Raw genomic sequence first — 55,894 nt, 5'->3', positions numbered from 1 at the left:
CCGGCGGCATCGTGCGGCGGTGGGCGCTTGCGAAGTACCAGCCTTCCACCCCCTTGTGTCCGGGCGTAGTGCCTCCGTGTTCTCGCCGCGACGTTCACCGCCGTGTCGATCACTTCGACGAGCAGCGTTGACCACTCCGAGCCGGCCACACCGGACGTCGCGACGCTCACCGGGCCATTCGCCGGTCGGACCCTCGAGTGGGAGAGCCACCCTTGGAACGATGTCGGCCCACCGCTCGAAGGCGCAGACCCCTCCAATGGGAAGTGCGACGTGCACCTCAGGCGACGACTCAGCGGAGCGCGCTTCACCGATAGCGCACATCCCGTCGCCGGGCATCCGCCCGAGCGACAGGGTGCGCGCTCGTGGCGCTCCGGCGCGTGCTCTCACCAACCGAGGAGCGCGAGGACGCCGGTGGCAGCCAGTGCGACTGCACCCGTCCACAGGACGATGGCGATGGCCTGCCAGAGGATGACCCACTGTTTCGGGACACCCGAGGCGACGAAGAACGCGGCGGTCAGCATGGTCGGGAGCGCGAGCGGCGCGAGGATGCTCGCCCCGGGGACGCCGAACCGGACCATCCATCGACCCAGGCGCGCACGGCCCTTCTCCCGCCTGGTCGGTCTCGCGTTCGGACCGCGCACATTGTCATCGGTCGCGGGCTGCTCCAGCGAGCGGATCGACGCGGTACCGGATGCAGCACTTCGAGACACCGTTCCGGCACTGGCCCCGTGAAGGGGCGCGACGGCGGCGAGACCATCGACCTGCGTCGCTCCACGCGTCGCTGCACGCCGGGCAAGACCACGCTCACGGATACGGGACCCGAGGAACACCACGCCGACCACGCCGAGGATGTTGCCCGCTGCTCCCGCGATCGCAGCGACAACGGGGTTGATGCCGGCGATGATCCCCAGAGCCGCGGCCCCCTCGCCCTCGATGTAGGGGATCGCTGCGGCGACCGCAACGATCAGCGGCTGGAGGATATCGGGCACCTGCTCGATGAAGATTTGCAGCCCCTCGTACGGATTGTTCATGTCGGTTCTCACTTCGCGGTCTCGATGCGGTCTGATCGATCGACCAGCCACGTGAGCAGTCAAGACCGTGTGCTCACCACATGGTCAAGCGCTGCTGTGCTTTCCCCGGGCTGGGGGGAACGCTCTTGACTCTGTTCCGAGGACAGGGTCTTGAATGGTCTCGATCGCTGCGCCTGGACCGTCCGGAGGCAGCCCACGATTGGAGCCCGGCATGGCCTGGAGCACACGTGAGATCGCGGAGCTCGCCGGAACGACGGTGAACACGATCCGCCACTACCACCGATCCGGCCTGCTCGAGCCGCCCGAACGCCTGTCCAACGGCTACAAGCAGTACGGGGCACGGCACATCGTCCGGCTCCTGCAGATCCTCAGGCTCCGCGACCTTGGCGTACCGCTCGGGCAGATCGAGTCGGTGGGTCCCGGTGGGGAGACGCCGGGGGCGGCCCTGCGGGCGATCGATGCCGACCTGGCCGTGAGCATCGAACGGTTGCAGCGTGCACGTGCCGAGATCAAGGCGATCCTGGCCGGGACGACAGCGACCGACGTGCCGGCCGGCTTCGAGAATCTCGCCGGGCGATTGTCGACTCCGGACCGTGCCCTCATGCTCGTGTACGCCCAGCTCTACGACGAATCCGCCATGGCAGATCTGAAGACAATGGTGGAGTCAGAGACCGATGACGGGAGCGCGGAGTTCGAAGCGTTGTCGGCCCAGGCCGGCGACGCACAGCGACAGCGACTCGCCGAGACGCTCGCCCCGCAGCTCGCCCAGCACCTCACCGACTATCCGTGGCTGACCGACCAGAAAGGGCGAATGTCGAAAGGGCCGGCGATCACCCAGGAGGTGTTTCGCGCGACCGTCGTGGAGCTCTACAACGAGGCTCAACTGGATGTCCTCGGCCGTGCCAGCGTCATCGTGACCGAGCAACTCGGCGCACGATCCGACTCGACACCTGACACCGACGCAACAACAGATCAGCATGAGTGACGACCTCGAATCGCGCACCACCGACGGGGCCACGGCGCGAACGGCCGACGGGCCACTGCTCGTCGAGGACGTGCTCCTGCTGCTCTTCCAACCCGATTCAGGAACGATCGCCGGCGAGAACATCCTCTTCTACGTCCTGGGTGGAGCGGTCCTCGGCGACCTCGCGCTCACCGGCCGGGTGGAGGTGCACAAACACGGGGCGCTGAGCACGCGCGTGCACGCCGTGGGCGATCCGTCGTCGCCCGACGAAATCCTCGCGCCCGCGCTCTCTCACGTGTCGGAGAAGCCACGGAACCTGCAGACGATCCTCGCCGCCCTCGGCCCGCACCTGCGCGAGCCCGTGCTGGATCGCCTCATCGAGCGCGGCGACGTGAACCGGGAGCGGGGCAAACTGCTCGGCATCTTCCCCACCGCGAGACTCGCCCTCGGGAGTGGACGCCGAGCGGAACTGATGATCAAGGTGCGTGTCGCGCTCATCGACGGTGAGAAGCCCGAGCCGCGGATCGCCGCGAGCATCGCGCTCCTCTCGGCCAGTGGCACACTTCCCCAGTTCCACCGCGAGATTCCATGGAGCGGCGATGTCTCCAACCGCGGCCATGAACTCGAGCGCGGCGACTGGGGCGCCGCTGCGGCCTCTGACGCGGTGACCCGCACCATGGCCGCCGTCATCGCGAACTCGGTCATCGCCGCGACAATCCTCCCCCGGACGTAGCACCGCGCGGCCACAGGCGGATCATCACGCGACACGGCGTTGCCCTGATTCAGGGCGTACGACCAACGTTCATGCCGCCCACCAGTGACCAGAACACAAATCCTCATCCACGCCCGAAAGCCGCTCTCTCACCGTGCACGCCCCAGTGCCACCACTCGCCCACGAAAGGTCCTCGGATGGGCGACGCCGGCGACCGTGTTCACCTCGAAAATGTCATGCTGAAACCAGTCCGGTGTTGCGACGAGCTGTTGAATCCGCCTGCCGCCACGGGGTCAGTTTTCACGTGCCGTCGACAACCACTCCCTTACCGGGACGTCTGAGCGATTTCGGGGCTGAGTCCGGTGGTGTGGCGGTGGTGGGTCTCGGCGCGTTGTCCGAGGTAGGTGCCGGTGATGATCAGCACCGCGCCCGCAGCTGCCACGAGGGTCAGTGTCTCATTGCCGAGGCTGATACCGATGGCCACCGCCCAGATCGGCTCGGTGCCCATCAGCAGGCTGACCCGCGACGCCGAGGTCTGGCGGATCGCCCAGGTCTGGACCACGAAGGCGAACACGCTGCAGCCCAGCCCCAGGTAGAGCACCGCCGCCCACTGGGCGGACGTGAAGGCCTGTACAGCACCCACCACCCCGGAGGGGTCGGCGGCGGTGAACACCACCGCGCACACCACCGCCTGGATCAAGGTGAGGTTCACCGAGCTGAACCCGCTCCCCCGGGTGAGTCCGGCCAGTGCGGTCACGTGGATCGAGCGCACCAGTGCTGCACCCAGCACCAGCCCATCTCCTGTTCTCGGGGCGTGCAGTCCGTCCCCGGACACCAGCAGGCACACCCCGACCACTGCCACCGCCCCGGCCACGAACACCGCCCGCGGCACCGGCACCCGCGCAGCGGCTGCTTCCATCACGGGGGTGAACACCACGGTGAGACTGATGATCAGCCCCGCATTGGTCGCACTGGTGCCGGCGATCCCGTAGGTCTCCAGCACCAGCACCCCAGCCTGGGTGGCTCCCAGCACGATCCCCGTGGTCACCTCCCGACGGGACGGGACGCACCGGAGCAGCATCCACCACCACGCCCCCAGAGCGATCGCGGTGATGATGAACCGCAGGGAAAGGATCGTGGGGACGCTCACGACCCCGGTCAGGGTCTTGGCCGCGAGATAGCTGCTGCCCCACACCACCGCCACCAGCAGCAGCAACAGGTCGACCCGGCGAGAAGCAACAAAGGATGTCAGCACCCGTCCACCCTCACCGCCCGCCACCGTGAAGACCAGAGACGGGTTACTGCACTGAGGGTTTAGGGTTTGCTTATGGATTTGCACCAGCTGCGTCTGCTGCGCGAGCTCGGGGACCGCGGCAGCGTGGCCGCCGTCGCCCGGGCGTTCTACGTCACCCCCTCGGCGGTGTCCCAGCAGCTGGCCGCCTTGCAACGCACCACCCCCGTACCCCTGACCCGTAAGCAGGGCCGGACCCTGGTGCTCACCGGGGCCGGCCAGGCCTTGGCACAGGCCGCGGTGGGAGTCGCCACCGCGATGGCAGCCGCCGAGCACGCCGTGACCCAGTACGTGGAGGACCCCGCGGCCCCGGTCAGCGTGGCCGCCTTCCACAGCGCCGGACTGGCCTACTTCCCCGCACTGCTCCAGGCCTCCGCCGACGAGGAGGCACCCGTGGTGAGCTGCCACGACCGCGACGTCGCACAGGAGGACTTCCCGGCACTGACCGCCGACTTCGACCTGGTCATCGCCCACCGCCTGGAACACACCCGCCATTGGCCCGAGACGGTGCAGGTCATCCCACTGGTTCGCGAACCACTGGACGTCGCCGTGGCCGCCCACCACCGACTGGCCCACCAGACCCGCGTCAACCCGGCGGACCTGGTGGGTGAGCACTGGATCTCGGTGCACGAGGGGTTCCCCCTGGACCAGGCCCTGCACCTGCTGGGCGCGGCCACCGCACAACCGGTGGACGTCACCCACCGGATCAACGAGTTCTTCGTGACCTCCGCCGTCGTAGCCACCGGCCACGCCATCGCCCTCATGCCCCGCTACACCACAGCCGCCCCCGCCGACGCCCACATCGTGCTCAAACCCCTGACAGGCCTTTCTCTCACCCGCAACATCGACGTACTAGCTCGCCCCGAAGCACTGCACCGCACCGCAACACGCACCGTGCTCACCGCTCTCCAGGACATCGCCGGATCCCCAGCGGACAGGACACCGCCCCAGACGGCCACCGAGCAATGACGGAACCCCTACTGCAGCACCCGGTGCGTGACATCGTTTCTCTGCCGTCGTCCGCGTCGGGTCGGCGCGGCAAGAACGTGCGTCGCCCCGATGCGGCCGGGGCGCGAAGCCAGATCTGACTCCAGGGACAGTGGTGACGCAGCCCTGGGCGGTGGGTATAGTGAGGAAGGCGAGGGGCAGTAGCCCTGAGAAGTAAGCCAGGCAGTCATCCGGACGGTTCGACGAGCCTGGCTCGCGCATTTAAAAGACGCATCAGGTCAACATGCAAACCTCAGAGACCAGCGGGCCCGCCATTCCGACCCATGGTCCACGCTTTTGGTAGCACCAGGCCACCGCATCGGAGACCCACAGCAACGGCTCCTCGTGCGCCTTCGGGAAGGCATAGCGGGGACGGTGCTCGTAGCCGGCGAACGTCCGCGCCAGGACCCTCTTGTCATTGTCGAACGAGGAATCGTCCTTCTCCAGGTAGAGGTGCTCGACCTGACAGACCGCGACGTCCTCCGCCAAGGCGGTCAGGCACAGCGGCCGGGCCTCCTTGTCCTTGAGCCCCTTGGCCACATACACGGACACCGCGACGTTGAGACGGGCGAAGTCCTTGAGCAGCTTCTTGCGCCGGTCGTCCCTCTCGTCAGTGAAGTGGATCCGCTTCTGCTTCGGCAACAACAGCGCCCGCACAGCTTTGCGGGTGGCATTCACATCTCCGGCGGCCACCACGCTGGCGGCGACGTAGTACCCGCCGACCTTGGACTCGTCGACGAACACATGCGAGTGAGGGGCGTACTCGGGCACCGAGAAAGACTATCGGTGCCCGAGTCACGGAACTTCCACCGCGACATCGCGCTGGAAGAGATCCATCGGTCGGACGGGAGATCCAACAGATGTGACAACTCCCGTGGCCTGTTGGCCGCTATCCGGCCATATGTCAAACAGAGAACTCCTAGCGGCCTCCTCCAAGGTCAACAGCCGTCCATTCCCCGACGACCGTCCACGACTGAGAAGTGCCCCATGTTGGGACGCCGCTCATACGTCAGCCGTGACCGGGTGGCCGATGCCTGGACCATGTGTCGAGCCTGGCGTGTTCGACGTCCCCTGCGGCTGGAGGCGGTATCCGGAAGTGTCGGTGAATCCATTGCAGGCGCGGCCGCGCTGATGCCGGATCCGGAACTCGCTCTTGGAGTACCGGAACTCGTCTAGGTAATGTGGTGTCCTTTCCGATGAGGTGCACTGGATGGGGTGGCGCCGGAAGGGGAGAACATGGCGCGGACCCAGTCCGGTGCATCCCTTCTCTCCCGTGCGGTGCGCCTCGTGGAGGCGTTCCGTCAGGGCGAGGAGTGGCTGACTGTCACCGAGTTGGCCCGGCGCACCGGCCTGCACCTGGCCACGGCCTCCCGGCTCGTGGCCGAGCTGACCGGGCACGGCTGGCTGGAGCGGGACGAGGCCCGCCGCGTCCGGCTGGGCGTGCGGCTGTGGGAGGTCGCGGCCCGGGCCTCGTCCGCCCTGTCATTGCGGGAGGCGGCGATGCCGGTGCTCGAGGACCTGCACGCCCAGGTCCGGCAGCACGCCCAGATCGGCGTCCTGGACGGCACCGAGGTGCTGTTCCTGGAACGGCTCAGCGCCCCGGACGCGGTGGTGAACTTCACCCGCATTGCCGGGCGGCTGTCCCTGCACGCCTCCTCGTCCGGGCTCGTGCTCCTGGCGCACGGCGACGCCGCGTTCCAGGAGGAGGTGCTCGCCGGTCCCCACGAGGCGTTCACGGACTCGACGCCCACGGACCCGGAGCAGCTGCGGCGGATCCTGGCCCGGATCCGCCGCGACGGCTCCGCGTACTGCCCGGGATACCTGCACCCCGACGCCACCGGAATCGCGGCACCGGTCCTCCGGCGCGGGACGGTGGTGGCGACGCTGTCCGTCGTCGTGCCCAACGTCCCGCAGTCCCGCCAGTGGGAGCCGCTGCTGCGGATCGCCGCCGCCACCGTGACCCGCCGGCTCGACGGAACGGGCTGATCCCTCTCGACCAATGAGAGTGCTGTGGTGTGTGACCCAGGGCACACCAAGACTTGAGGACATCCGCACCGAGGAGGTCCGATGTCCACCGCACTCCCGATCCCCGTGGCCCCTTCCGCCGACCGCGGCCGCACCGGCCTGGTCGTGCTCGCCAAGGAGGCCGTCTCCGAGGACACCGTCGCGCTGACGCTCGCCGCCCCCGACGGTACCCGGTTGCCCGACTGGAGCCCCGGCGCCCACCTCGACCTGCACCTGGGAGAGGGCCGGATCCGGCAGTACTCCCTGTGCGGCGATCGCTGGGACCCCACGACCTACCGGGTCGGGGTGAAGCTCGACCCCGCCGGACGCGGCGGCTCCCGGTACGTCCACGAGCAGCTGCAAGTGGGCGACGTGGTGCCCTTCGGCGGCCCGCGCAACACCTTCCGGATGCACCCGGCGGCTTCCTATCTATTCCTGGGCGCCGGCATCGGGATCACGCCGCTGCTGCCCATGATCGACCAGGCGGTGCGCCTGGGCGTGCCCTGGCGCTGTGTGGCCTTCGGCCGGACCCGGGCGTCCATGCCGTTCCTCGAGGAGCTGCTGTCCCACGGGAAGAACGTCGAGTTCCACGAGACGTCCGCCGTGGGGCACGGGGACCTGCGGGAGACCATCGGTGCGCTCGACGGCACCGCCGGGGTGTACGCCTGCGGGCCGGAGCGCTTCCTGGCCCCGCTCCTCGAGCTGGAGCCCGAGCTGGTCCTGCCCGCCGGCGGGCTGCGCGTGGAGCACTTCACGGCGGACGCGGGCGCCGCGCTGGCCGACGGCACCCCGTTCGAGCTCGAGCTCGCCCGCAGCGGCAGGGTGCTCGAGGTAGCCCCGGACCGGACGATCCTCGATGCCCTGCGCGCCGACGGCCACGGCGTGCTGGCCTCGTGCGAACAGGGCCTGTGCGGGACGTGCGAGACCGACGTCCTCGCCGGCACGCCCGACCACCGGGACTCCGTCCTGGCCCCGCACGAGCGGGCGGCCGGGGACTGCCTCATGGTCTGCGTCTCCCGCTCCCGCACACCTCACCTGACCATCGACCTGTGACCGCCCGAGCAGAGAGCGACGCGCCCATGACCGTCCCCGCCTCCACCGTCCCCGTCCTGAGCGAGGACCCGTTCGGCGACGACGTCCTCACCGACCCGTTGCCCTTCCACGCGGCGCTGCGCGAGGCCGGGCCGGTCGTGCGCCTCGCGGCCTACGGGATCTGGGCGATGGGCCGCTACGCCGAGGTCCACACGTCCCTGACCGACTGGCAGGGCTTCCAGTCCGCCGCCGGGGTGGGGCTGTCCGACTTCAAGCGCGAGAAGCCCTGGCGTCCGCCGAGCTTGCTCCTGGAGGCCGACCCGCCCCAGCACGACGCCCCGCGCCACGTCCTGGCGAACGTGCTCAGCCCTCGGGCGCTGAAGAAATTGCGGCCCGCCTGGGCGGCGGACGCCGAGGAGCTCGTGGCCGAGGTCCTGGCCGGTCCCAGCGAGTTCGACGCCGTCGCCGGTCTTGCCGAGGCCTTTCCCCTGCGCGTGTTCCCCGACGCCGTCGGGCTGTCGCAGGGCGGCCGGGAGCACCTCCTGCCCTACGGCGACCACGTCTTCAACGCGTTCGGCCCGGTCAACCACCTGGTCGAGAAGGGGCAGCCCCGCGTCGCGGAGCTCGGGGCCTGGGTCGCGTCCCGGTGCACCCGTGACGTGCTCGCCCCGGAGGGGTTCGGCGCCGACATCTGGGCCGCCGCCGACCGCGGCGAGATCACCCCCCAGCAGGCGCCGCTCATCGTCCGCTCCCTGCTCACCGCAGGCGTCGACACCACGGTGCACGCCCTCTCGGCGATCCTGCACTCGTTCGCCGCCCACCCCAACGAGTGGACCCGCCTCCGGGCGGACCCGTCGCTGGTCCGCACCGCCTTCGACGAGGCCATCCGTCTCGAGTCCCCCGTCCAGACGTTCTTCCGGACGACGACGCAGGACCTCCGGGTGGCCGGTGCCGACATCCCCGAGGGGGAGAAGGTGCTGCTGTTTCTGGGCGCGGCGAACCGGGACCCACGGCGGTGGGAGGACCCGGACGACTTCGACCTCTCCCGCGACCCGTCCGGGCACGTCGGCTTCGGCATGGGCATCCACCAGTGCGTGGGCCAGCACGTGGCCCGCCTCGAGGCCGAGGCGCTGCTGCTGGCGATGATCCCGCGCATCCGGCGGATCGAGCTCACCGGGCCGCCTCAGCGCCACCTCAACAACACCCTGCGCGCCTGGGGCTCCCTGCCCGTGCGCGTCGAGCTCGAGCGCTGAACAGCACCCCCGATCCGTCCCATCACCGACGAAAGGCCCGTCATGTCCCGCATCGGAACCCGCCCCGGAACCGTCCTCGTCCCCCTGTTCGCCGCCCTGACCCTGGGCCTCACCGCGTGCGGAGAGGGAACGGGCGCATCCGCCGAGGAGGAGGGGTTCACCGCCGTCCGCATCGGGTACTTCCCGCTGGTCCACACCGCCACGGCGGTGCACGCAGAGCAGGCGGGTCTCTTCGAGGCCGAGGACCTCGACCCCGAGCTGGTGCCGACCTCTGGGGGCGCGGCGGCCATCCCCGCCCTGGTCTCCGGGGACTTCGACATCACCTACACCAACTACACCTCCGCGCTCCTGGCCGCCGAGAAGGGCCTGCCCCTCCAGCTGGTGGCCGGCAACGACGTCGGCGCCACGGACCACGGCGTGTTCGTCGCCGCCGACTCCGAGCTGCGCGCACCCGCCGACCTCGCCGGGAAGACCGTGGCCGTGAACAACCTGCAGAACATCGGCACCGTGGCCTTCTACGAGCACCTCGGGGCGGCCGGGCTCGACCCCCGGGACGTCGACCTGGTGGAGATGCCATACCCGGACATGAGCGCCGCCCTGGAGCGCGGGGAGGTGGACGCCGTCTGGCAGGTCGAACCGTTCCAGGCGATGGCCGAGCAGGCCGGGCACCGCAAGATCTTCGACCTCTTCTCCGGGCCGGTGGAGGAGATGCCGGTCGCCGGCTGGGTCACCACGCAGGAGTTCGCCGAGCAGAACCCGGAGACGGTGGCCGCCTTCGCTCGCGCCATCACCGCCTCGGGGGAAGAGCTGCAGGACGACCAGGAGCAGCTGGTGGAGCTGGTGCCCACCTACACCCAGGTGAGCGCCGAGCTCGCCCAGGACGTGGAGATGCCGGTGTTCCAGGGCGGACTGGATCTCGAGAAGCTGCAGCGCACCGCGGACCTGATGCAGCAGCACGGCATCACCGGCGACCGGCTCGACGTCGCGGACCTCGTCGCGGAACCGGTGCGCTGACCACCTCCGAGTGCGTCCACAAGACATAGTCCGTCCTAGGCACCGCTCCCGTCACTCACACGTCCACATCCTCCGATAGGACGAAGGAACAGCCCGCGCTCCGCCACTTGTATCCGCCCCGGCACGGTACGAGTTCGGACGGGACCCTTTGCTGCAACGCTGGGTTCGTAGATGGTGGCCGGTCGCCGGACCATATGTGAAGCTGCGGAGCCCAACCGCTCTGGTATCCGTGTCCACGGGCCGACCAACGACTGCACGGCCACACCTTGGACATGGGCTGGGTCTATCCCTTGTGTAAACCAGATCAGACGTCACCTGATCAGGCATCGGGCCCGCGCCTCTTACACCGTTGTTGCCGACGGTGCGACTGAGAACTCTCATCAGCCCGTGCTGGCCAGAACCGAAGGCACGCAGTCGGGGATCTCTGCTGCACGACCGGGGTGTGGAACGGGCAGATGCTCGTTCCACACCCCGGCGCTGTGCTTGTTCTGGTTACCTCGTGGGTTACCGTCCGAGTGCTCCGGCAGCTTCCTTGCCGGAGGTCAGGCTTCCTGTCGTGAGCTCCTGGAAAGTTCGGGTGACCCAGTCCGTGATGAATGCGCTGACGTGGGGGAAGTGGTCCAGGCCGATGTGCTCGGCCCCGCCCTCGTCCCGCGTGAAGATCCGCAGCTCCCGCTTGGGGCTGTTGACGGCCTGGTCGTAGGAGCGGTGGGCGTACTCGAGCGGGATCTGGCGGTCGTTCTCCCCGTGGGCGATCAGGAACGGCACCGTGATTTTCTCCACGACTCCGTCGAGGTGGACGTCGTCGGCGAAGTCGATGAAGGTGTCCAGGTCCTCGTGACCCCACACCCACAGAACGTGCTCCCAGTAGTGCGGGACGGGACGTTCGCCCTCCCGCTCCAGGCGGCGTCGCTGCACGGCGCCCCAGTTGTGATTGGCGCCCCAGGCCACGACCAGGGCCAGGCGCTTCTCGAAGGCGGCCGCGCGGGGGGCGTAGTAGCCGCCCAGGGACCAGCCGACCAGCCCGATTCGGGTCGGGTCGACGTCGTCGCGGGTCTCGAGGTAGTCCACGCAGGCGGTGGCCCACTCCTCGGAGTCGATCTGGGAGGTGAGCCCCTGCAGGCGCAGGGCCTCTCCGGTGCCGGGGGTGTCGACCATCAGCGTGGAGATCCCGCGGGCTGCCATCTCGGCCGGGAAGGGGGAGACGTACATGTGCTCCTTGGTGGAGTCCAGGCCGTTGAACATGATCATCACCGGGACGGGGCCGTCAGCAGTGGCCGGGGCCTGGGTGTAGTAGGCCGGCAGGGTGGTGTCGCGGAAGGGCACGGCCACCCGGGTGGTGGCCGGGTCGGCCAGCCGGAAGGCGTGCTCCATCAGCTCGAGGCACCGACGGTAGGTGTCCCGGCGCACCGGTGAACTGGCGGGCTGCATCCGTTCGGCGGTGATGAGGTAGTTGGCGGCCCTCGCGTAGGTCTGCCCGGCCGTGCGGGTGCGGCCGGCGGCCTCCATCTCTTGAGCCTGGGCCACGAGCTGGTCGACCAGACCTGTCCACACGGCCAGGAAGTCCTCGGTGCCGGCGTCCTCGCCGCGGGTGGCGGCCTCGCGCAGCGGACGGCAGGCGCGGTCGATCTCGTCGATGAGGCCACCGCTGTTGAGCGCGCCGGTCACGGCGAAGCTCCAGACGTAGTTGCCGGGGAAGTACTCGAACATGGCAGATCCTTTCGGGGAAACAGTTGGTCCAGGGAGACTCAGCCGGGCAGGACGGCCGACCATCCGCCGTCGACCATGAGGTTGGCGCCGGTGACGTAGGAGGCTTCGTCGGAGGCCAGGAAGACCGCGCACCCGGCGACCTCCTCCGGCGTCCCGATCCGGCCGAGCGGGACGTGCTCGGCGATGGTGCGCATTGGGTGGTCGTCGGCCAGCAGATCGGCTTCGGTGGCCGGGGTGCGGATCATGCCGGGGCTGAGGCAGTTGACCCGGATCCCCGCCGGCGCACCCTCAGCGGCCAGTTGTCGGGTCATGGCTACGACCGAACCCTTGGTCGCGGTGTGGGCGAGCCGGCCGTTGGTCGTCGATCCGCTCACACCGGCGGTGGAGCCGACCAGCACGACCGCGGACCGGCCGGCGGCGGCCAGCAGGGGCCAGACGGCGCGCACCGGCAGGAACACGACGTCGACCTCATGCCGGAAGTTCCATCGCCAGTCGGCGTAGGAGATCTGCTCCAGGGGCGCGAAGCGGGTGGCGGCAGCGTTGGCGTAGAGAACGTCCACACGCCCGTGGGCCGTGCCGATCTCCAGCGCCCACGCGGCCACGGCAGCCTCGTCGGCGAGGTCCACCCGGCGGGCGTCCTCGGCCGCGCCACCTAGGGCCCGGACGGTGGCGACGGTCGCCGCCGCCCCGTCCAGGTCGAGGTCACAGCCGACGACCGTGGCCCCTTCCCGGGCGAAGGCCAGGGCCGCGGCACGGCCCTGGCCGGAGGCGATGCCGGTGATCACGACGACCTTGCCGTCCAGTCGCCCGGCAGCCGCAGCGCCTGTTGCCGGCGTACCCACTGAGGACCCAGCCACCGGTGCGGTGGCCGGGATCCCGGTGGGCGGGTGGAGGTGCCGCCCGATGCCGTCGGTCACCGCTCAGCCACGGCCCTGGGTCGCGTAGGGGTTGAGGAGTTCGGCCTTCATCTCCTCGGAGGCGCCTTCCTCGGTGGCGGTGAACCCCTCGGCGTGCGGGAAGGACTCGGTCATCGAGTGCGGCATGGCCCCGTTGCGGTAGAAGTTGTTCGAGCCCTGCGAGGGCTTCCAGGTGTTCGGGACCCAATCGGGCACGTAGTTGCGGTAGCCCCCGGAGTTCAGCTCCACCCGCAGGTCGGAGGGCTCGCGGAAGTACAGGAAGTTCTGCTCGCCGATTCCGTGGATCGAGGGCCCGTACTCCATCGGGGTGCCGTGCTCCATCAGCACGTCGGCGGTGCGCAGCAGATCCTCGTGGGTGTCGACCCAGAACGCGATGTGGTTGACCCGTCCGGCGCGGGCGGAGGTGTCCAGCACCACGCCGAGGTCGTGGGACTTCTCGTTGGTGGTCAACACCGAGAACACCGTGATCGGAGCCTCGTCGAGGTCGGTGAAGGCCATGGTGCGGAAGCCCAGGGTCTCGGAGTACCAGGCCGCGAAGCCGCGCACGTCCGAGGTCGCGACCGTGACATGGTCCAAGAAGCGCGGGGCTGCGGAGTGGAGGCTGCGCTTCTCCGGGCGGTCAGGGTAGATGGAGGCGAACTCGGGCTCGGCCTGGTACTTGTCGACGTTCCAGACCAGGCGCATCGGGTGCCCATAGGGTCCGGTGAACTCGTAGGCCCGGCCGTAGCCGTACCCGCCCTCGGACCACTGACCGGCCACGCCGGAGGCCTCCACCCGAGCGGCGGCCGCATCGAGGGCCTCCGAGGAGGTGGTGCGCCAGGCCATCCGGCTCAGGGTCGGCTCCGCGCCGGGGACCACGACGAGGCTGTAGGTGTCGTAGTCGCCCCAGCAGCGCAGATACACCCGCCCCTCGGCGCGGTGGACTTCGCGCATGCCGAACTTGCCCACGTAGAAGGCCGCGGAGGCTTCGACGTCAGGGCTGGTGATCTCCAGGTGGCTCAGGTGAGCCAGCAGCTTCTCCACGACGGGGAACCTTTCGTTTGAAGGATGGGGACCGAACGTGATCCTGACCACCATCGTGGAACCGGCTGCCCTCACCGGGAAGCGGGACTTCCGCATACGAGCTATCGGCGCGACAAATGTCCTGACGGCGTTGTCGGCCCAGGCTCCACACCGGAATCCGTCCCGTCGATATCTGCCATTCGTGCCACGCGGAGTCCACGTGCCGGCAGCAGTGCACGATGGGACCAACACCCCCGGCGGACGAGGAACGCGCATGGACAGATCGACGCCCGCTGACAGCAGGAGCGCCCCAGGCCTCGACCTGACCGGCAGAGTGGTCGTGGTGACCGGCGCCGACAGCGGCCAGGGGCTCGCAGCGGCCCGGATGCTGGCGACAGCCGGCGCACAGGTGCTGGCTGCAGATCTGGCACCCGAGCCGTCCGAGGGACTGCGAGCAGTGATCGATACCCACGATCGCACCGTCGCCTACCTGCGACTGGACGTCACCGCGCCCGAGGACTGGGCCGAGGTGGCACGGTTCGCGCAACGGGAGTTCGGGCGGATCGACGGCCTGGTGAACAACGCCGGCATCACCCGCAGGCCCCGGCTGCTCGAGGCCACCCCGGAGGACTTCGCCGCGGTGTCCGACGTCAACGTTGCCGGACCCCTGCTGGGCATCCAGGCCTGCGTACCGCTGATGGGGCCGGGCGCCTCGGTCGTCAATGTCGGCTCGGTGGCGGCGATGACCGGGCACTACCCGGTGGCCTACACCGCCAGCAAGTGGGCGTTGCGCGGGCTCTCCGCCGCCGCGGCCACGGAGCTGGGATCCCGCGGGATCCGGGTCAACACGGTCCATCCCGGGTTCATCGAGACCCCCATGACCGCCGGGGCGCATCCGGCGTTCCGGCCGGCCACGGTGGCCGAGACCCCGCTGGGGCGCACCGGGACCCCGGAGGAGGTGGCCGTCGTGGTGGCCTTCCTGCTCAGTCCGCTGGCCTCCTTCGTCACCGGGGCGGAGATCCCGGTCGACGGCGGCCAGAGCTGCCACGGCGGGGCCAAGTCGATCTCCGACGCACTGCGCTGAGCCGGAGCCCCGCACCGGACGCGCAGCTCAGGAGGCCGTCACGGGCACGGGGTGGGCGGTGTACGCTCCCGGCTCCAGTTCCTGGGCGGCCCGGCGCACCAGCGACCGCAGCCACATGTTCGCCGGGTCCGAAGTCTGCAAGGGGTGCCAGTACATGGCCTCGACCAGCGGGACCTCCAGCTCCCCGTCGAACTCCACCACGGCGATGCGCTGGGACCGGGCGGCGCGGGCCGCGAGCATGCGCGGCACCAGGGCCACCAGGTCGGTGCCCTCGACCACGATGGGCAGTGCCTGCAGACCGGCTACCCGGGCCACGATGACCGGGGAGGCTCCCATCTGTTGGAAGAACTGCATCGGCGGTGTGACGATGCTGCCACCGAACTCGCCGACGGCCTGCGGGGCGGTGGCGATGTCGTGCACCGTCAGGACCTCCCGATCGAGCAGCGGGTGCTCGGCGTCCATCACCAGGACGAACTCGTCGCGGAACAGCTGCCGGGAGCTGCCGGCCAGGTCGAAGCCCATGGGGCCCACCAGCAGGTCGATGTTGCTGAAGGACTCCAGCCCCGGCTTGATCCTGGCGCGGGAGGTGGGCACGAAATCCACGGCGATCCGCGGCGCCTCCTCGGCGATCAGCGCCCGCAGGTGCCGGATCAGGACCCCGGTGACGTAGTCGGAGGCGGCGAGCACGAACGTGCGGTCGCTGAGGGCCGGGTCGAACTCCGAGCGCAGCTGCAAGGCGTCCTGGACGTCGGCCAGCGCCTGGTCGACCCGGGGGGCCAGGGCCTGGGCGAACGGCGTGAGCTCGTAGCCGCGCCCGGCCCGGACCAGCAGCTCGTCGTTGAAGTGGCGGCGCAACCGGGACAGCGCGGCACTCATCGCCGGCTGACTCAGGTGCATCCGCTCGGCGGCCCGGGAGACGTTGCGCAGCTCCAACAGCGCCTGCAGCGACGGGAGCAGATTGAGGTCGACGTCCTTCATGCCCCGATCATGCCCTGCCCAGCGGGCTTCACCGGCCCACCACAGCCGCGCCCGGGGGCGCACCGGCGCGGGACCGGCCACGGCGCCGGGCGCGGACCGCGGGGACGCCCTCGCGGCGGCGGTCCCCGATCATGTTCTCGATCTCTCCGATCCCTTCGACCACCAGGCGCACCCGGTCCCCGGTCCGCAGCGGCGGCGGGGTCAGCTCGCCGTTGCGGCCCCACAGCTCGGCGAGGCAGCCCCGGCCGGACGTCCCGGAGCCCAGCACGTCCCCGGGCTGCACGAGGGAGTCCTGGGAGGCGTAGGCCACCAGCTCCGCGAAGGGCCACCCCATGTTCGCCAGGGAATCCGTGCCCAGCGGCTCGTCGTTGACGTACGCGGTCATCGCCAGGTCCAGGAACCCCTCGGCGTCGTGGCGGTGCTCGAGCTCGTCGGCGGTCACGATCCACGGGCCCAGGGTGGACGCGAAGTCCTTACCCTTGCACGGGCCCAGCCGCACTTTCATCTCCCGGGCCTGGACGTCGCGGGCCGACCAGTCGTTGAGGACCGTGTACCCGAAAATCATCGGGTGCGCCTCCTCCGGCGCCAGGTTCGTGCCGGCGATCCCGTCGACGGACCCGAGCACCGCGGCGACCTCGGTCTCCAGGTCCATGCGGTGGCACCCGGACGGCACCGGGATCGTCTCTCCGGTGGCCCGGACGGTGTGCGGATTGGTGAAGTAGAAGGTGGGCGCCTCGTACCACTCGTCGACGACGCCCCCGACACCGTCGATGCTGGCCGTGACCCCTTCGACGTGCTCCTCGAAGGTGACGAAGTCACGCACCGTCCTCGGGGTCAGCGGGGCCAGCAGCCGCACCTCGCCCACCCGGGGGCCGTCCCCGGGTGCGGCGGCGATCGTGCGGGCGGCCAGGTCCAAGGTCGCTTCCAGCCCTGCGTCGAACAGGTCCTGAGGCGTGCTGTGCTCGGGCAGGGCCAGGCACCGGCCCTCGTGCACGAAGCCGGTGCAGACGGTTCCGGCGTGGGCCCAGCGGGCGATCTTCACCATGGTGGAGTCCTTCCAGTGGTGCGGGATGATGCTGTGATGCTCTGCGAGGCGCGCAGCACCTACACCGGCACCTTGACCGTGTTGGCGACCAGGTGCATGAGCCCGGGGACATCCCCGTCGCGCTTGCCGTCGAGCATCCACTGGCCGAGCTGGACCGAGGCCTCGACCACGGTGCGGGCCCGGGGGAGGCGGCGCTCCCGGTAGCGGGTCAGCACGGTGTCGTCGAAGGTCTCGGCGCGGACGATCTCGTCGGCCAGCACGGCGGCGTCCTCCACGGCCAGGGCCGCGCCCTGGGCGATCGTGGGCGGGCAGCTGTGGGCGGCGTCACCGAGCAGCACCACCCGTCCGCGGTGCCAGGGCCCCTCGACCAGGTGGGTGGTGAAGTGCGTGTAGTTGACGTTGGCGCTCTCGTCGAGGCTCTGCCGGATCTGCCGCCACGGCCCGCCGTAGCCCTCGGCCAGCTCGCCCATGACCGCTGGGCCGTCGGCGCCGTGGCGCTCCTGGGCGTCCTCCACGAGATAGGCGTACATGGTGTCGGGCCCGGTGGGGCAGTACCCGGCGATGTAGGCCCGTCCGCCGTAGTACAGGTCGGTGCGGGTGACCTCGGCCGGGCGCGGCACGAAGGCCCGCCAGATGCCCATGCCGGTGCGGCGGGGCCGCTCCTCGATGCCGATCGCGGTCCGCACCGCCGAGTTCAGACCGTCAGCGCCCACCAGCAGGTCGTAGGTCAGGTCTTCGCCGGCGGCGGTGGTCACGACCACGGCGTCCTCGGTCTGCTCGAGGCCACTGACGGTGGTCCCGTAGCGGATGAGCCCGCCGACTTCCTCGGCGCGTCCCCGTACGACCGCGGCCAGCTCGGCGCGCGGCATCCCGAGGGTCGCGGGCAGGTCCTCCCCGCCCACGCGCACGTCGTCGAGCACGGCGATCACCGTGGCGTCGGGGTCCGGGGCGCGCAGCCCCAGGGTGTTGAAGGGGTAGCCCTTCTCCTGCAGCTGCGGCCAGATCCCGAGCCCGCGCAGCACGCGCAGGGCGTTGCCCTGCAGGGTGATCCCGGAGCCGAGCGTGGAGGGCCCCTCGGCCTTCTCGAGGATCTCGACGTCGAGGCCGGCGTCGGCGAGCAGGGCGGCGAGGGTCAGTCCTCCGATCCCGGAGCCGACGATGCCGACCTTCTGGACTGCGGACATGGTGGTGGTCCTTCCTGGCGGGGCGGCGGCCGTCGTCGGCCACCGCGCGGTGGGTCGTCCGGGGTGCTACTTCAGGGCCATGGGATTGAGCGGGGAGCCGACGGCGCCGGTGATCGGCAGCGGCGGCGCGGAGAGCAGCACGTCGTACTGCCCGTCGGCCGCGCAGTGGGCGGCGAGCTCGTCGAGGTTCCACATCTCCCCGATGAACAGGCCCATGTGGGGAATCACGATCTGGTGCAGCGGCTGGAACGCGTCGTCGAACTCGTTGGGCCGCACCTCGAAGCCCCACGTGTCGGTGGCCACCGCCGCCACCTCGCGCTCGTGCAGCCAGGGCGCGGCGGTGAAGGACAGGCCCGGGGACGGGCCCCCGGCGTAGGAGCCCCAGCCGTCGCGGCGCGTGCGGGCGTACTGGCCGGTGCGGATCAGCAGGATGTCACCGCGCCCGACCGCCGACGAGGCCCCCTGGGCCTCGATCGTGGCCTCCAAATGCTCAGGCGTGATCGCGAAGCCGTCGGGCAGCTCCGGGTGCTCCAACCCGAGCTCCTCCACCAGTGCCCGGCCCACGTCGAGCAGCACCCCGCGGCCGGCCAGGTGCGCGGCCGCGGTCTGGATCCCGGTGACCTGGTCCCCGTCGGAGGTCACCACGGCCCCGGCGCGCCGGCCGTTCCAGGCGCGGCCGCGGTCGAAGATGTGCCCCAGCCCGTCCCACTGCGTGGAGCACTGCAGGGGCATCGCGATCACGTCGTCGGCCCCGCCGAAACCGTGCGGGAACCCCTGGTCCCCGAACTCGGCCTCCAGACCCGTGTCCGTCATGGTGTGCACCGGGTTGGTGCGGCGCCGCCACCCGTTCTGCGGGCCGTTGGTGTCGAAGGCCTGGGCCAGGGAAAAGGCCCGGCCCCTGCGCACCAGCCCGGCCGCCTCGACGCGCTTGGCGTCGTCGACGAAGTTGAGGGTGCCCAGGACGTCGTCCTCGCCCCACCGCCCCCAGTTGCTGCACCGGGCGGCCATGGCCTCGATGCTGCCCATCGCATCGCTGCGGTCCACGTGGTCTCCTCGCTCGTCCGTCGGTGCGGGTCCGCTGCTCGGTGGGTCGTCCGACGACGAGCCACCGCGCGGCGTGCCCTGTGATGCTCATCACCCACTCTGCCCGGGATGGGCGGGGAGCAGAAGTCACGCGTCCGGATGCCACCTATCTGCCGCATGGATAGTGGCCCGCGGCGAGCGGGGGTGGCGCCCGCCCGTGTCCGTTCGGGCGACTCCGACCGTCCGGACCGCTCCGACGAGGCGACATTTGCCGGAGGCATACCTGGTATCCGAACGACGTGCTTCCCCGCGCCGGTGTCCACCGTGACAGTGAGGTGCATCACCTTCCGCCGCAGCGGAAGACCCGCAGATCTCACAAGGGGAAGTTCCATGGACAGCGTCTCGATCGAACCCACGGCGCCGCCGGCGCCGGACACCGCGCAGCGGGCGGGCCGCCTGCCGGTGGTGCTGCTGCTGGCCGGCAGCTGCATGCCGGTGCTCGGCGCCGTGCTGCTGGCGCCCGTCCTGCCCTCGATGAGCCAGGCCTTCGCCGGCACGCCGGGCGTGGAGATCCTGGTTCCGGTGGTCCTCACGGTGCCCGCACTGATGATCGCCCTGTTCGCCCCGATCGCCGGGGCCGTGGCCGACCGGGTGGGCCGCAAGACGCTGCTGCTGATCGCGATGGTGCTGTACTCCGTCTTCGGCACCATGCCGCTGTGGCTGGACTCACTGACGGGGATCGTGGCCTCGCGGGTCGGGGTAGGCATCGCCGAGGCGGCGATCATGACCGTGTGCACCACGCTGATCACCGATTACTACTCCGGCAAGCAGCGCGACAAGTACCTGGGCATGCAGGTGCTCGTGGCCTCCCTGGCCGCGACCGCGTTCTTCGCCCTCGGTGGCGCCCTGGGGGCCCAGGGCTGGCGGGTGCCGTTCTGGCTCTACCTCTCCGCGGCCCTGATCGCGATCCCCATGGCCTTCGTGCTCTGGGAGCCCACCAAGGACACCCGCACGGCGGAGCGGACCCCCGTGCCCTGGCGGCAGGTGGCCGTGCCCTCGCTGGTCACGCTCTTCGGCGGCATCGTCTTCTACGCCCTGATCGTGCAGTTGCCCTACGTCTTGACCGACCTCGGCGTCACGGACGTGGCCGTCATCGGCGCCGGCGCGGCCATCGCATCCCTGGCCACGGCCGCCGGCGCGTTCAGCTTCCGGTTCGTCTCCGGGGCCGGTCCGGCCCGGCTGCTGCCGGTGGCGTTCGGACTGGCCGCGGTCGGCCTGGTCGTGCTCTGGTTCGCGTCCTCGGTGCCCGTCGCCCTGGCCGGCGCGGTCATCACCAGCGCCGGCACCGGTCTGCTCCTGCCCACACTGCTGACCTGGGCGGTGTCGGGGCTGCGGATCGAGCAGCGCGGGCGCGGCACCGGGATCTGGACCGGCTCGCTCTACATCGGCCAGTTCGTCTCCCCGATCGCCCTGGGCATCGCGGCGGCCGCCCTCGGCGGACTGCCGGTGGCGCTGGGCGTGCTCGGGATTCTGGCCGCGGTGGCCGCCGTGGCCGCCGCCGTGACACGGCCCCAGCGGCGGGCGCCAACGGCGTAAGGGACCATCTCGAGAATCGTCAGTTCGCCCCCCCGACGGCAACGATGCTGTCGGCGAGAAACGGAGAAGAAGCATGTGTGATGTGGTGGGCAAGGCGCTGAACCAGGTGCCGGCAGCCTCGAGACGGCGCTTCCTGCAGGGACTCAGCGCAGCAACGGTGACGGGAGGCTTGGCGGTGGCCGGGTCCTCCGCGTCGATGGCCTCCGCTCCTGCGATCAACAGCAGGGCCAACGGCACAGGCAAGGGCTACCGCACCAACCTGGTGCTGCTGGGTACCGCGGGCGGGCCGACGGTACTCTCCGACAAGCGGTATGGGATCTCCACGGCAGTGACCTATCAGAACAAGGTCTACATCGTGGACCTGGGCCACGGATCGCACATGCGCCTGCTGTCGGCTGGCTTCGGCAGCGACGCGTTCGGTGGAACCTCCATGGCGAAAATCCGCGGGATCTTCTTCACCCACATGCACAGCGACCATGTCGTGGAGTGGCCGGCCGTCTACGCTACCGCATCCATGAACACCGTAGGCCGGACCATCCCGGAGCCGATCCAGGTCTTCGGTCCTGGTGACCGCGGGTCCCTGCCGCGGGTGTTCCCGCCGAACCGCCCCGCCCCGCCGGTCTACAACCCCGGCGACCCCACCCCGGGGATCGCCGGAATGACCGGGTATCTGCGCCAGGCCTTCGCCGCGGACTTCAACGACCGCGCCCGCGATAGCAACTTTGCCAGCCCCGACACGACCTTCGGCGTCCACGACATCGATATCTCCCCCTACTGGGCGCCGGATCCCGATGGGGTCCCGCCACGGTTGGCCGCTCCGATCCACGTCTGGCAGGACGGGGACGTGACGATCACCGCCACCCTGGTCGACCACCGTCCTACCGCCCCGGCCTTCGGCTTCCGCTTCGACACCCCCGACGGGTCGGTGGTGGTCTCCGGGGACACGGGAGTCAGTCAGAACCTCATCGACCTGGCGCGGGACTGCGACTACCTGGTCCACGAGGTCATCGATCCGCAGTTCGCCGAGGACCTGGCCGCGATCCTGCCCCCGCAGATCGCCCCGGCGGTGAAAGAGCACCTGCTGGTCTCACACACCACCATCGAGCAGGTCGGCCGGGACGTGGCCGAAGTCGCCGGGGCGAAGAACCTCGTGCTCTCCCACATGGTGCCGACCGAGAACCCGATGAGTCGGTGGCGCGAAGCCCAGAAGGGTTACAGCGGCAAGTTGATCGTCGGTGAGGACCTCATGCAGCTCGGCGTGGGCGCCAAGCATGAGTAGTCTCATGATTTTGAGACCAGGTCCTATGTAGTCGGCACGGGCAGCTCGCGAATGCGGCGATAGAGGGTGGCCCTCGACATCCCGAGGTCGCGGGCCACCTGGGTGGCGGGCTCTCCACCGTCGATGAGTCGCAGCGCGTTGCGGATCTGAGAGTCGGTGAAGGTCTGGCGCCGCCCGCCGAGGTCCTTGCCGGCGGCCATTCGCTCGGCCACCGAGTCGGTGATCCGCTCCCGCTTGATCTCCAGCTCCATCTGGGAAAGTGCGGCCATCACAGTGAAGACCATCGAGCCCATCGGGGTCGCGGTGTCCACGCCCCCCCACCGAGGTTCAGAATCCGCAACCCGGCACCCCTCCCCCGTAGCGCCTCGGCGAAAGCCAGCATGTTCTGCGTGAAGCGACCCAGCCGGTCCAGCGTAGTGATGACCAACGCATCGCCCTCCTCGAGCGCGGCCGCCGCCTTGTCGAACTGCGGACGAAAGCCATGTGCTCCAGACACTCCATGGTCCACGTAGAGGTCATCGCGCCGCACGCCGGCATTCAAGAGGTCGGACACTTGACGGTCTGTGTCTTGCTGCCGCGTCGACACTCGCGCATAGCTCTGCATTCCCATGCCCATCTCATCTGTCTCGCAACTCACGTTGAGTATCCGATTCTAGGAATACGAATAAAGCACAAGGAGGCGAGACGCCCAGATCCGCGGAAACATGCGGGTGCAAATTCTTCGGACGAGACGTCTCGCATCCCATCGGATACCAGACGCCACTTCATCCGGGACCTTTTGCGGACCAGGCACCGGCATCGCTCCGCCGAGCAGTTGTCCTTACTGGCACCTTCCTCGACAGGAACGTCCAGAGAGCCCCTCGGATGCCTACCGCTCGGGCGCGGGCGCCGCGGCTCGTGGTCGAATGGTCGGGAGGCCCCGGCCGGGGCCGTGGAGCCATCCTCATCCCACGGAGTCACGATGACCACTGCACCCTCGGATCACGCCACTGACGTCCTCGTGATCGGCGGCGGCAATGCCGGGATCTCCCTGGCCGCACGACTGCGCCGCAAGGGCATCACGGACATCGTGATCGTGGAGCCGAAGTCCACGCACCACTACCGGCCGATGCTCTCCTACGTGGGCGCCGGGCTGAAGACCGTGCGGCAGATGTCCCGGGCCCAGCACCGCGTGATGCCCCGCGGCGTGCGATGGATCCAGGACCGTGTCCAGGCACTGGATCCGGCGGCACGGACGGCCACGCTGTCCTCCGGCGAGCACATCGGCTACCGGGACGTCGTGATCTGCGCGGGCTCCACCCCGGACTGGGACCGTGTCCCCGGCAGTGCCGAGGCGATGGCCGGCCCGCACGCCTCGACCAACTACACCGTGGAGCTGGCCCCCAAGACCTGGGAGCTGATCCGCGGGATGCGCCGCGGCCGGGCGCTGTTCACCATCCCGGACGGCCCGGCGCCCACTCCGCAGATCGGGCAGAAGATCCTCTACCTGGCCTGCGACTACTGGCAGCGTCAGGGTGTCCTGCAGGACATCGAGGTGACCCTGCTGACGCCCACCGCCACCGTGTTCGGCCAGCCGGACGTGGACCGGGTGCTGCAGCCCTGGGTCCAGCGCTACGGCATCACGGTCCTGACGAGCGCCCACGTGCAGTCGATCGACGCCGGCTCCCGCCGGCTGCGGGCCACGGTGGACGGGGCGCCCCGGGACCTGTCCTACGACCTGCTGCACCACTGCCCCGTCCACCGGGCCCCGGCCTGGATCGCCGACGCGGGACTGGGCGCCGCGCCGGGCCCGGGCACCGCTTGGGACGGCTACGCGGACGTGGATGCGCAGACCCTGCGCCACCGCCGTGTGCCCACCGTGTGGGCCTGCGGGGACGCGGCCGCACTGGAGACCACCTCGTCCGGCGGGGCACTGCGCCGCCAGACGAAGATCCTCGCGGAGAACCTCCTGGCCGCCCGTGCCGGCCGGGAGCCCACGGCCTCCTACGACGGGTACACCGTGACCCCTGTGACGGTGCAGCGGGGCCGGGTCGTGCTGGCCGAGTTCGACCGGGACAACGAACTGGCACCCAGCATCCCCGGCGTGCCGCTGCTGGCCCCGAACCGCGTCTCCTGGTTCTTCGACCTCGAAGTTCTCCCCCGGGACTACTGGAACGTGATCCTCCGGGGGTTCTAGCAGACCGTCGCGCCCACCAGGTGGGCAGAGGTGGCGGAGGCGCGGACGTCGCTGGTGGTGGAGTGCCGGTTCACGTGTCGCTGCCCGGCACGGGTGAGGATCTGCCGGGCGGTGAGCTCGCGGTGGAGGACCGCGAGGTCACCGGTGCGCCGGTCCAGGCAGTGGCGCGCCGGAAGGCGGCTCATCCGCGTCGAGCACGCTTGATCTATACCCCCAAGGGGTATATACACGGAGGTGCGGGAGAGACCTCCCGCCGCTGCCCCCGCACCTCCTCCGAAGGAGTCCCCATGACCTCCCTGACCCGACGACCGCTGCCGATGGCCTCCACCGGCTGCGCCTGCTGCGCTCCCGCCACCCCGGACGCGACGCCCGGCTCCGGGTCCCCGGCACCGGCGGCCCCTGCCCCGTCGAGGACCTACCGGGTCGACGGCATGACCTGCGGCCACTGCGCCGGCCGCGTCACCGATGCGATCACCGCCCTGGAGGGAGTGACCGACGTGCACGTGGAACTCGTTCCCGGCGGCACGTCCGCTGTCGTCGTGTCCGGGTCCGCCGCGCCGCAGGCCGTGCAGGCCGCCGTCGAGCAGGCCGGGTACACCACCGCCCAGACCCGCTGACCGGTCGCCCGGAGGGGGCACCGGCCGGAACCGACCGAACGACCACTGCTGCGGGACCGACCCCGCGGCAGGAAGGACAGACACCACGATGGAGCACGACACCCGGCAGCACGGCCGAGACCAGCAGAGCGACGACCAGCACAGCGGAGACCGGCACAGCGGCGACCAGCAGGGCGCCCAGAAGCTCTCGCTCACCGGATCCGTCGCCCTGGGGACGGGGGTGATGATCGGGGCGGGCATCTTCGCCCTCGTGGGCCAGGTCGCCGAGCTTGCCGGCGGCTGGGTGCCCTGGGCGTTCCTCGCCGGAGCCGTGGTCGTGGCCTTCAGCTCCTACTCCTACATCCGCTACTCCGCGACCAACCCGACCTCGGGCGGCATCGCGATGCTGCTGAAGGCGGCCTACGGCCCCGGAGTGGTCGCCGGCTCCTTCTCGCTGTTCATGTACGTGTCCATGATCCTGGCCGAGAGCCTGCTGGGCCGGACCTTCGGCACCTACGTGCTGCGCCCCTTCGGGATGCAGGACTCCGCGGTGTGGGTGCCGGTGCTGGCGGTGGCGGCGATCGTCGCCGCGGCCCTGGTGAATCTCGTGGGCAACCGGTGGGTGGAGCGCTCCGCGACCGTCACCGCGGCGATCAAGATCGGCGGGATCGGCGCGCTGGCGATCGCCGGCATCCTCGCCGCGGGCGCCTCCTCCCTGGGCGGGCTGTTCACCGCCGCGGAGCGGACGGCACCGGAATCGGGATGGGCCGGCTTCCTGGCCGGGGTCGCCCTGTGCATCCTGGCCTACAAGGGCTTCACCACCATCACCAACCAGGGCGCGGACCTGCGCGACCCCGAGCGCAACATCGGCCGGTCCATCATGATCGCCATCGGCCTGTGCACGGTGCTCTACCTGCTCATCGCGGTGGCCGTCACCGGCAGCCTCACCGTCCCGGAGATCGTGCAGGCGCGGGACTACGCCCTCGCGGAGGCCGCCGAACCGCTGTTCGGGGCCTGGGGCGTGCGGCTGACCGTGCTCGTCGCCGTGGTCGCCACCCTCTCCGGGCTGGTCGCCAGCCTCTTCGCCGTGTCCAAGCTCTACGACATGCTCCGCGACATGGGACAGGTCCCGGGGCTGCCCGGCCGGCAGGAGCACCAGTCGCTGTACATCACCGCGAGCCTGGCCATCGTCATGGCCGCGTTCTTCGACCTCTCGCAGATCGCCTCCCTCGGCGCGATCCTCTACCTCACCATGGACATCGCCATCCACTACGGCATCATCCGGCACCTCCGGGAGGACGTCGGGGCCAGGACCTGGATCCCGTGGGTCGCGATCGCCCTCGACGTCGCCGTCCTCGTGCCCTTCGTGCTGCTGAAGGCCCAGTCGGACCCGTTCACCCTGGGGGTCACCGCCGTGGTGGCCCTGGTCATCGTCGCGACCCAGTGGTTCGCGGCGCGCCGCCGATCGGATCAGGACGCGCAGTCGGAGGCGCCGGCCCACCACTCCGGGACGTGAGTCCAGCGCCGGGGCGTGCACCCGGCGCCCCGGCGAGCGCGGCGGGACTCCGGGGACCCGGGAGTCCCGCTCCCCGCACGGTGCCGCCCCGGGCCGGACCGGCTCGGAGCTAGCTCAGCAGGGGACCCTCGAGGGCCGCCCACAGGACACCGGCCAGGACCCCCAGTGCCAGGCTCAGGGCCGCGGCGGCTCCGGCCGTGGCCGCCGGCCAGGCGGCGGCCCCGCCGGGGCGGCGGAACTCCGGGGAGTCCGCGGCCGGGCGGGCGAAGACCGGGGCGACCCAGCGCAGGTAGTAGAAGAGGCTGAGCAGGCTGTTGAGCACCACCACCAGGGCCAGCCAGCCGTGCCCGCCGTCCCAGGCGGCGGTGGCGGTGGCGAGCTTGCCGACGAACACGGCCAGCGGCGGGGTGCCCACCAGCCCCAGGAGCGCCACGAGCAGGGCCAGGGCCAGTCCGGGGCGGGCCCGGGCGAGGCCGCGGTAGGCGGTCAGCTCCCGGTGCTCGGGCAGCGCCGCGGTGACGGCGAAGGCGGCGACGTTGGTGACGGCGTAGGCGGCGAGGTAGAACAGCAGCGAGGGCAGCGCCAGGTCGCTGCGCCCGGCGGCCGCCACGGGCACGAGCAGGAACCCGACCTGGCTGACCGTCGACCAGCCCAGCAGCCGTCGGGGGTCGGACTGCCAGTAGGCCGCGAGGTTGCCCAGGACCATGGATGCCGTGGCGAGCACCGCCGCGACCAGCAGCCAGGAGCCGTCCCCCGAGGACACCGTGTCCACGAGCCGGTACACGGCCACCAGCGCCCCCGCCTTGGGCACGGTGGTGAGGAACGTGGCGGCAGTGGCTCCCGAGCCCTGGGCGGCGTCCGGCACCCAGAAGTGGAAGGGCACCCCGCCGGCCTTGAAGAGCAGTCCGGCGAGCACGCCCAGCACCCCCGTCCCCACGGCACCGGCCGGAGCGGTGGGCAGCACGTCCCGGAGCAGGGCGTAGTCCGTGCCTCCGGCCAGGGCGTACAGCACGGTGACGCCCAGCATGAGCAGGATTCCCGACAGCGCCCCCATCAGGTAGGTCTTCATCGCCGCCTCGGCCCCGGAGCGGCCGCCGGTCAGCCCGATGATCCCGTACAGGGGGATGCTGGCCAGCAGGAACCCCGCCGTCAGCACGAGCAGGTCGGTGGACCCGGCCAGCACCATCACCCCGGTGGTGGCGAAGAGCAGCAGCGCGTACGTGTCCGACTCCCGCGGCGAGCCGGCGATCTCCCCCGCGGCGACCCCCAGGACCAGCAGCGTGGTCAGGGCGGCGATCACCCGGGCGGCACCGGTGGCGGTGTCCACGGCGAAGGTCCCGGAGAACGCGCTCTGCGCGGGTCCGGCCATGGCGACGACGGCTGCGCCCGCCGCTCCCAGCAGGACCAGGGCGGCGACGACGCGGGCGACCCACTGCCGGTCGCGCGGCAGGAACGACCCGCCCAGCAGCACCACGAGGCCGCCGGCGAAGACGAGGGCCTCCGGCAGCAGGAGCTCGGGGCGCATCTGCATCCCGGCCTCCACCGGCTACCTCCCCACCAGGCCGACGAGGGCCGCCGAGGCCGGCTCGACCACCTCGAGCAGGACCCGGGGCAGCACGCCGATGAGCAGGGACAGGCCCAGCAGCGGGCCCACGGACCACAGCTCCCGCGCCTGCAGGTCCGCGAAACCCGGGCTGCGCCCGGCCGGGGGGCCGGTGAAGACCCGCTGCAGGGCCCGGAGGAACAGGGCGGCGGTGACCAGGATGCCGAGCAGGGCGACCGCGGTCACCGGGGCGACCGCCACGCTGCCGGCGAAGATCTGGAACTCGGCGATGAACCCGGAGAACCCGGGCAGGCCCAGGGAGGCGAAGGCGCCGACCGCGAACAGCGCCGCGTAGCGCGGGGCGGGGGCGGCCAGGCCGCCGTAGGAGCCCATGTCGTAGGTGCCGGCCCGGTCCTGCATCGCTCCGGCGAGCAGGAACAGCGCGGCGGTGATCAGCCCGTGGCTGACCATCTGCACGACCGCACCGGTGACCGCCACGGATCGGGCCTGGGCGGCGTCGTCGACGACGAGCCCGACCGCGCCCAGGGCCAGGACGACGTAGCCCATGTGGTTGACGGAGGTGTAGGCGATCATCCGCTTGAGGTCCGTCTGGGCCAGGGCCACGAGCGCCCCGTGCAGCACCGAGACGATCCCGACCACCACGATCACCCAGGCCCAGGCCCGCCACGCCTCGGGGAGCATGGGCATGGCGATGCGCACGAACCCGTAGGTGCCCATCTTCAGCAGCACGCCCGCCAGCACGGCCGAGCCGACGGCCGGGGCGTCCGTGTGGGCCGGGGGGAGCCACGTGTGGAAGGGGACGGTGGGGGTCTTCACGGCCAGCCCCACCAGGATCGCCGCGAGCACGAGCCCCCCGGTGAGGCCGTCCCCCTGCAGCGGGGCCGTGGCGACGAGCTCGGGGATGTCGAAGGTGTGCGGTGCGGCGGCCACGTAGAGCCCGATGAAGCCCAGCAGCAGCGCGAGGGAGCCCAGGAACGTGTAGAGGAAGAACTTCAGCGCCGACCGGGCTGCGCTGCCGTGGCCCCACCCGGCGATCACGAAGTACATGCCCACGATGGACAGGTCGAAGAACACGAAGAACAGGATGAGGTCGGCCGCCACGAACACCCCGAGGCTCACGCCCTGCAGGAACAGGAACAGCGCGGCCTGCACGCGGGGCCGGTCCGTGTCCCGCAGCGCGTGGACGGCGCACGCCAGGAAAACGACGACCGTCATGGCCAGCAGCGGCAGGGAGAGCCCGTCCACGCCCACGTGGTAGCTGCTGCTGACGCCGGGGATCCAGGGCACCTGCTCCTCGAACGCGAGCCCGTTAGGGCCGGGGTCCTCGTACCGGGCCCACAGCACCGCGACGAGCACCAGTTCCACGACGCTCACCGCGACCCACGCCCAGCGCGCGGCCGCGGGTCCGATCGCGGGCACCAGGGCCAGGACGGCGGCGACCACCAGGGGCAGGAAGACGATCAGGCTCAGCATGCTCATCCCGTTCCGGCGTAGACGGACCAGGCCACGACGCCGGCGGCGAGCACCGCGACGGCCTGGAGGAAGTAGTGGTGGACGGCCCCGGTCTGCGGGGCCCGGGCCAGCTGCCCGAGCCGGCGGACCCGGCCGGCGAGGCCCTCGACGGCGCCGTCCACGACCGCGTCGTCGAGCCGGGCCGCACCCCGGCCGGCCGCGTCGGCGGCGTCCGCGGTGGCGTCGACCCCGGCATCGAGGACCCGGTCGTCGGCGCGGGCCGCGGCCCGCGCCAGCAGTGGGACGGCGCCCGCCGCGGCGGTCACCGCACGGTCCAGGACGCGGTCGTCGAACCGGGCCAGGGCGTGCGCCAGGCCCAGTGCGGGGCGGACGACGACGGCGTGGGCGGCGGCCTCCAGCCCCAGCCACCCGGCGGCCCATCCCGGCTCGGGGGCGGGCAGGCGCAGCATCAGCAGCAGGACGGCCAGGGCGAGCGCGGCCGAGACGAGCAGCTCAACGGGCGAGACCTCGCCGTGCCCGCCCAGGGCCCCGGCGAGGGTCCGGCCGACCGGGGGCAGGGCCAGGACCCCCAGCACGGCCGCGCCGGCGGCGAGCACGACCAGCGGGGCCTGCTCCAGCGCCCCCACCGTCCCGGTGCCGCCCTCCCCGACCGCTGCGCGGACCCCGCGTCGCCAGATCGTCCACAGGACCTTGCCCGCGTAGGCCGCGGACAGTGCCGCCGCCCCGAGCCCGGCGGCGTAGAGCCACGCCGAGGCCTCGAGGGCCCCGGCCAGCACCGCGTCCTTGGTCGCCCACAGGGACAGCGGGGCGACCCCGGCCAGGGACAGCGCCCCCACGGTCGCGGTCACGCCCACGACCCGCCACCGGCGGCCCGATCCGCGCAGCGCGGCGAGCTCCTCGGTGCCCAGCGCCGTCAGCCACGCCCCGGCGGCCAGGAACAGCAACGCCTTGGTCGAGGCGTGCGCCACCAGGTGGGCCGCCCCTCCGCTGACCGCACCGACCCCGGCGGCCAGCACCACGAAGCCCATCTGCGCCACCGTGGACGCGGCCAGCAGCTGCTTGAGCTCCCGCTGGGCCAGGGCCACGATCCCCATCAGCACGGCGGTCAGCACCCCGATCCACGCGGCGGCCGGACCCGCCCACCCCGTGGAGGCGAGCAGCGGTTCCACGCGCAGCAGCAGGTACCCGCCCATGGCCACCATCGCCGCGGAGTGCAGCAGCGCGCTCACCGGGCTGGGGCCCTGCATGGCGCCCGAGAGCCAGAACGAGAACGGCAGCTGCGCCGCCTTGCCCAGTGCCGCGACCAGGATCCCGGCCGCGACGACGTGCCGCCACGGGCCGTCGGCCGCCGGCAGGTCGGCCAGGGCCATCCCCGCCCCGCCGGCCAGGGCCGCGCCGGCGGCGACGTAGAGCCCCAGGTCCGCGGTGCGGGTCGTCACGAACGCGGTGAGCCCGGCCGAGACCCGTGCGGAGTCCCGCCACCGGAACCCGATGAGGGCGTAGGACGTGGCCCCCATGAGCTCCCAGGCGAACAGCAGCGCCGGCAGGCTGGCGGCCGTGGCCGTGGTCAGGGCCGCGGCGGCGAAGACCAGCATCAGGCCGTGGAAGCGGGGCCGTGCCGACCGGATGCTGCCGGCCGCGAAGACCAGCACCAGGAGGGTCACGCCCGCGATCATCGGGAGCACCAGCGCCGCGAGGGCGTCGACCTCCAGGGCGAAGTCGGCGCCGGCCACGAACGGGTGGGCCAGGGCGGGCCGGGCCAGGGCTGCGGCGACGGCGAGCGCGGTCGTGACCCCGGCGGTGAGCACCGCGACCGGGGCCGCGGCCCGCTCCGCCCGGGTGAGGGCGAGCACCGCGCCCACGGTGCCCGGGAGCACGACCACGGCCAGCAGCACGGCCTGGGCCGCGGTCACCGGGAGAGCTCCTCGGCCATGTCGGTCATGTCGGTCTGCCGCCTGCGGTGCAGCAGCGTGGCCACGGCGAAGCCCATGGCCATCTCCACGGTCATGGCCGCCAGCACCACCAGCAGCAGCACCTGCCCGGAGGGGTCCGGGGCGAGGAACCACCAGAAGCCGGCGGCGGCCAGGAGCACCCCGTTGATCATCAGCTCCAGGCCCATCATCACCATCACCACCACCTGCTGGGACAGGGCGCCGTAGAGCCCGACCGCGAACAGCGCGGAGGCCACGACCAGCACCGCGTCCAGGGTCACCGGCCCACACCTCCCGGCTGCGGGTCGTCGGCCGGGCGGCGGCGCAGGTCGTCGCCCAGCCGGTCGTAGCGGGTGCGGTGGGCGGCCAGGACCACCCCGGCCACGATGGTGGCGACCATGACCGGACCGACCACGGCCATGACCAGCATCTTGTCGCCCATGATCTCCAGCCCCAGCGCGTGCGTGACGTCCTCCGGCGGGGCACCGCGCCGCTGCGGCCACGGCACGAGCAGGGCGCCGGCGGCCAGCAGCACGAAGACCCCGGCCGAGGCGCCGATCGCCGTCCTCTTCCCGTGGGTCATGTCCATGGGCATCAGCGCCGGGTTCATGCCCATGAACATCACCATGTAGACCGCCATCACCGCCATCTCCATCACCATCATGAGGATCGTGATGATCCCGAGGTAGCTCTGCCCGAGCAGCAGGATCTGCACCCCCACCGCGATGAACGACAGCGCCAGGGCGTAGGTGGCCCGGGCCATGGAGTCCACCACGAACACGACCACCCCGGCGGCCACGGCCACCACGGCGAGCACCCAGAACACGATTCCGACCAGCACGGCTCAGCCCTTCCAGACGACGACGAGGGACACGACCAGGTCCTGGAGCACCGCCGCCGGGAGCAGGACCGTCCACCCGATCTCCATGAACCGGTCCGGGCGCAGCATCGGGAGCTTCCGGCGCAGCCACACGAGCACGGACAGCACCAGCACCGTCTTGACCAGCACCCACGCCCAGCCGGGCAGCACCGGACCGGCGCCGCCGCCGAGGAACAGCGGCACCGAGAAGGCGGCGCCGGCGGTCAGGAACAGGTAGCGCCCGGCCTGGAGGACGAGACGGTCGACCCCCGAGAGCTCGGCCAGCACCCCGCCGCCGATGTCCGCGGCGAGGGCCGGGGCGAACGGGCCCCACACGGAGAACCCCGTCACGCCGACGAGGAGGACGAGGAACGCCACCGGCATCCACAGCACGAACCACACCCCGTCCTGCGCGGCCGCGACATCACCCACGGCCAGGCTGCCGGCCGCGATCGCCGGGGCCACCAGCGCGAACATCAGCGGCAGCTCGTAGGCCAGTCCGTGCGCCAGGAACCGGTAGCCGCCCACCAGGCCGTGGACGGAGTTCGCACCCCACCCCGCCAGCCAGACGAGCGCCCAGACCAAGACGTCCACGGCGTTGAACCACACGACGCCGACGTCCAGGTCCGCCAGCGTCCACCGGTCCAGCGGGATCACCGCGACCATCAGGAACGCGCCGACCAGCATGCCCGCGCCGCCGACCCGCCACAGCAGCGTGTCCGCGGCCACGGTGGTCCGGCGCCGCTGCCGCAGCAGGCGGGCTGCGCGGGCCGGTGGCGCCGACCAGCCACCGGGCCCGCCCTGCGCCCGGGCCGAGAGCACCGCGTCCAGCGCCACCGCGAACAGGGCCAGGCCGCACAGGATGATCCCCGCCGGCACGGCCCACCCGCCGGGAACGGTCGTCACCACGCTCTCAGACATGCTCCGGCTCCTGGCGGACCGGGAACGGGTCGAGGTCGAGGCTGGCCACGGCCAGCCGCACGGAGGCCAGCTCCAGCCCGGTCACCAGCTGCGGCACCACTGTCCACGGCACTCCCGCCCACGGCACCCCGCGGCCGTCCGCCAGGGCCGGCTCCGCGCCGCCGATCGCCTCCCGGGCCCGCTCCACCAGCGAGAGCAGCCGGTCGTGGGCGTCCCCGCGGCAGTGGGGCGGCAGGCCGTGGCCTTCGAGGTCGGACCGGTCCAACGGCAGGACGCCCCGCAGCGAGGACCGGAGCAGCCAGGACCGCCGGACCGTCCGATCCAGCCGCTCGACGGCGTCCCGGGCGGCGTCCTCGTCACCGCGCAGCAGGGCGTCCCGGGCCCGGCGGGCGCGGGCCGCCGCGTCCTCGGCTCCGGCCAGGGCCAGCAGCGCCTCGGCACGGTCGCACCGCACCGCCGCAGCGAACGCTGGGCCGGGGCGCGGACCGGTCGCTCCGGCGGCGCCGCTCCCGGCGTCGTCCTCGGCGTCGTCCTCGGCGTGGTCGACCTCGGCGTCGACCACGGAGGCTTCGGCGTCGACCACGACATCGCCCTGCAACGAGCAGCGCAGCACGAGACCGGCCGGCCAGAACGGGAGCACCGGGCCGAGCGGGAGGTGGAGGACGTCCATCTCCAGACCGTCCCGGTCCTCCCCGCCCTGCGCGAGGGGGATCCCCGCCGGAGCCATGTCCATGTCCCCGTGGTCCATGCCCTCGTGACCGCCGTGGTCCATGCCCCCGTGACCGCCGTGGTCCATGCCCCCGTGGTCCATGCCCCCGGGACCCCCATCCTCCGAGTCCTCGGGGACCTCGGGCTCCTGCGCCCGCTCCCGGGCGTCCGTCCGGTGGTGCGGGGTGTCGAGCAGGAGGGCGGCGGCGGCGTCGAGAGCCGAGCGCACCGCTCCGGGCGAGGCGATGTCGGCACGGACGCGCGGGCCGGGCATCTGCTCCCAGAGGCGCTCCACCAGTTCCGTCAGCTCGGGGCCGGGTGCCCCGCACACCGCGAGCACGTCCGCGTCCGCCGGTGTCCAGGCCGGGCGCCAGCCCCGGCGGAGCATCTGCTGCTCGAGCTCCACGCGCGTGGCCCACCGGCCCGGCACCTCGACGACGAGGACCCGGGCGGCCCGGACCGCCAACCGGGCCAGGATCTCGGTCATGCCCACCGGAAGGCTCCTTCCCGCCATGCCCAGGCCACGGCGACCAGCAGGGCGCCGAGGAACAGGAACATCTCCACGACCGCGGAGATCCCCTTCTCCATCACCACCACGGCCCACGGGTACATGAACAGCATCTCGACGTCGAAGGCGAGGAACACGATCGAGGCGAGGTACCAGCGTGCGTGGAACCGGGACAGGGCGTGCTCCTCGGGCAACCACCCCGACCGGGCGGGAAGCACCGTCACCGGGCGGGCCGCCACACTGGTGACGCGGTGGAGCACGTGCAGGAGCACCACGGCGAACATCGCCACGAGCGCCATGGCCACGATCCCGGAGTACACGGTGGTCCGTCCTTTCGAGGGGGCGGGACGACGCCGGAGCCGTCGGCCGACGGGTCCGGCGGACCGTCCCGTCCTGCCGGTCCAGCACGGGGCGGGCGACCCGCCGTGCCTCGACAGTAGACCCGCGGGGCCCCCGGCTGAACGGTGGCCGGCCCATTTCGGAGGGCGACGGGCGGATCTTCACGAAATCTTCAAGGGCCAGGGCCCGGCCCCGCGGGACGCTCCGGTGGGAGCCGGCCGGCGCCCCCGACCCCGTGGGGTGCCGCTGGGGCGGTCCGCTATCGTGACCGCATGGCTGAACAGGATGCAGATCGGGTGCTCACCGCCGGACTGGTCGGATACGGCATGGCCGGGCGGGACTTCCACGGCAGGCTGCTGCGGCAGGCCGGGTGCCGGGTCACCGACGTGGTGACCGGCAGTCCGGACCGGGTCTCCGCGGCGCGTGCCGACTGGCCCGGGGTGCAGGTGCACCGGGACCTGACCGGCCTGCTGGAGAGCTCGGGGCCCGACGTGCTGGTCGTCGCCTCCCCCACCGGGCTGCACGTGGAGCACGCCCTGGCCGGCCTGGAGGCCGGGATCCCCGTGGTGGTCGACAAGCCGCTGGCCATGGACCACGAGGGGGCGCTGGCCGTGGTCCGCCGCGCCGAGGCGACCGGGACACCGCTGACGGTCTTCCACAACCGGCGCTGGGACAGCGAGCAGCTGACTCTGGCGCAGGTGCTGGCCGGGGGCGGGCTCGGGGACGTGCACCGGTTCGAACGCCGCTGGGAGCGGTGGCGTCCGGTGCCGAAGAACCGGTGGCGGGAGAACGCGGCCGGGCAGGGCGGCGGGCTGCTGCTCGACCTCGGCCCGCACCTGGTGGACGCGGCGGTCCAGCTGTTCGGGCCGGTGGCGGCGGTCCGGGCCGAGCTGCGCGCCCTGACGACCCCCACGGAGGACGACGTCTTCCTGGCCCTGGACCACGTCTCGGGCACGATCAGCCACCTCTGGGCGGGGAGCCTGGTGGGTGCCCCCGGTCCGCGGACCCGGGTGCTCGGCTCGGCCGGCGCCTTCCTGGTGCCCGGCCACGACGACGCCCCCGGGCCCTTCGACGCCCTCGCGCCCGGGGAGGGCGCGGCGGGCCTGCTGGTCCGCGGCGCCGAGAGCACCCCCGTGCCCACCGCCCCGGGTGAGCCCGCCGACTTCTACCGGGCCGTGGCCCGGTGGCTGCTCGACGACGGCGGGGTCCCGGTGGACCCCTGGGACGCCGTGGCCGTCGCCGCGGTGCTGGACGCGGCCCGGCGCAGCGCCCGCACGGGGGCGCAGGAGGTCCCCGTCGGGTCCTGAACCCGCCGCACCGCGCCGTGGAGGCGGGCCCGGAGGGGCCGGGAGCCGCCGGCCGACCGGTGGCGCAGGACACCGGGGATGCTCCCGCGGTCCGGCAGCTGCTCGCCGCGGGCGAAGTCGGCCCACAGCCGGCGGAGCCGTCGACCGCGGGCGTGCACGTCTCCCCACGCGGCGCCGGCGAGCAGCCCGGTCCCGGCCCAGGTCCGCTCGTCGCCGAACAGCAGCGGCAGGTCGATCGTGTGGGCGGATCCGTACGGGTTGCCCGGTGCCGCCCACGTGAGCACGTAGGTGTGCGCCGTCCCGCCCGCCCGGACGTGCCGGGCGGCGAAGCGCCGGACCGCCCGGGCGTACACGGCCGAGGTCGCGGTCCCCACCACGGCCCGGCGGAGCACCGGCCCGACCAGCGGGACGCGGGTGGCCCGGTGCAGGACGGGCAGCGTGGGCAGGTAGAGCCTGGCCTCCTCTGCGGTGTGGCCGATGAGCACGTCGATGTGCGGGGCCGCCCGGTCCCAGGCCGCCTCGACGTCCCGCTCGTCCGGCAGGGGGTGGTGGCCGTACTGCGTGCCGAACGGCATCCGGCCCCGCAGCCCGAACGGGGCGGCGCGGGCCTCGACCCCGGCCTGCGCCGCCGGCACCTCGGCGGCCGGCGTCCCGGCGGTGACGCCCCCGGCCGCGGCCGCCATGGCCGTGCTCATCGCCGCCCGGCCGCGGGAGATGCCCAGCGGAGGGCTCTGGAGGATGGCGCGGCGGAACAGTGCGGGCGCCTCGGGGACGGCCATGAGGTGGGCCACGGCGTCGCCGCCGGCGGACTGGCCGAACACCGTCACCCGGTCCGGGTCGCCGCCGAAGGCCGCGATGTTGCGCCGCACCCAGCGCAGCGCCTCGAGCTGGTCCAGCAACCCGAGATTGGCCGGTCGGCCGGGGCCCGCACCGAGGTAGCCGAACAGCCCCAGCCGGTAGGTGACGGAGACGGCGACGACGCGCTGCTCGGCGACCAGGGGCCGGGGATCCATGATCGGGGCGTCACCGGCCCCGGTGGTGTAGGAGCCCCCGTGGATCCAGACCATCACCGGCAGGCCCTCGCCGGCCCGCACGTCGTGGGGCAGGGTCACCGACAGCCGCTGGCAGTGCTCGTCCCGCGGGAGCCCGGCGAGGGTGTCGCCGAGGACTCCGGCGAGGAAGGGCGAGTGCACCTGGGGGCAGGCCGGGGCCGGGTCCGCGGCGTCGAACGGCTCCTCCCGGTCGGCCGCCGGGACGGGGACGGAGAACCGGTCGGCCGTGGCGTAGGGGATCCCCCGCGCCCGGAGCACGTCGCCGTCGGCCCGGGCGCGCACGGGCCCGCACGGAGGAGTGAACGTGCGCGGGCCGTCGGTCATGCTCTCCTTCTACCACGCCGCCCGCACGGGGCGTCAGCGGTGTCCCCGGCGAACCGCGCCGGGGCGTCCTGGTCGCGGCCGGTCCGTCCCGTGGGACACGGCGGCACCCGCCGGCGGCCCCGAGTAGATTGGGCTGTCGACCGACAGGAGCCCGTCCATGACCGCACCCCCGCAGGAGCCGGACCGGCGTCGCACGCCCGCGCGCGCCCGCGCGACGGCCGCCGACGTGCCGGCCGCGCCGTGCGCGGCGCTCCGGACCGTGCGGCGACCGGCGCCGTGAGCGGTGCCGCGGAGACCCCGGCGCACGGCACGGGGAACCGCCCGGTGCGCGGCACGGCCGGCGGCGTCGCCGCGATCCTGGTCACCTCCTTCCTCTGGGGCACCACCGGGACCGCCGCGACCTTCGCCCCCGGTGCCGGTCCGCTCGCGATCGGCGCGGCCGCCCTGGGCGTGGGCGGGCTGCTGCAGGCGGCCATCGCGCTGCCCGCGCTGCGCCGCTCCCGCCGGATGCTGCGGGACCGTGCCGGGCTGGTGGCGGTCGGGGCCGTGGCGGTGGCGGTCTACCCGCTGGCGTTCTACAGCTCGATGCACCTGGCCGGGGTCGCGATCGGCACGGTCGTCTCCCTGGCCTCGGCACCGCTGGCCTCAGGACTGCTGGAGCTGCTCCTCGAGCGCAGGCCGCTGAGCCGGTGGTGGATGCTGGCCGCGTTCCTGGGCATCCTCGGCAGCGCCCTGCTGTGCCTGTCCGAGGCCGACCGGCCGGCGGCCTCGGCTGCGGACACCGCCGCCGGCATCGGGCTCGGCCTGGTGGCCGGCGCCACCTACGCGCTCTACTCGTGGGTCGTCCACCGGCTGATGGCCCACCGGGTGGGGCGTGCGGCGGCGATGGGCGCGGTCTTCGGGGCCGGCGGGGCACTCCTGCTCCCCGTCCTCGTGCTCACCGGGGCGCCCCTGCTGGCCTCGGCGCAGTCGTTCACCGTGGCCGCCTACATGGCCCTGGTGCCGATGTTCCTGGGGTACTTCCTGTTCGGCATCGGGCTCACCCGGGTGCGTCCGAGCACGGCCACCACGCTCACCCTCACCGAACCGGCCGTCGCGGCGGTCCTGGCGGTCGTCGTCGTGGGCGAGCTGCTGACGGCCCTCGGCTGGGCCGGGCTGGCGGTCCTCGCGGCCGCCCTGGTCGTCCTGGCCCTCGCGCCCACCAACGTGGTCGGCCACCGTCCGGCCCCGGTACAACCGGACGGTGGGCCGCCGGCCCCGGCGCATCCGGTCCCGGCCCAGGCCGCCGTGACACCGCACCGGGGGACTGACTAGGTTGGGGACGCCCCCGCACCGGACACCCCCGAGGACGATCCCATGACGCAGCAGGTCAGCCAGCTCCCCACGACCGACGACGGACCGTGGTGGCGCTCCGCGGTGATCTACCAGATCTACCCCCGCTCCTTCAACGACTCGAACGGTGACGGGATGGGCGACCTGCCCGGCGTCGTCGACCGCCTCGACTACCTCGCGGACCTCGGCGTGGACGCCCTGTGGCTGTCCCCGTTCTACGTCTCCCCGCAGCACGACGCCGGCTACGACGTCTCCGACTACCGGGACATCGACCCCCGCTTCGGCACCCTCGAGGACTTCGACCGGATGCGCACCCGGATGGCGGAGCTCGGGATGCGGCTGATCGTGGACCTCGTGCCCAACCACACCTCGAGCGAGCACGAGTGGTTCCGGGCCGCCGTCGCGGCCGCACCGGGCAGCCCCGAGCGGGACCGGTACCTGTTCCGGGACGGCCGGGGCGAGCGCGGCGAGCTGCCGCCCAACAACTGGCGCTCCGTGTTCGGCGGGGAGGCCTGGACCCGCCTGCCGGACGGGCAGTGGTACCTGCACCTGTTCGACAGCACCCAGCCGGACCTCAACTGGGAGAACCCGGAGGTGTGGGAGGAGTTCCGCTCCGTCCTGCGCTTATGGCTGGACCGGGGCGCGGACGGCTTCCGCGTGGACGTGGCCCACGGCCTCGTCAAGGCCGAGGGCCTCCCGGACTGGGACCACCGGGTGCACATGGTGGAGGGAGAGCACGACGCGCGGGAGCACGACGAGCCGGACACCCCCATGAACACCGGCAGCCCGTACTTCGACCAGGACGGCGTGCACGAGGTCTACCGCGACTGGCACCGGGTGCTCGCCGAGTACGAGGGCGACCGGATGATGGTGGCCGAGGCGTGGGTCGAGCCCGCGCACCGGCTGGCGATGTACGTCCGCTCCGACGAGATGCACCAGGCCTTCAACTTCGACTTCCTGGTGGCCGGGTGGGACTGGTCCCGGATGTCCCGGGCGATCGAGGACTCCCTCGCGGAGTCGGCGAAGGTGGGGGCGCCCACCACGTGGGTGCTCTCCAACCACGACACCGTCCGGCACGTGTCCCGCTTCGGGCTCGCCGACCCCATCGCCTACCCGAAGGGCATCGACGCGGAGCACGAGCAGCCGGACCACGAACAGGGTCTCGCCCGCGGCCGCGCCGCCGCCCTGGTGGAGCTCGCGCTGCCCGGCTCCGCGTACCTGTACCAGGGGGACGAGCTGGGCCTGCCCGACCACACGAGCCTGCCGGCCGAGCTGCGCCAGGACCCGGCGTTCGCCCGCACCCGGGGCGCGGAGACCGGCCGCGACGGCTGCCGTGTGCCCCTGCCGTGGGCCGCCGGGGAGCCCGGCCACGGCTTCGGCCCCGATCCGTGGCTGCCGCAGCCCGCGTCCTTCGCCGAGCTCGCGGCGGACCGGCAGGTGGGGGTCCCCGGGTCCACGCACACGCTGTACCGCGCGGCGCTGCGCGCGCGCCGGGAGCTCGGACTGGGCCGCGGAACCTTCGCGTGGCACGAGAGCCACGACGCCGCGGCGGGCCTGCTGTCCTTCGTGAACACCTCCGGCACCGGGCGGCGGGTCCTCGTGGCGGCGAACCTGGGCGGGGACCCGGTGCCCCTGCCCGCCGGGGAGCTGCTCGTCACGAGCCGGCAGGACGCCGTGACGGACGGTGCCCTGCGGCCCGAGCGGGCGGTGTGGGTGCTCCTGGCGGACTGACCCCGGGCGGGCACCGCACGACGCCGCGCCCCGGGTCCTGCCGCCGCTCGCGCGCCGTCCCGGCCGCGCCCGTCGAGCCTCCTGCCCGGACCGGCCTCCTGCCCGCCGTCCGGGCAGGAGGCCGGTCAGGTCGAGGGGGTGGGTTCGGTGCACGCCTGCCGCAGCCAGTCGCCCACCGGCACCAGCGTCCGCTGCAGCCCGGCGAGCTCGGCGGGCTGCACGGACGCGCCCGAGGACTCCAGGGCGGCCACGGCGTCGTCGAACGCGGGGTGCAGCTCGGCCGGCAGCCGGGGCATGAGCTCGCGCACGGAGGAGGCCGCGTCCCGGGGACGGAATCCGGGGTCCGCCCCGTCGGCGGACAGCGGAACGAGGGTCAGGGCGGTGTAGGCGCTCGCCACGTCGAAGCAGGTCCCCGGCTCCGGGGAGGGCCCCGAGGATGCCGGGGAGGGGGCGCCGGTCGACGGCTCCAGGACGAGCTCCGGGGGCGCCTGGGCGGTGCCGCAGCCCGTCGGCGCGAGCAGGCACAGCGCGCAGAGCACGAGAGCTGCTGCCCGGCGGAGGGCCGGGCGACGAGGGTACCGGGTCACGCCTCCCAGCGTAGGGAGCGAACCTCGGTGCCGGCTGGCAGCCGGTGCCGCGGCCCCGGACACGACGAAACCGCCGGCCCCCGAGGGGACCGGCGGTTTCCGCGGTGGCTCCGACCGGCGTCGATCCGGTGACCTTACGATTTTCAGTCGTACGCTCTACCAACTGAGCTACAGAGCCCGGCACATCCGGACCGGATATGCCTCGACGGCGCCGCATCGTGTCGATGAACGCCGTCCGAGCGACCCTGACGGGACTTGAACCCGCGACCTCCGCCGTGACAGGGCGGCACGCTAACCAGCTGCGCTACAGGGCCTTGCTGTTTCCAACGAGGACTGATCTTACCAGCATTCCTCGGCGGTTGTGCAAATCGGAGGGACAACCCTCCGCTCGCGTACCCCCAACGGGATTCGAACCCGTGTCGCCGCCGTGAAAGGGCGGTGTCCTAGGCCACTAGACGATGGGGGCCGGGACGCCCGCGTCGACGGCCACCACCTCGGCGACCGAGGACCGTGACACGGGGAAACCGGGTCCAGCTTAGAGGTTCGCGCGGAGTCCGCACAATTCCCGCCCGGCGTCCGGGGTCCAGGCGCCGCACGGGCTCGTGCGGTAGGACTGGACGGATGATCGAGATGACCCGCCAGGAGTTCGACAGCGCCGTCGACGACGCCATCGACCTGATCCCGGACGCCCTCTTCCAAGCGATGGACAACGTGGTGATCCTCGTCGAGGAGGAGCCGCCGGAGCACTCCCCCGGGCTGCTCGGCCTCTACGAGGGCGTCCCGCTCACCGCCCGGGACGGCGGCTGGGGCGCCGGCTCCCTGCCGGACCGGATCTTCGTCTACCGGGGCCCGCTGCAGCGCATGTGCGCGGAACGGGAGGAGCTCGTGGAGGAGATCACGGTCACCGTCATCCACGAGGTCGCCCACCACTTCGGCATCGAGGAGGACCGTCTGCACGAGCTGGGCTGGGGCTGAGCCGGCCGGCCCGGGCGACCCGGGGGCGGACGTCCTCAGGCGTCCCAGGGGCGGACGTCGTCGGAGTCGAACTCCTTGCGGGTCTCGATCCGCTCGTCGTAGCGGTCGGGGACGATCAGCACGGGCCCGGCGGCGTTGTGCAGCACGCCCTGGGACGTGGAGCCCAGGAGCATCCCGGCGAACCCGCCGCGGCCGCGCGTGCCCAGCACCACCAGGCCGTTGCGCCGGGTCTGCTCCACGAGCACCTGCACCGGCGCCCCGTCCGCGAGCTCGGAGCTGATCTCCAGGTCCGGGAACCAGCTCTCCAGCCAGGCGACGCCGCCGTTGAGGGCCCGCGCGACGTCGTCGTACATCATCTCGAAGTCCACGGCCGTGGGCATCCACGCCAGGGCCCCGCTCACGGGCGGGAGTGCGCACAGCACCGTCAGCGGGACGCCGAGCAGACGCGCCTCCTCCGCGGCGTAGAGCATGGCCGCCCGGGCCTGGGCGGAGCCGTCCGAGCCGACGACCACGCGGTCCACGAGGGCGCGGCTGCCGGTGAGCTCCTCCGCCCGCAGGTGCTTCTCCGTCCAGGGCAGGGGAACCACCCCCGTGGGGCACTTCGAGTGCGCCGGCACCGCCGTGGAGACCGTGCCGAGCAGCCGGCCCAGCAGGCCCCCCCGGCCGCGGGAGCCCAGGACCAGCAGCTCCGCCGTGCGGCTCAGCTCGAGCAGGGCCCCGGAGGGGTCCCCCGTCTCGACCGTCGCCCGCAGCTCGACCCCCACGTGCCGCACCTGGTCCGCCGCGTGGTTCAGGAGCTCCTCCACGCCGTGGGTGAGCGCCGCCTCGTCCACGGTCGCGTAGCCGGTGTCGAACCCCGAGCCCGAGAACACGGGCATGCTGTAGGCGGTGACCAGGCGCACGGCGCGGCCGCGGCGGCGTGCCTCCCGGGCGGCCCACAACAGGGCCCCGATGCTCTGGGCGGACCCGTCGATGCCCACGACGACCTCCCCCGTGGCGTCGAGGGAACGGCCCCGCCCACCGCCCGAGGGGATGCGGTGGCGCACCGCCTCCTCGCCCAGGCTGGCCTCGTGGCGCTCGTCGCGCTCGCGGTCCGGGGACGGGTGGTCGGTCATGGTGCTGCCTCCTGTGCGCGTCCTCGGTCCGCAGGCCTCCGGTCCGGCCACGGACCTCGCCTCCGATGGTACGCGCGGAGGACCGGCGAGCGGCGCCCCGCGCCGCCTGCCGGGCATCGGATCGGTGCCCGGGGTGAGAGGATGAGGGCGCACTGTGCACCTGCCTGCGAGGAAGGACGGTCCCGCCGATGAGCGAGGTCCCGATGCCCGACGCCCTGCCCGGCGAGACCGGGACGAGCGAGTGGGCCACGTGGGGCAGGACGCACTCCGTCACCCCGCGGCACGTCCTGCGCCCCACCTCCGTCCCGGAGCTCGCGGAGTGCGTCGCCGCCGCCGTGCGCCGCGGCCTGGGCGTGCGCGCGGTGGGCTCCGGCTGCAGCTTCTCGGCGCTGCCCCTCGCCCCCGACGTCATGCTGGACCTCTCCGGCCTGTCCGGGGTGCCGGCCGTGGATCCGGCCAGCCACCGGGTCACGGTCCTGGCGGGCACCACGATCCGCGCCCTGAACCAGGAGCTGGACGCCCACGGCCTGGCCGTGAGCAACCTCCCGGACAGCGACTGGCAGACGGTGGCCGGCGCCATCTCGACCGGCACCCACGGCACCGGGCTGGCCTTCGGCTCCCTGTCCCAGCAGGTGGTCGCCCTGAGCCTGGTCACCGCCCGCGGCGAACTGGTGGAGTGCTCCGCCGAGCAGCACCCCGGGCTGTTCCAGGCCGCGCGCGTGGGGCTGGGGGCCATGGGCGTCATCGCGAGCGTGACCCTGGAGTGCGAGCCGACGTTCCGGCTCCACGCGGCGGAGATCAAGGAACCCCTCGGGCAGCTCGTGGACACCCTGGGGAGCCGGATGTCCGGAGCCGACCACTTCGAGTTCTTCTGGACGCCGGGGACCGCCACCGCCCAGACCCGCATCCTGACCCGCCTGCACAAGCTCCCGGACACCTACACCCGGCCCGGCTCCCCCGTGGCCCGCACCGTGCGCCGGCTCGACGACGCCCTGCTGCGCAACACCCTCACCGCCGGGTTGAACCAGCTGGCCACCGCCCTGCCGCGCTCCACGCCGGGGCTCAACCGCATCGACGCGCTGACGAACAGCCCCCGGCAGTACAGCGACCTGTCCTTCCGGGTGTTCACCGTGCCGCGACGGACCCGGTTCGTCTCCTCCGAGTACGCGCTGCCCGCCGAAGCGCTCGTGCCCGCGTTCCGGGAGCTGCAGACGCTCATCGAGCGCCGCGACTACTCCTTCTCGCTCCCGGTGGACGTCCGCTGCGCCGCGGCCGACGACGCCTGGCTCTCCCCTGCCCACGGCCGGGAGACCGGCTGGATCGCGCTGCGGCAGTACTGGCGGAAGTACGACCCGAAGGTCTTCGCCGCGGCGGAGGAGATCTTCGTGGCCCACGGCGGCCGCCCGCACTGGGGCACCGTGCACACGCAGGACGCCGAGCACCTGCACGCGGTGTACCCGCGGTTCCAGGACTTCCTGGACGCCCGGGCGTCGGTCGACCCGGACGGGGTGTTCCTCAACGACCACGTCCGCCGGCTGCTGGGCCTCTGAGCCCGGCCGCGGGACGGACACGCCCGTCCACGGAGGGCACGACGGCGGACGGCCGACGACTGACGCCGGACAGCGGACAGCGGACAGCGGACGGCGGACGGCGGAGCGTGCACGCCCGAGGGGCCGCGTCCGGCCGGACGCGGCCCCTCGGGCGGTGCTGCGGTCCGGACCGCCTGTCCGGACCACTCGCCCCGGGCAGCTGCACAGGTCACCTGCTCAGGTCACCTGCACAGGGCACCTGCTCAGACGGGCGAGGAGACCGGCTCCGCCACGCCCTCGCGGGAGACGCTGACCATCTCCTCGCGCTCGACCACCTTGACGCGCTCGCGCGGGTTGCCCTCGGCGTCGTGCGAGGACTGGCCGAGGCCCTGCTCGTACTCGTCGAGGGCCAGCCAGCCCTCCCAGGTGGTGTACTCGACGCCGCGGGCCTCGAGCACGTCGTCGACGGACCCGGGCTCCGGGCGGGTGGCGCCCGGCAGCACGGCACGGTCCTCCAGCAGGTGGGTGACCGTCTCGAGGGCGTCGGACTTGGTGGCACCGATCAGGCCGACCGGACCGCGCTTGATCCACCCGGTCGCGTAGAGGCCGTGCAGGACCGTGCCGTCCTCGGACAGGACGCGGCCCTCCACGTTGGGGATCACGCCGCGGCCGTCGTCGAAGGACAGCTCCGGCAGCCGGGAGCCCAGGTAGCCGACCGCGTGGTAGACGGCCTGCACCGGGTAGTCGACGTACTCGCCGGTCCCGGACACGGAGCCGTCGCCGTTGAGCCGGGTCCGCTCCATCCGCAGACCGGTGACCCGGCCGTCCTCGCCGAGCACCTCGCGGGGGCTCTGCAGGAAGTGCAGGTGCAGGCGCCGGGAGGCGCTCTTCGGGGAGTCGTCGGCCCGCCACTTCTCGAGGGTCTTGACCATCACCTTGACCTGGTTGTTCTCGGCGATGGCCTGCTCGGAGCCCTCGTCGTAGTCGAAGTCCTCGTCGTAGACGACGATGTCGACGTCCCGCGACTTCGCGAGCTCGCGCAGCTCGAGCGGGGTGAACTTCACCTGCGCCGGGCCGCGGCGGCCGAAGATGTGCACGTCCGTGACCGGGGAGGCCTTCAGGCCCTGGTAGACGTTGCCGGGGATCTCCGTGACGAGCATGTCGTCGGCGTGCTTGGAGAGCACCCGGGCCACGTCGAGGGCCACGTTGCCGTTGCCGATGACCGCGACCTCCCGGGCCTCGAGCGGCCAGGTGCGCGGGAAGTCGGGGTGGCCGTCGTACCAGGCGACGAACTCGGCGGCGCCGTGGACGCCCTCGAGGTCGTTGCCGGGGATGTTCAGGGGGGCGTCGTAGACGGCGCCGGTCGCGAAGATCACGGCGTCGTAGTGCGCGCCGAAGTCGGCCAGGGTGAGGTCCCGGCCGAACTCCACGTTGCCGAAGAAGCGGATGTCGCCGCGGCCCATGATGGCGCGCAGCGCGGTGATGATGCCCTTGATGCGGGGGTGGTCGGGGGCCACGCCGTAGCGGATGAGCCCGAAGGGGGTCGGGTAGCGGTCGAACAGGTCGATGCTGACCTCGAGCTCCCCGCTCTTCACGGGCTCGGACTTGGTGAGCATGTCCGCGGCGTAGATGCCGGCCGGGCCGGCGCCGATCACGGCGACGCGCAGGGGGCGGGTGGTGGTGTCAGCCACTGAGGTTCCTTTCGATTGCGCGCACGGCGTGCACCGCGCGCATCGTAGACCGGGTCCAAGATTAGTGAAGTTCTCGCAGAATCTCCTGGGTGGGGGTGCTCATGACCGGTGGCCGAGCAGCCCCCGCCCGCGCAGGAGACGTCGTTCCACGGGGTTGAAGAACAGCAGCTCCACGAGGATGCCGACGGCGAGGATCGCGAGCACCGCGACCATCACCACGGCCATGTTCGAGACGGTCCGGCCCTGGGCGAGCAGGGAGCCGAGGCCGAACCCGATGGAGCCGCCGATCGCGATGAGCTCCGCGCCCATCAGCGAGCGCCAGGAGAACGCCCAGCCCTGCTTGAGCCCCGCGACGTAGCCGGGCAGGGCCGCGGGGAGCACGATCCGGCTCGCCATGGTCCAGCCCGAGGCCCCGAGCACGTGCCCGGCGCGGCGCAGCTGCGGCGGAATCTGGTCCACGCCCGCGAGCATCCCGTTGACGATCGAGGGCACCGCGCCCATGAGCACCACGAAGTACACGGTGGCGTCGGACAGGCCGAACCAGATGATCGCGGCGGGCACCCACGCGACGGACGGCAGCACCTGCAGCCCGGAGATGAGCGGGCCCACGGCGTTGCGCAGCCCCTGCCACTGCGCCACGAGCAGGCCCAGCGGGGTGGCCACGGCCACGGCGATCAGGAATCCGCTGACGCCGCGCCACAGGCTCGTGCCGAGCGCGCCCAGCACCGTGCCGTCGGAGAGCAGGACCCCGACCTGGCGGGCGACGTCGACGGGGCCCGGCACCACGTCCGGGCGGGGACCGAGGACGGCGACGAGCAGCTGCCACAGCAGCAGCGCGAAGAGGAGCGCCACGAGCGGCGGCGCCACCTTGGTGCGCAGCACGTCCGCCGCCGAGGTGCGGCGGGTGCGCTCGGTCTGCAGGGCGTCGAGCCCGGCGAGCTCGGCGGCCGGGTGCCCGGCGGCCGGTCCGTGGGACGGGACCGGGGCGGGCGCGGGGACAGGGGCGGTGGCGCGTCCGACGACGGCGGGCGCGGCGGTCTCAGGCGGCATGGCGGCTGATCTCCTCCCGGAGTCGTGCGGTGATCGTGCGGGTCAGTTCGGCGAGGGTCTCGTCGAGGGACTGGGCGTTGCCCTCGAAGCCGTAGGCGTCCGGGTCCTTCCAGGGGCGGGTGTCCCACTCCTCGACGATCCGGCCCGGCCGGGAGGACATGAGCAGCACCCGCTGGCCGAGGCGCACGGCCTCGCCCACGTTGTGCGTGATGAACACGATCGTGCGTCCGGTCGCCCGCCAGATCCGCAGCAGCTCCTCGTGCAGCAGGTCGCGGGTGATGGCGTCCAGGGCGGAGAACGGCTCGTCCATCAGCAGCACCTCCCGGTCCTGGGCCAGCGCCCGGGCCAGGGCCACGCGCTGGCGCATCCCGCCGGAGAGCTCGTGCGGGCGCTTGTCCCCGGCGTGGCCGAGCCGGACCAGCTCGAGCAGCTCGTGGGCCCGCTCCGGGCGCTCGGCCCGGGGCACGCCGCGCAGCTCGAGGGCCAGCTCCACGTTGCGGCGCGCACTGAGCCAGGGGAACAGGGCGGCGTCCTGGAACATCAGGGCCGCACCCTCCGCCGGGACGGTCACGGACCCCCCGGTGGGCTCCTCCAGGCCCGCCACGATGTTGAGCACGGTCGACTTCCCGCACCCGGAGGCCCCGAGCAGGGCCACGAACTGGCCCTGCTCCACGGTCAGGTCCACGCCCTCCAGGACAGGCCCGTCCGTGGTGCCGAACCGCTTGCTCAGGTTCTCGAGCCGGATCGCGGTCACAGGTCCGCCCCCTCGGCGGCGGACGGGCGCAGGCGCTCCAGGAACCGGGTGTCCACGAGCCCCTCGAGGGAGGCGTCCTGGGTGGTGCCGGCCGCGACGCCGTCGGCGAGCAGGGCGGGATAGGTCTCCGTGAGCGGGTCGACCGTCCACTCGAGCGCGCCGAGGGCATCGATCAGCGTGCTCTGCGGCAGGGGCTCGGTGCCGGCCTCCACGAGCGCGGCGTTGAGGGTGCCGGCCAGTTCCACGGGGTCGTCCTCGTGGGCGTCCAGCCACGCCACGGAGCGCTCCAGGCCGCGGACGAGCTGCTGCACGGTCTCGGGGTGGCGCTCGAGGTAGTCCCGGCGCACGACGAGCACCGTGGTGGGGAACCGGCCGTCCTCCCACAGGTCCCGCTCGTCGACGAGCACGGTGGCGCCCTCCTCCTGCACGGCGCGGGTGGCCCAGGGCTGGGGCAGCCAGCCGCCGTCGATCTGGCCCTGCCGGAGCATCTGGAGGGCCTGGCCGTTGGGCATGGGGGTGATGGCCACGGAGCGCTCCCCGTCCCCGTCGACCGCGTAGCCGCGCTCGGCGAGCCAGGTGCGCAGGGCCACGTCCTGGGTGCCGCCGAAGTCGGGGGTCGCCAGCGTGCGGCCGGCGAGGTCGTCCTCGCCCGCGACGTCGCCGGCCACCACGAACTGGGCGCCGCCGGAGGCCGCCCCCGCGACGACGGCCAGGGACTCCCCGCCCGACTGCACGTAGGAGTTGATCGCCGGGCTGGGGCCGACGAAGGCGGCGTCGAGCGTCCCGGCGTTCATGGCCTCCACGGCGGTGGGGCCGCTGCCGAAGACCTGGGCGGACAGCTCGGTGTCGCCCACCTCCTGGGCGAAGAATCCCTCCGCGGTGCCCACCAGGGCGGGGGCGTGCGTGAGGTTGCCGAAGTAGCCCAGCCGCAGCTCGGCCGCCTCGGAGGTCTCCACCCCCGCCTGCTCCCAGGCCTCGAAGGTCCCGTCGGCGCGCAGCCCGGTGGCGGTCGCCGTGAGGATGCCCAGGACGGCGAGCGCGGTCAGCACCAGCGGCCAGCCGAGGCGGCGGCGTCCCGCGGCGGGGCGGCCGCTGTCGCCGGCCGTCACCGTGGCGAGGTCCAGCGGCTGCTGCCGGCCCACCTCAGGCGTCCCGCACGAGCCCGGCGGCGAGCGTGTTGCCCGTGGCCGGGTCGACGAGCAGGAAGGCTCCGGTGCGCCGCAGGCGGTCGTAGGCGTCGACGGGCAGCGGGGAGGCCAGGCGCAGGCGCACCCGCCCGATGTCGTTGAGCTCGAGGGTCGCCGCGTCCCGCAGCACGAGCTCCTCCAGGTCCAGCCGGCCCTCGAGCTCCTGGACCATGGCCTGGACCGTGGCGGCGCCGTGCTTGACGAGCACGCGGGCGCGGGGCTGCAGGGGCCGCTCGCCGAGCCAGGCCACGGAGGCCACGAGGTCCCGGACGGGCTCCGGCAGCTCGTCGTCGGCGCTCGCGACGAGGTCGCCGCGGGCGATGTCGATGTCGTCGGCCAGCCGCAGGGTCACGGACAGCGGCGCCGCGGCCTCCGTCAGCTGCTCGCCGGGCAGGGGCGCCCCGGGGGCGGGCGCCGTGCCCGCCACGTCGATCCCGGTGACCGTGGTGCGCCGGCCCGCGGGCAGGACGACGACCTCGTCGCCGACCGCGACGGTGCCCGAGGCGATCTGGCCGGCGTAGCCGCGGTAGTCCCGCAGCTCCTCGGGGTCCGCGCCCGGCGCCGTGCCGCCCTGCGGGCGGATGACGTACTGGACGGGGAAGCGGAAGGGGCGTGCGGTGCCGCGGCCGGACTCGTCGACCGTGGGCAGCTCCTCGAGCACGCGCAGCAGCGGCCGCCCGGAATACCAGGGCGTCCGCTCCGACGGCTCCACCACGTTGTCGCCCTCGAGGGCGGAGACGGGCACCACGTGCACGTCCTCGATGCCCAGCCGGGCGGCGACGTCGGTGGCGTCCGCCGCGACCCGGTCGTAGACCTCCCGGTCGTAGTCGACGAGGTCGATCTTGTTCACGGCGACCACCACGTGGGGCACGCGCAGCAGCGACACGACGGCCAGGTGCCGGCGGGTCTGCTCGACCACGCCGTGCCGGGCGTCGACGAGCAGCACGACGGCGTCGGCGGTCGAGGCGCCCGTGACGGTGTTCTTGGTGTACTGCACGTGGCCGGGGCAGTCGGCGAGGATGAAGGAGCGGCGGTCCGTGGCGAAGTAGCGGTAGGCCACGTCGATGGTGATCCCCTGCTCACGCTCGGCGCGCAGGCCGTCGGTCAGCAGGGCGAGGTCGATCCGCCCGGTCCCGCCGCCGAAGCCGCGCTCGGCCGAGGTGCGGCCCACGGCCTCGAGCTGGTCGGCGAGGATCGCCTTGGCGTCGTGGAGCAGCCGGCCCACCAGGGTGGACTTGCCGTCGTCGACGGAGCCGGCGGTCGCGAAGCGGAACAGCGAGCCGGGGTCGATCGTGGGGACGAGCTCGGCCGCGGAGGCCGGCGGGGTCACGGTGCTGGGGGAAGTCATGATCTAGAAGTACCCGTCCTTCTTGCGGTCCTCCATGGCGGCCTCGGAGATCCTGTCGTCCGCGCGGGTGGCCCCGCGCTCGGTGAGCGTGGACACGGCGACCTCGGCCACCACGTCGGCCACGGTCCGCGCCCCGGAGAGCACGGCTCCGGTGCAGGACATGTCCCCCACGGTGCGGTAGCGGACCGTCTGCTGCTCGACGGGCTCGGCCTCGGTCGGGGCCGAGAACTCCCCCACGGCCATCCACATCCCGTCCCGGCGGAACACGTCCCGCTCGTGGGCGTAGTAGATCGGCGGCAGCTCGATGTTCTCGCGCTCGATGTAGCGCCAGATGTCCAGCTCGGTCCAGTTGCTGATGGGGAAGGCCCGCACGTGCTGCCCGGCGGTGTGCCGGCCGTTGTACAGGTTCCACAGCTCGGGGCGCTGGTTGCGCGGGTCCCACTGGCCGAACTCGTCGCGCAGGGACAGGATCCGCTCCTTCGCCCGGGCCTTGTCCTCGTCGCGGCGGCCGCCGCCGAACACGGCGTCGAACCGGTGCTCCGCGATGGCGTCCAGCAGCGGGACGGTCTGCAGCGGGTTGCGGGTGCCGTCGGCGCGCTCGAGCAGCCGGCCGTCGTCGAGGTAGTCCTGCACCGACGCCACGACCAGCCGCAGACCGAGCCGCTCCACGGTGCGGTCCCGGAAGGCGAGGACCTCCGGGAAGTTGTGGCCGGTGTCCACGTGCAGCACGGGGAACGGGATCCGCCCCGGCCAGAAGGCCTTGGCGGCCAGGTGCAGCATGACCACCGAGTCCTTGCCGCCGGAGAAGAGCATGGCCGGGCGGTCGAACTCCGCCACGACCTCGCGCAGGATGTGGATGGACTCGGCCTCGAGCGCGTCGAGGCTGCTGTGCACGCCGGCGGTCGCAGGGGCCGGGGCAGTGGTCGTGGTGGGCACGTTCGCCTCCGTCGTCGTGGGTGCGCTCACAGGTGGATACCGCACTCGATCTTGTCGTTGCCGGACCAGCGGCCGGCGCGCGGGTCCTCGCCGGGGGCGGTGGGGCGCGTGCAGGGGGCGCAGCCGATGGAGAGGTAGCCCTCCGCCATCAGCGGGTTGGTGGGCACGCCGTGGTCCTGCGACCACTGGATCAGCTCGTCGAGGGTCCAGCGGACCATCGGGTTGACCTTGACGATCTTGTGGGTCTCGTCGAAGGTGACCATCGGCGCGTTGGTCCGGGTCCACGACTCGTCGCGGCGCACACCGGTGAACCAGACCTCGTAGCCGGCCAGGGACTGCCGCAGGGGGTTCACCTTGCGGATGGTGCAGCACAGGCCGGGGTCGCGGGCGAAGAGGTCCTTGCCGTGCTGGGCGTCCTGCTCGGCCACGGTCAGCTCGGGGAGGGCGTCGACCACGGTGATGTCGAGCATGTGCTCCACGGCGGCCCGGGTGCCGATGGTCTCCGGGAAGTGGTAGCCGGTCTCGAGGAAGAGCACGTCCACGCCCGGCAGCTGCTCGGCGACCAGGGCCGGGAGCACGGCGTCGGCCATCGAGCAGGCCACGGTGACGTTGCGCAGGTCGAAGTTCTCGGCGACCCAGCGGATCGCCTCCTCCGTGGAGGCCTCGCCCTCGGCCGGGACCCGGCCCTCGGCGTCGAGTTCGGCGTGCAGCGCGGCGGCGCCGGCGTCCGCCAGGGCGCGCAGCTGCTGCTCGTCGCGCAGGGCGGTGCGGGTGCCCGTGTCGGTGCTGGTCATACGAGTTCACTCTCCTCGACCCGGAGGGTCCATTCGGCGAAGGTCTCCTCGCCGGTGCGCTGGGCGAGGAACCGGCGGACCAGTCGCTCGACGTAGTCCGCCAGGTCGTCCTGGAAGACCTTCAGGCCGCGCACGGTGCGGCCCAGGCCGGCCTCCGCACGGTCGTCGGCCGCGAGCCCGCCGCCCAGGTGCACCTGGTAGCCGGGCTTCTGCCCGCCGTCCTCGGTGGGCAGCAGCTGGCCCTTGAGCCCGATGTCCGCGGTCTGGATCCGGGCGCACGAGTTGGGGCAGCCGTTGACGTGCATGGCGAGGGGGTGGGGCAGCTCCACGTCGGCGAGCCGGCGCTCGAGCTCGTCGATGGTGTCCGAGGCCGTCTGCTTGGTCTCGACGATCGCGAGCTTGCAGTACTCGATGCCGGTGCAGGCCACCGTGGACCGGCGGAACGCGGAGGGCCGCGCCTGCAGGTCGAGGGCGTCGAGGTCGGCGACGACGGCCTCGACGTCGGCCTCCTCGATGTCCAGCAGCACGAGCTTCTGGTGCGGGGTGGTGCGCAGCCGGTCGGTGCCGTACTTCGCCATCACCTCGGCCAGGGCCAGCAGCTTCGCCCCGGAGACGCGGCCCACGCGCGGGGCCACGCCGATGTAGAACCGGCCGTCCTTCTGCCGGTGCACGCCGATGTGGTCGCCGGGGGAGGCCGACTTCTCCGGCGCCGGGCCGTCGGCCAGCTCGTAGCCCAGGTACTCGTCCTGGAGCACCTGCCGGAACTTCTCGGCGCCCCAGTCCTGGACCAGGAACTTCAGGCGGGCGCGGTTGCGCAGCCGCCGGTAGCCGTAGTCGCGGAAGACGCCGGTGACGCCCTTCCACACCTCGGGGGCCTGCTCCTCGGTCACGAAGGCGCCCAGGCGCTTGCCGAGGAACGGCACCACGGACAGCGCGCCGCCGACCCACAGGTCGTAGCCGGGTCCGAGCTCGGGGTGGACCACGCCCACGAACGCGCAGTCGTTGATCTCGTGCACCACGTCGAGGGACGGGTGGCCGGTGATCGCGGTCTTGTACTTGCGCGGCAAATTCGAGAACTCCGGGGAGCCGATGTACGTGGACTTGATCCGCTCGATCACCGGGGTGGGGTCGATGATCTCGTCCTCGGCGATCCCGGCGAGCGGGGAGCCCAGGATGACGCGGGGGACGTCCCCGCAGGCCTCGATCGTGTCCAGGCCCGCGTCCTCGAGCCGGCGCCAGATCTCCGGGACGTCCTCCACGCGGATCCAGTGGTACTGGATGTTCTGCCGGTCCGTGATGTCGGCCGAGTCCCGCGCGAAGTCCGCGGAGATCCGGCCGAGCACGCGCAGCTGCTCGCGGGTGAGGGCCCCGCCGTCGAGCCGGACGCGCATCATGAAGTACTCGTCCTCGAGCTCGGCGTCGGACAGCGATGCCGTCTTCCCGCCGTCGATGCCCGGCCGGCGCTGGGTGTAGAGACCCCACCAGCGGAAGCGTCCGTGCAGGTCCTGGGGGTCGATCGACGCGAAGCCGTGCTTCGAGTAGACCTCCTCGATCCGAGCGCGCACGTTGAGCCCGTCGTCGGCCTGCTTGAAGACCTCGTTGGGGTTCAGGGGATCCCGGCCGTCGACCTTCCACTGCCCCTCGGGCTTCGGCTTCCGGGCAGCGCGGGGCGCGCGCGTCGTCTGTGTCATGCCATCGATTGTTCGCGCGTGCCGCGGGACAGTCACGCCGGTCGTCACAAACCGCCATGAACCGTCGTGACGGGTCACAGGGGTTGACTTGGAAATCAAGATGTGCTCCGGGGTCCGACCGAGCCCGCCTCGTCCCCCGTCCCGGCCGGGACGCACCCGAACCCGGACCGGTAGTGTCGTCCCGGTGGCACGCCGGTGCCGCCGTCCGTCCAGGAGCCCTTCCCGCCGGGTCGTGCTCCCTCCCGTCGAGTGCCTGAAGGACCACCATGGCATCCTCCGCTTCCGTCTCCACGGAGACCCCCTCCGGCCCGCCGCGCAACGGCCTGGACCGCTTCTTCAAGATCAGCGAGCGCGGCTCCTCGGTGACGAGCGAGGTCCGCGGCGGCGTGGCGACCTTCATCGCGATGAGCTACATCGTGGTGCTGAACCCGCTGATCCTCGGCTACGGCCCGGACGGCGCCGGCAACGTCCTGGGCGGTGAACGGGTCGCCGCCGTGACGGCGCTCGTGGCCGGCGTGCTGACCATCCTCATGGGCCTGGTGGCGCGCGCGCCCTTCGCGATCGCCACCGGGCTGGGCGTCAACGCGTTCCTCGCCGTCACGATCGTGACCACCCCGCAGCTCACCTGGCCGCAGGTCATGGGGCTGGTGGTGTGGGCGGGCCTGATCATGTTCGTCCTGGTGCTCACCGGCTTCCGCACGGCCGTGTTCAACGCCGTGCCGGCGTCCCTGAAGACCGCCATCGTGGTGGGCATCGGACTGTTCATCGCCCTGATCGGGTTCGTGAACGCCGGGTTCGTGCGCCGCATCCCGGACGCCGCCGGCACCACCGTGCCCGTGCAGCTCGGCGACGGCGGGACGCTGCTGGGCTGGCCCATGCTCACGTTCGTGGTCGGCCTGCTCCTGACCCTGGCGCTCATCGTCCGCAACGTCCGCGGCGCCATCCTGATCGCCGTGGTGGCGACCACGGTCCTGGCCCACGTGCTCGAGGCGGTCGTCCCGTCCGGCTCCTCGGTGGACGCCCCGACCGGGTGGTCGCTCGTGGTGCCCTCCGCCCCCACCTCGTTCGTGGCGCTCCCGGACCTCTCGCTCGTGGGCTCGGCCGCCCCGCTCGAGGCGCTCCAGAGCCTGGGCGCCCTCGCGGCGGCGCTGCTGATCTTCACGATCCTGCTCTCGATCTTCTTCGACGCGATGGGCACGATGGTCGGGCTGTCCCAGCAGGCCGGGCTCGTGGGCAGGAACGGGCAGATCCAGAACGTGGACAAGATCCTGCTCGTGGACGCCGCGGGCGCGATCGCCGGCGGCGCGGGCTCCGTGTCCTCCAACCAGATCTTCGTCGAGTCCTCCACCGGCATCGCCGACGGCGCCCGCACCGGTCTGGCCAACGTGGTCACCGGCGTGCTGTTCCTGCTCGCGATGTTCATCACGCCGCTGGTCAACGTGGTGCCGTTCGAGGCCGTGGCCCCGGCCATGGTGGTGGTGGGCTTCCTCATGGCCAAGCAGGTCGTGCGCATCGAGTGGGACGACTGGGGCCTGTCCGTGCCCTCGTTCCTGACGTTCGCCGTCATGCCGTTCACCTACTCGATCGCCGACGGCATCGGCGCGGGCTTCGTCTCCTACGTCTTCATCCGCCTCGTCCAGGGCCGCGCCAGGGAGGTGCACCCGCTGATGTACGTCGTGGCGGCGGCCTTCGTGGTCTTCTTCGGCAAGGGCGTGGTCGAGGGCTGGATGGCCTGAGCCCTCCCCTCTCCTGCCTCCCCCTCTTCTTCTTCCGATTCTTCGCCGAGGTCGCGGA

The 55,894-nt window shown here is 72.4% G+C and carries 49 protein-coding genes, 3 tRNA genes and 2 pseudogenes; 20 read left to right on the top strand and 34 right to left on the bottom strand.

Annotated elements, in window-relative coordinates:
• Positions 1-383: 383 nt before the first annotated feature.
• Complete coding sequence (locus tag ACH9D3_RS02990; RefSeq protein ID WP_396409792.1) at positions 384-1,031, bottom strand: small multidrug efflux protein; 648 nt, start codon at positions 1,029-1,031, stop codon at positions 384-386.
• 211 nt (positions 1,032-1,242) lie between these two features.
• On the opposite strand from ACH9D3_RS02990, the gene ACH9D3_RS02985 reads away from it, so the two are divergent.
• Both ACH9D3_RS02985 and ACH9D3_RS02980 read left to right on the top strand, forming a co-directional pair.
• Positions 1,243-2,016 (top strand): helix-turn-helix domain-containing protein, encoded by a 774-nt coding sequence (locus tag ACH9D3_RS02985; protein ID WP_396409791.1) that lies wholly within the window; start codon positions 1,243-1,245, stop codon positions 2,014-2,016.
• Positions 2,009-2,728 carry a GOLPH3/VPS74 family protein gene (locus tag ACH9D3_RS02980; RefSeq protein WP_396409790.1) on the top strand — a complete coding sequence of 240 codons (720 nt, stop codon included), beginning with the start codon at positions 2,009-2,011 and terminating at the stop codon, positions 2,726-2,728. Before ACH9D3_RS02985 ends, ACH9D3_RS02980 begins: the two co-directional genes overlap by 8 nt.
• 304 nt (positions 2,729-3,032) lie before the next feature.
• On the opposite strand, the gene ACH9D3_RS02975 is transcribed toward ACH9D3_RS02980, so the two are convergent.
• Positions 3,033-3,962, bottom strand: coding sequence for an EamA family transporter (locus tag ACH9D3_RS02975; protein WP_396409789.1), 930 nt, complete (start codon positions 3,960-3,962; stop codon positions 3,033-3,035).
• Positions 3,963-4,034: 72 nt separating this feature from the next.
• On the opposite strand from ACH9D3_RS02975, the gene ACH9D3_RS02970 reads away from it, so the two are divergent.
• Positions 4,035-4,967 (top strand): LysR family transcriptional regulator, encoded by a 933-nt coding sequence (locus ACH9D3_RS02970; RefSeq protein WP_396398901.1) that lies wholly within the window; start codon positions 4,035-4,037, stop codon positions 4,965-4,967.
• A gap of 252 nt (positions 4,968-5,219) precedes the next feature.
• On the opposite strand, the gene ACH9D3_RS02965 is transcribed toward ACH9D3_RS02970, so the two are convergent.
• Positions 5,220-5,756 (bottom strand): hypothetical protein, encoded by a 537-nt coding sequence (locus tag ACH9D3_RS02965; protein WP_396398902.1) that lies wholly within the window; start codon positions 5,754-5,756, stop codon positions 5,220-5,222.
• Between the two features lie 465 nt (positions 5,757-6,221).
• On the opposite strand from ACH9D3_RS02965, the gene ACH9D3_RS02960 reads away from it, so the two are divergent.
• The 4 genes from ACH9D3_RS02960 to ACH9D3_RS02945 all read left to right on the top strand — a co-directional run bounded on the left by ACH9D3_RS02960 (position 6,222) and on the right by ACH9D3_RS02945 (position 10,288).
• Complete coding sequence (locus ACH9D3_RS02960) at positions 6,222-6,971, top strand: IclR family transcriptional regulator domain-containing protein (RefSeq protein ID WP_396409788.1); 750 nt, start codon at positions 6,222-6,224, stop codon at positions 6,969-6,971.
• An 81-nt stretch (positions 6,972-7,052) separates the two neighbouring features.
• The gene (locus tag ACH9D3_RS02955) at positions 7,053-8,042 is read left to right on the top strand and encodes a 2Fe-2S iron-sulfur cluster-binding protein (RefSeq protein ID WP_396409787.1); all 990 of its coding nucleotides are present in this window, start codon (positions 7,053-7,055) and stop codon (positions 8,040-8,042) included.
• The gene (locus ACH9D3_RS02950; RefSeq protein WP_396409786.1) at positions 8,039-9,274 is read left to right on the top strand and encodes a cytochrome P450; all 1,236 of its coding nucleotides are present in this window, start codon (positions 8,039-8,041) and stop codon (positions 9,272-9,274) included. Before ACH9D3_RS02955 ends, ACH9D3_RS02950 begins: the two co-directional genes overlap by 4 nt.
• Positions 9,275-9,316: 42 nt before the next feature.
• Positions 9,317-10,288: an ABC transporter substrate-binding protein gene (locus ACH9D3_RS02945; RefSeq protein ID WP_396409785.1), complete on the top strand. Its 972-nt coding sequence runs from the start codon at positions 9,317-9,319 to the stop codon at positions 10,286-10,288.
• A gap of 504 nt (positions 10,289-10,792) precedes the next feature.
• On the opposite strand, the gene ACH9D3_RS02940 is transcribed toward ACH9D3_RS02945, so the two are convergent.
• The 3 genes from ACH9D3_RS02940 to ACH9D3_RS02930 form a co-directional block, all read right to left on the bottom strand.
• Positions 10,793-11,998 carry an alpha/beta fold hydrolase gene (locus ACH9D3_RS02940; protein ID WP_396409784.1) on the bottom strand — a complete coding sequence of 402 codons (1,206 nt, stop codon included), beginning with the start codon at positions 11,996-11,998 and terminating at the stop codon, positions 10,793-10,795.
• A gap of 38 nt (positions 11,999-12,036) precedes the next feature.
• Complete coding sequence (locus tag ACH9D3_RS02935; protein WP_396409783.1) at positions 12,037-12,783, bottom strand: SDR family oxidoreductase; 747 nt, start codon at positions 12,781-12,783, stop codon at positions 12,037-12,039.
• 135 nt (positions 12,784-12,918) lie between these two features.
• Positions 12,919-13,938 (bottom strand): VOC family protein, encoded by a 1,020-nt coding sequence (locus ACH9D3_RS02930; protein WP_396409782.1) that lies wholly within the window; start codon positions 13,936-13,938, stop codon positions 12,919-12,921.
• A gap of 253 nt (positions 13,939-14,191) precedes the next feature.
• Here ACH9D3_RS02930 and ACH9D3_RS02925 point away from each other — a divergent pair, with 253 nt between their 5' ends.
• Positions 14,192-15,001: an SDR family oxidoreductase gene (locus tag ACH9D3_RS02925; protein ID WP_396409781.1), complete on the top strand. Its 810-nt coding sequence runs from the start codon at positions 14,192-14,194 to the stop codon at positions 14,999-15,001.
• A 27-nt stretch (positions 15,002-15,028) separates the two neighbouring features.
• Here ACH9D3_RS02925 and ACH9D3_RS02920 read toward each other — a convergent pair whose 3' ends face one another.
• The 4 genes from ACH9D3_RS02920 to ACH9D3_RS02905 form a co-directional block, all read right to left on the bottom strand.
• Positions 15,029-15,979 (bottom strand): LysR substrate-binding domain-containing protein, encoded by a 951-nt coding sequence (locus ACH9D3_RS02920; protein WP_396409780.1) that lies wholly within the window; start codon positions 15,977-15,979, stop codon positions 15,029-15,031.
• Between the two features lie 28 nt (positions 15,980-16,007).
• The gene (locus tag ACH9D3_RS02915) at positions 16,008-17,024 is read right to left on the bottom strand and encodes a fumarylacetoacetate hydrolase family protein (protein ID WP_396409779.1); all 1,017 of its coding nucleotides are present in this window, start codon (positions 17,022-17,024) and stop codon (positions 16,008-16,010) included.
• Positions 17,025-17,083: 59 nt separating this feature from the next.
• Complete coding sequence (locus ACH9D3_RS02910; protein ID WP_396409778.1) at positions 17,084-18,208, bottom strand: FAD-dependent monooxygenase; 1,125 nt, start codon at positions 18,206-18,208, stop codon at positions 17,084-17,086.
• 66 nt (positions 18,209-18,274) lie between these two features.
• Positions 18,275-19,234 (bottom strand): cyclase family protein, encoded by a 960-nt coding sequence (locus ACH9D3_RS02905; RefSeq protein ID WP_396409811.1) that lies wholly within the window; start codon positions 19,232-19,234, stop codon positions 18,275-18,277.
• 387 nt (positions 19,235-19,621) lie between these two features.
• Between ACH9D3_RS02905 and ACH9D3_RS02900 the strand changes: the two genes are divergently transcribed.
• Both ACH9D3_RS02900 and ACH9D3_RS02895 read left to right on the top strand, forming a co-directional pair.
• Complete coding sequence (locus ACH9D3_RS02900; RefSeq protein WP_396409777.1) at positions 19,622-20,827, top strand: MFS transporter; 1,206 nt, start codon at positions 19,622-19,624, stop codon at positions 20,825-20,827.
• 85 nt (positions 20,828-20,912) lie between these two features.
• The gene (locus tag ACH9D3_RS02895; protein ID WP_396409776.1) at positions 20,913-22,106 is read left to right on the top strand and encodes a twin-arginine translocation signal domain-containing protein; all 1,194 of its coding nucleotides are present in this window, start codon (positions 20,913-20,915) and stop codon (positions 22,104-22,106) included.
• Positions 22,107-22,129: 23 nt separating this feature from the next.
• Here ACH9D3_RS02895 and ACH9D3_RS02890 read toward each other — a convergent pair.
• Positions 22,130-22,716: pseudogene (locus ACH9D3_RS02890) on the bottom strand (recombinase family protein).
• Positions 22,717-23,067: 351 nt separating this feature from the next.
• On the opposite strand from ACH9D3_RS02890, the gene ACH9D3_RS02885 reads away from it, so the two are divergent.
• The gene (locus ACH9D3_RS02885; RefSeq protein ID WP_396409775.1) at positions 23,068-24,282 is read left to right on the top strand and encodes an FAD-dependent oxidoreductase; all 1,215 of its coding nucleotides are present in this window, start codon (positions 23,068-23,070) and stop codon (positions 24,280-24,282) included.
• On the opposite strand, the gene ACH9D3_RS02880 is transcribed toward ACH9D3_RS02885, so the two are convergent.
• Positions 24,279-24,467: a hypothetical protein gene (locus ACH9D3_RS02880; RefSeq protein ID WP_396409774.1), complete on the bottom strand. Its 189-nt coding sequence runs from the start codon at positions 24,465-24,467 to the stop codon at positions 24,279-24,281. The genes ACH9D3_RS02885 and ACH9D3_RS02880 overlap by 4 nt on opposite strands.
• A gap of 102 nt (positions 24,468-24,569) precedes the next feature.
• Between ACH9D3_RS02880 and ACH9D3_RS02875 the strand changes: the two genes are divergently transcribed.
• Entirely contained in the window at positions 24,570-24,899 is a 330-nt protein-coding gene (locus ACH9D3_RS02875; protein WP_396409773.1) for a cation transporter, read from the top strand.
• A gap of 88 nt (positions 24,900-24,987) precedes the next feature.
• Positions 24,988-26,394 (top strand): amino acid permease, encoded by a 1,407-nt coding sequence (locus ACH9D3_RS02870; protein ID WP_396409772.1) that lies wholly within the window; start codon positions 24,988-24,990, stop codon positions 26,392-26,394.
• Between the two features lie 109 nt (positions 26,395-26,503).
• Here ACH9D3_RS02870 and ACH9D3_RS02865 read toward each other — a convergent pair whose 3' ends face one another.
• Genes ACH9D3_RS02865 through ACH9D3_RS02830 form a run of 8 tightly spaced genes read right to left on the bottom strand, consistent with a single transcriptional unit; the run spans position 26,504 to position 34,678 of the window.
• Complete coding sequence (locus ACH9D3_RS02865; protein WP_396409771.1) at positions 26,504-27,925, bottom strand: proton-conducting transporter transmembrane domain-containing protein; 1,422 nt, start codon at positions 27,923-27,925, stop codon at positions 26,504-26,506.
• A gap of 15 nt (positions 27,926-27,940) precedes the next feature.
• Positions 27,941-29,437: an NADH-quinone oxidoreductase subunit M gene (locus tag ACH9D3_RS02860; RefSeq protein ID WP_396409770.1), complete on the bottom strand. Its 1,497-nt coding sequence runs from the start codon at positions 29,435-29,437 to the stop codon at positions 27,941-27,943.
• Positions 29,434-31,344 carry a proton-conducting transporter transmembrane domain-containing protein gene (locus tag ACH9D3_RS02855; protein ID WP_396409769.1) on the bottom strand — a complete coding sequence of 637 codons (1,911 nt, stop codon included), beginning with the start codon at positions 31,342-31,344 and terminating at the stop codon, positions 29,434-29,436. The genes ACH9D3_RS02860 and ACH9D3_RS02855 overlap by 4 nt, the downstream gene beginning before the upstream one ends.
• Positions 31,341-31,643, bottom strand: a complete 303-nt coding sequence (locus tag ACH9D3_RS02850; RefSeq protein ID WP_126346833.1) for an NADH-quinone oxidoreductase subunit NuoK — start codon at positions 31,641-31,643, stop codon at positions 31,341-31,343. The genes ACH9D3_RS02855 and ACH9D3_RS02850 overlap by 4 nt, the downstream gene beginning before the upstream one ends.
• Positions 31,640-32,203 (bottom strand): NADH-quinone oxidoreductase subunit J, encoded by a 564-nt coding sequence (locus tag ACH9D3_RS02845; RefSeq protein WP_396401019.1) that lies wholly within the window; start codon positions 32,201-32,203, stop codon positions 31,640-31,642. Before ACH9D3_RS02845 ends, ACH9D3_RS02850 begins: the two co-directional genes overlap by 4 nt.
• 3 nt (positions 32,204-32,206) lie before the next feature.
• Positions 32,207-33,142 (bottom strand): NADH-quinone oxidoreductase subunit H, encoded by a 936-nt coding sequence (locus tag ACH9D3_RS02840; protein ID WP_396409768.1) that lies wholly within the window; start codon positions 33,140-33,142, stop codon positions 32,207-32,209.
• A complete protein-coding gene (locus tag ACH9D3_RS02835) occupies positions 33,135-34,337 on the bottom strand; it encodes a hypothetical protein (RefSeq protein WP_396409767.1) in 1,203 nt (400 codons plus the stop codon). Before ACH9D3_RS02835 ends, ACH9D3_RS02840 begins: the two co-directional genes overlap by 8 nt.
• Positions 34,334-34,678, bottom strand: coding sequence for an NADH-quinone oxidoreductase subunit A (locus ACH9D3_RS02830; RefSeq protein WP_396401022.1), 345 nt, complete (start codon positions 34,676-34,678; stop codon positions 34,334-34,336). The genes ACH9D3_RS02835 and ACH9D3_RS02830 overlap by 4 nt, the downstream gene beginning before the upstream one ends.
• A gap of 291 nt (positions 34,679-34,969) precedes the next feature.
• Between ACH9D3_RS02830 and ACH9D3_RS02825 the strand changes: the two are divergent.
• Positions 34,970-35,929 (top strand): annotated as a pseudogene (locus ACH9D3_RS02825) (Gfo/Idh/MocA family protein); the annotation flags it as partial.
• Here ACH9D3_RS02825 and ACH9D3_RS02820 read toward each other — a convergent pair.
• The gene (locus ACH9D3_RS02820) at positions 35,863-37,380 is read right to left on the bottom strand and encodes a carboxylesterase family protein (protein ID WP_396409766.1); all 1,518 of its coding nucleotides are present in this window, start codon (positions 37,378-37,380) and stop codon (positions 35,863-35,865) included. The pseudogene ACH9D3_RS02825 and the gene ACH9D3_RS02820 overlap by 67 nt on opposite strands.
• 157 nt (positions 37,381-37,537) lie before the next feature.
• On the opposite strand from ACH9D3_RS02820, the gene ACH9D3_RS02815 reads away from it, so the two are divergent.
• From ACH9D3_RS02815 to ACH9D3_RS02805, 3 genes are read left to right on the top strand one after another with little or no spacing between them, the layout of a single operon-like run.
• Positions 37,538-37,660, top strand: coding sequence for a hypothetical protein (locus ACH9D3_RS02815; protein WP_396409765.1), 123 nt, complete (start codon positions 37,538-37,540; stop codon positions 37,658-37,660).
• 44 nt (positions 37,661-37,704) lie between these two features.
• A complete protein-coding gene (locus tag ACH9D3_RS02810) occupies positions 37,705-38,694 on the top strand; it encodes an EamA family transporter (RefSeq protein WP_396409810.1) in 990 nt (329 codons plus the stop codon).
• 42 nt (positions 38,695-38,736) lie between these two features.
• On the top strand, positions 38,737-40,443 hold the full coding sequence (locus ACH9D3_RS02805) for an alpha-amylase family glycosyl hydrolase (protein ID WP_396409764.1): 1,707 nt from the start codon (positions 38,737-38,739) through the stop codon (positions 40,441-40,443).
• Between the two features lie 125 nt (positions 40,444-40,568).
• On the opposite strand, the gene ACH9D3_RS02800 is transcribed toward ACH9D3_RS02805, so the two are convergent.
• The 4 genes from ACH9D3_RS02800 to ACH9D3_RS02785 form a co-directional block, all read right to left on the bottom strand.
• Positions 40,569-41,030: a hypothetical protein gene (locus tag ACH9D3_RS02800; protein WP_396401026.1), complete on the bottom strand. Its 462-nt coding sequence runs from the start codon at positions 41,028-41,030 to the stop codon at positions 40,569-40,571.
• Positions 41,031-41,135: 105 nt separating this feature from the next.
• Positions 41,136-41,208: transfer RNA gene (locus ACH9D3_RS02795), tRNA-Phe, on the bottom strand.
• Between the two features lie 62 nt (positions 41,209-41,270).
• Positions 41,271-41,344, bottom strand: a tRNA-Asp gene (locus tag ACH9D3_RS02790).
• A 79-nt stretch (positions 41,345-41,423) separates the two neighbouring features.
• Positions 41,424-41,496, bottom strand: a tRNA-Glu gene (locus ACH9D3_RS02785).
• A 155-nt stretch (positions 41,497-41,651) separates the two neighbouring features.
• Here ACH9D3_RS02785 and ACH9D3_RS02780 point away from each other — a divergent pair.
• A complete protein-coding gene (locus ACH9D3_RS02780) occupies positions 41,652-42,005 on the top strand; it encodes a metallopeptidase family protein (protein ID WP_396401027.1) in 354 nt (117 codons plus the stop codon).
• A gap of 35 nt (positions 42,006-42,040) precedes the next feature.
• Here ACH9D3_RS02780 and ACH9D3_RS02775 read toward each other — a convergent pair whose 3' ends face one another.
• The gene (locus tag ACH9D3_RS02775; RefSeq protein WP_396401028.1) at positions 42,041-43,120 is read right to left on the bottom strand and encodes a universal stress protein; all 1,080 of its coding nucleotides are present in this window, start codon (positions 43,118-43,120) and stop codon (positions 42,041-42,043) included.
• A 188-nt stretch (positions 43,121-43,308) separates the two neighbouring features.
• Here ACH9D3_RS02775 and ACH9D3_RS02770 point away from each other — a divergent pair, with 188 nt between their 5' ends.
• The gene (locus tag ACH9D3_RS02770; protein ID WP_396401029.1) at positions 43,309-44,670 is read left to right on the top strand and encodes a D-arabinono-1,4-lactone oxidase; all 1,362 of its coding nucleotides are present in this window, start codon (positions 43,309-43,311) and stop codon (positions 44,668-44,670) included.
• A 242-nt stretch (positions 44,671-44,912) separates the two neighbouring features.
• Here ACH9D3_RS02770 and ACH9D3_RS02765 read toward each other — a convergent pair whose 3' ends face one another.
• The 8 genes from ACH9D3_RS02765 to ACH9D3_RS02730 all read right to left on the bottom strand — a co-directional run bounded on the left by ACH9D3_RS02765 (position 44,913) and on the right by ACH9D3_RS02730 (position 54,100).
• On the bottom strand, positions 44,913-46,340 hold the full coding sequence (locus ACH9D3_RS02765) for an FAD-dependent oxidoreductase (RefSeq protein WP_396409763.1): 1,428 nt from the start codon (positions 46,338-46,340) through the stop codon (positions 44,913-44,915).
• A gap of 99 nt (positions 46,341-46,439) precedes the next feature.
• A complete protein-coding gene (locus ACH9D3_RS02760; RefSeq protein WP_396401031.1) occupies positions 46,440-47,390 on the bottom strand; it encodes an ABC transporter permease in 951 nt (316 codons plus the stop codon).
• On the bottom strand, positions 47,380-48,144 hold the full coding sequence (locus ACH9D3_RS02755; RefSeq protein WP_396401032.1) for an ABC transporter ATP-binding protein: 765 nt from the start codon (positions 48,142-48,144) through the stop codon (positions 47,380-47,382). Before ACH9D3_RS02755 ends, ACH9D3_RS02760 begins: the two co-directional genes overlap by 11 nt.
• Complete coding sequence (locus ACH9D3_RS02750; protein WP_396409762.1) at positions 48,141-49,286, bottom strand: ABC transporter substrate-binding protein; 1,146 nt, start codon at positions 49,284-49,286, stop codon at positions 48,141-48,143. The genes ACH9D3_RS02755 and ACH9D3_RS02750 overlap by 4 nt, the downstream gene beginning before the upstream one ends.
• Position 49,287: 1 nt before the next feature.
• Complete coding sequence (locus ACH9D3_RS02745; RefSeq protein WP_396401034.1) at positions 49,288-50,679, bottom strand: sulfate adenylyltransferase subunit 1; 1,392 nt, start codon at positions 50,677-50,679, stop codon at positions 49,288-49,290.
• Between the two features lie 3 nt (positions 50,680-50,682).
• The gene (gene cysD / locus ACH9D3_RS02740) at positions 50,683-51,615 is read right to left on the bottom strand and encodes a sulfate adenylyltransferase subunit CysD (RefSeq protein WP_396401035.1); all 933 of its coding nucleotides are present in this window, start codon (positions 51,613-51,615) and stop codon (positions 50,683-50,685) included.
• Between the two features lie 26 nt (positions 51,616-51,641).
• Complete coding sequence (locus ACH9D3_RS02735; RefSeq protein WP_396401036.1) at positions 51,642-52,409, bottom strand: phosphoadenylyl-sulfate reductase; 768 nt, start codon at positions 52,407-52,409, stop codon at positions 51,642-51,644.
• Positions 52,406-54,100 (bottom strand): nitrite/sulfite reductase, encoded by a 1,695-nt coding sequence (locus ACH9D3_RS02730; protein WP_396409761.1) that lies wholly within the window; start codon positions 54,098-54,100, stop codon positions 52,406-52,408. The genes ACH9D3_RS02735 and ACH9D3_RS02730 overlap by 4 nt, the downstream gene beginning before the upstream one ends.
• A gap of 266 nt (positions 54,101-54,366) precedes the next feature.
• On the opposite strand from ACH9D3_RS02730, the gene ACH9D3_RS02725 reads away from it, so the two are divergent.
• On the top strand, positions 54,367-55,836 hold the full coding sequence (locus tag ACH9D3_RS02725; protein ID WP_396409760.1) for a solute carrier family 23 protein: 1,470 nt from the start codon (positions 54,367-54,369) through the stop codon (positions 55,834-55,836).
• Positions 55,837-55,894 lie beyond the last annotated feature (58 nt).

Origin of the sequence: Kocuria kalidii (genome assembly GCF_044462225.1) — a bacterium.
In the GTDB taxonomy this organism is placed as follows: domain Bacteria; phylum Actinomycetota; class Actinomycetes; order Actinomycetales; family Micrococcaceae; genus Kocuria; species Kocuria kalidii.
The sequence above is the reverse complement of the archived record's forward strand: the minus strand, read 5'-3'. Positions and strand labels throughout refer to the sequence as shown.

What these genes read in the sequence shown, in the direction of transcription:
- ACH9D3_RS02990 (WP_396409792.1), bottom strand. Translation starts at nt 1,031, where the DNA reads ATGAACAATCCGTACGAGGGGCTGCAAATCTTCATCGAGCAGGTGCCC.
- ACH9D3_RS02985 (WP_396409791.1), top strand. Translation starts at nt 1,243, where the DNA reads ATGGCCTGGAGCACACGTGAGATCGCGGAGCTCGCCGGAACGACGGTG.
- ACH9D3_RS02980 (WP_396409790.1), top strand. Translation starts at nt 2,009, where the DNA reads ATGAGTGACGACCTCGAATCGCGCACCACCGACGGGGCCACGGCGCGA.
- ACH9D3_RS02970 (WP_396398901.1), top strand. Translation starts at nt 4,035, where the DNA reads ATGGATTTGCACCAGCTGCGTCTGCTGCGCGAGCTCGGGGACCGCGGC.
- ACH9D3_RS02960 (WP_396409788.1), top strand. Translation starts at nt 6,222, where the DNA reads ATGGCGCGGACCCAGTCCGGTGCATCCCTTCTCTCCCGTGCGGTGCGC.
- ACH9D3_RS02955 (WP_396409787.1), top strand. Translation starts at nt 7,053, where the DNA reads ATGTCCACCGCACTCCCGATCCCCGTGGCCCCTTCCGCCGACCGCGGC.
- ACH9D3_RS02945 (WP_396409785.1), top strand. Translation starts at nt 9,317, where the DNA reads ATGTCCCGCATCGGAACCCGCCCCGGAACCGTCCTCGTCCCCCTGTTC.
- ACH9D3_RS02940 (WP_396409784.1), bottom strand. Translation starts at nt 11,998, where the DNA reads ATGTTCGAGTACTTCCCCGGCAACTACGTCTGGAGCTTCGCCGTGACC.
- ACH9D3_RS02925 (WP_396409781.1), top strand. Translation starts at nt 14,192, where the DNA reads ATGGACAGATCGACGCCCGCTGACAGCAGGAGCGCCCCAGGCCTCGAC.
- ACH9D3_RS02920 (WP_396409780.1), bottom strand. Translation starts at nt 15,979, where the DNA reads ATGAAGGACGTCGACCTCAATCTGCTCCCGTCGCTGCAGGCGCTGTTG.
- ACH9D3_RS02915 (WP_396409779.1), bottom strand. Translation starts at nt 17,024, where the DNA reads ATGGTGAAGATCGCCCGCTGGGCCCACGCCGGAACCGTCTGCACCGGC.
- ACH9D3_RS02910 (WP_396409778.1), bottom strand. Translation starts at nt 18,208, where the DNA reads ATGTCCGCAGTCCAGAAGGTCGGCATCGTCGGCTCCGGGATCGGAGGA.
- ACH9D3_RS02905 (WP_396409811.1), bottom strand. Translation starts at nt 19,234, where the DNA reads ATGGGCAGCATCGAGGCCATGGCCGCCCGGTGCAGCAACTGGGGGCGG.
- ACH9D3_RS02900 (WP_396409777.1), top strand. Translation starts at nt 19,622, where the DNA reads ATGGACAGCGTCTCGATCGAACCCACGGCGCCGCCGGCGCCGGACACC.
- ACH9D3_RS02885 (WP_396409775.1), top strand. Translation starts at nt 23,068, where the DNA reads ATGACCACTGCACCCTCGGATCACGCCACTGACGTCCTCGTGATCGGC.
- ACH9D3_RS02880 (WP_396409774.1), bottom strand. Translation starts at nt 24,467, where the DNA reads ATGAGCCGCCTTCCGGCGCGCCACTGCCTGGACCGGCGCACCGGTGAC.
- ACH9D3_RS02875 (WP_396409773.1), top strand. Translation starts at nt 24,570, where the DNA reads ATGACCTCCCTGACCCGACGACCGCTGCCGATGGCCTCCACCGGCTGC.
- ACH9D3_RS02870 (WP_396409772.1), top strand. Translation starts at nt 24,988, where the DNA reads ATGGAGCACGACACCCGGCAGCACGGCCGAGACCAGCAGAGCGACGAC.
- ACH9D3_RS02865 (WP_396409771.1), bottom strand. Translation starts at nt 27,925, where the DNA reads ATGCAGATGCGCCCCGAGCTCCTGCTGCCGGAGGCCCTCGTCTTCGCC.
- ACH9D3_RS02860 (WP_396409770.1), bottom strand. Translation starts at nt 29,437, where the DNA reads ATGAGCATGCTGAGCCTGATCGTCTTCCTGCCCCTGGTGGTCGCCGCC.
- ACH9D3_RS02840 (WP_396409768.1), bottom strand. Translation starts at nt 33,142, where the DNA reads ATGTCTGAGAGCGTGGTGACGACCGTTCCCGGCGGGTGGGCCGTGCCG.
- ACH9D3_RS02835 (WP_396409767.1), bottom strand. Translation starts at nt 34,337, where the DNA reads ATGACCGAGATCCTGGCCCGGTTGGCGGTCCGGGCCGCCCGGGTCCTC.
- ACH9D3_RS02820 (WP_396409766.1), bottom strand. Translation starts at nt 37,380, where the DNA reads ATGACCGACGGCCCGCGCACGTTCACTCCTCCGTGCGGGCCCGTGCGC.
- ACH9D3_RS02815 (WP_396409765.1), top strand. Translation starts at nt 37,538, where the DNA reads ATGACCGCACCCCCGCAGGAGCCGGACCGGCGTCGCACGCCCGCGCGC.
- ACH9D3_RS02805 (WP_396409764.1), top strand. Translation starts at nt 38,737, where the DNA reads ATGACGCAGCAGGTCAGCCAGCTCCCCACGACCGACGACGGACCGTGG.
- ACH9D3_RS02780 (WP_396401027.1), top strand. Translation starts at nt 41,652, where the DNA reads ATGATCGAGATGACCCGCCAGGAGTTCGACAGCGCCGTCGACGACGCC.
- ACH9D3_RS02775 (WP_396401028.1), bottom strand. Translation starts at nt 43,120, where the DNA reads ATGACCGACCACCCGTCCCCGGACCGCGAGCGCGACGAGCGCCACGAG.
- ACH9D3_RS02770 (WP_396401029.1), top strand. Translation starts at nt 43,309, where the DNA reads ATGAGCGAGGTCCCGATGCCCGACGCCCTGCCCGGCGAGACCGGGACG.
- ACH9D3_RS02760 (WP_396401031.1), bottom strand. Translation starts at nt 47,390, where the DNA reads ATGCCGCCTGAGACCGCCGCGCCCGCCGTCGTCGGACGCGCCACCGCC.
- ACH9D3_RS02745 (WP_396401034.1), bottom strand. Translation starts at nt 50,679, where the DNA reads ATGACTTCCCCCAGCACCGTGACCCCGCCGGCCTCCGCGGCCGAGCTC.
- ACH9D3_RS02735 (WP_396401036.1), bottom strand. Translation starts at nt 52,409, where the DNA reads ATGACCAGCACCGACACGGGCACCCGCACCGCCCTGCGCGACGAGCAG.
- ACH9D3_RS02730 (WP_396409761.1), bottom strand. Translation starts at nt 54,100, where the DNA reads ATGACACAGACGACGCGCGCGCCCCGCGCTGCCCGGAAGCCGAAGCCC.
- ACH9D3_RS02725 (WP_396409760.1), top strand. Translation starts at nt 54,367, where the DNA reads ATGGCATCCTCCGCTTCCGTCTCCACGGAGACCCCCTCCGGCCCGCCG.